49 protein-coding genes and 1 pseudogene (2 of these 50 cut by a window edge) are annotated in these 57671 nt (G+C 40.2%); 5 read left to right on the top strand and 45 right to left on the bottom strand.

Annotation, left to right across the window (positions count from 1 at the left end; all coding sequences use genetic code 11):
* From ACFW0C_RS07390 to ACFW0C_RS07410, 5 genes are all read right to left on the bottom strand, one after another.
* Positions 1–449 carry the 5' portion of an electron transfer flavoprotein subunit alpha/FixB family protein gene (locus ACFW0C_RS07390; protein WP_290491573.1) on the bottom strand. The gene continues 544 nt to the left of window position 1, outside the view, so only the first 449 of its 993 coding nucleotides appear in the window; it begins with the start codon at positions 447–449; the stop codon falls past the left edge of the window.
* A 12-nt stretch (positions 450–461) separates the two neighbouring features.
* Positions 462–1256: an electron transfer flavoprotein subunit beta/FixA family protein gene (locus ACFW0C_RS07395; RefSeq protein ID WP_378106553.1), complete on the bottom strand. Its 795-nt coding sequence runs from the start codon at positions 1254–1256 to the stop codon at positions 462–464.
* Complete coding sequence (locus ACFW0C_RS07400) at positions 1253–2410, bottom strand: acyl-CoA dehydrogenase family protein (protein ID WP_338191380.1); 1158 nt, start codon at positions 2408–2410, stop codon at positions 1253–1255. Before ACFW0C_RS07400 ends, ACFW0C_RS07395 begins: the two co-directional genes overlap by 4 nt.
* Before the next feature lie 227 nt (positions 2411–2637).
* Entirely contained in the window at positions 2638–3369 is a 732-nt protein-coding gene (locus ACFW0C_RS07405; protein ID WP_290491567.1) for a DUF3307 domain-containing protein, read from the bottom strand.
* On the bottom strand, positions 3353–4018 hold the full coding sequence (locus tag ACFW0C_RS07410) for a SatD family protein (RefSeq protein ID WP_290491565.1): 666 nt from the start codon (positions 4016–4018) through the stop codon (positions 3353–3355). The genes ACFW0C_RS07405 and ACFW0C_RS07410 overlap by 17 nt, the downstream gene beginning before the upstream one ends.
* Positions 4019–4367: 349 nt before the next feature.
* Here ACFW0C_RS07410 and ACFW0C_RS07415 point away from each other — a divergent pair, with 349 nt between their 5' ends.
* Both ACFW0C_RS07415 and ACFW0C_RS07420 read left to right on the top strand, forming a co-directional pair.
* Positions 4368–4916 carry a dicarboxylate/amino acid:cation symporter gene (locus ACFW0C_RS07415; RefSeq protein WP_378106634.1) on the top strand — a complete coding sequence of 183 codons (549 nt, stop codon included), beginning with the start codon at positions 4368–4370 and terminating at the stop codon, positions 4914–4916.
* Positions 4913–5845, top strand: a complete 933-nt coding sequence (locus ACFW0C_RS07420; RefSeq protein ID WP_290491564.1) for a RimK family alpha-L-glutamate ligase — start codon at positions 4913–4915, stop codon at positions 5843–5845. Before ACFW0C_RS07415 ends, ACFW0C_RS07420 begins: the two co-directional genes overlap by 4 nt.
* Positions 5846–6029: 184 nt before the next feature.
* Here ACFW0C_RS07420 and ACFW0C_RS07425 read toward each other — a convergent pair whose 3' ends face one another.
* Positions 6030–7100, bottom strand: coding sequence for a tyrosine-type recombinase/integrase (locus ACFW0C_RS07425; protein WP_290491563.1), 1071 nt, complete (start codon positions 7098–7100; stop codon positions 6030–6032).
* Positions 7101–7593: 493 nt separating this feature from the next.
* On the opposite strand from ACFW0C_RS07425, the gene ACFW0C_RS07430 reads away from it, so the two are divergent.
* Positions 7594–8154 carry a GNAT family N-acetyltransferase gene (locus ACFW0C_RS07430; RefSeq protein ID WP_378106556.1) on the top strand — a complete coding sequence of 187 codons (561 nt, stop codon included), beginning with the start codon at positions 7594–7596 and terminating at the stop codon, positions 8152–8154.
* A gap of 68 nt (positions 8155–8222) precedes the next feature.
* Here the strand turns inward: ACFW0C_RS07430 and ACFW0C_RS07435 are convergent, their stop codons facing one another.
* The 10 genes from ACFW0C_RS07435 to parE form a co-directional block, all read right to left on the bottom strand.
* Positions 8223–8927: an MIP/aquaporin family protein gene (locus ACFW0C_RS07435; protein WP_378106557.1), complete on the bottom strand. Its 705-nt coding sequence runs from the start codon at positions 8925–8927 to the stop codon at positions 8223–8225.
* A 74-nt stretch (positions 8928–9001) separates the two neighbouring features.
* Entirely contained in the window at positions 9002–10837 is a 1836-nt protein-coding gene (gene glpO / locus ACFW0C_RS07440; protein WP_378106559.1) for a type 1 glycerol-3-phosphate oxidase, read from the bottom strand.
* Between the two features lie 21 nt (positions 10838–10858).
* Positions 10859–12385, bottom strand: coding sequence for a glycerol kinase GlpK (gene glpK / locus ACFW0C_RS07445; protein ID WP_378106560.1), 1527 nt, complete (start codon positions 12383–12385; stop codon positions 10859–10861).
* A 241-nt stretch (positions 12386–12626) separates the two neighbouring features.
* Positions 12627–14078, bottom strand: a complete 1452-nt coding sequence (locus ACFW0C_RS07450) for a TrkH family potassium uptake protein (RefSeq protein WP_378106562.1) — start codon at positions 14076–14078, stop codon at positions 12627–12629.
* Positions 14075–15454, bottom strand: coding sequence for a Trk system potassium transporter TrkA (gene trkA / locus ACFW0C_RS07455; protein ID WP_378106564.1), 1380 nt, complete (start codon positions 15452–15454; stop codon positions 14075–14077). The genes ACFW0C_RS07450 and trkA overlap by 4 nt, the downstream gene beginning before the upstream one ends.
* A 104-nt stretch (positions 15455–15558) precedes the next feature.
* Complete coding sequence (locus ACFW0C_RS07460) at positions 15559–16488, bottom strand: manganese-dependent inorganic pyrophosphatase (RefSeq protein WP_338191371.1); 930 nt, start codon at positions 16486–16488, stop codon at positions 15559–15561.
* Positions 16489–16620: 132 nt separating this feature from the next.
* Positions 16621–17472 carry an aldo/keto reductase gene (locus ACFW0C_RS07465; RefSeq protein WP_378106566.1) on the bottom strand — a complete coding sequence of 284 codons (852 nt, stop codon included), beginning with the start codon at positions 17470–17472 and terminating at the stop codon, positions 16621–16623.
* 120 nt (positions 17473–17592) lie between these two features.
* Positions 17593–18774 carry an acetyl-CoA C-acetyltransferase gene (locus tag ACFW0C_RS07470; RefSeq protein WP_378106567.1) on the bottom strand — a complete coding sequence of 394 codons (1182 nt, stop codon included), beginning with the start codon at positions 18772–18774 and terminating at the stop codon, positions 17593–17595.
* Positions 18775–18981: 207 nt separating this feature from the next.
* Complete coding sequence (gene parC / locus ACFW0C_RS07475; RefSeq protein ID WP_378106568.1) at positions 18982–21444, bottom strand: DNA topoisomerase IV subunit A; 2463 nt, start codon at positions 21442–21444, stop codon at positions 18982–18984.
* Entirely contained in the window at positions 21444–23567 is a 2124-nt protein-coding gene (parE, locus tag ACFW0C_RS07480; RefSeq protein ID WP_378106570.1) for a DNA topoisomerase IV subunit B, read from the bottom strand. Before parE ends, parC begins: the two co-directional genes overlap by 1 nt.
* 237 nt (positions 23568–23804) lie before the next feature.
* Between parE and plsY the strand changes: the two genes are divergently transcribed.
* Positions 23805–24407 (top strand): glycerol-3-phosphate 1-O-acyltransferase PlsY, encoded by a 603-nt coding sequence (gene plsY, locus ACFW0C_RS07485; RefSeq protein WP_338191365.1) that lies wholly within the window; start codon positions 23805–23807, stop codon positions 24405–24407.
* A gap of 53 nt (positions 24408–24460) precedes the next feature.
* Here plsY and xerC read toward each other — a convergent pair whose 3' ends face one another.
* The 12 genes from xerC to ACFW0C_RS07545 all read right to left on the bottom strand — a co-directional run bounded on the left by xerC (position 24461) and on the right by ACFW0C_RS07545 (position 37230).
* Entirely contained in the window at positions 24461–25396 is a 936-nt protein-coding gene (gene xerC, locus ACFW0C_RS07490; protein WP_378106572.1) for a tyrosine recombinase XerC, read from the bottom strand.
* Positions 25397–25479: 83 nt separating this feature from the next.
* Positions 25480–27558 carry a type I DNA topoisomerase gene (topA, locus tag ACFW0C_RS07495; protein ID WP_378106574.1) on the bottom strand — a complete coding sequence of 693 codons (2079 nt, stop codon included), beginning with the start codon at positions 27556–27558 and terminating at the stop codon, positions 25480–25482.
* A gap of 195 nt (positions 27559–27753) precedes the next feature.
* Positions 27754–28674 carry a DNA-processing protein DprA gene (gene dprA, locus ACFW0C_RS07500; RefSeq protein ID WP_378106575.1) on the bottom strand — a complete coding sequence of 307 codons (921 nt, stop codon included), beginning with the start codon at positions 28672–28674 and terminating at the stop codon, positions 27754–27756.
* A 67-nt stretch (positions 28675–28741) separates the two neighbouring features.
* The gene (locus ACFW0C_RS07505; protein WP_378106576.1) at positions 28742–29551 is read right to left on the bottom strand and encodes a ribonuclease HII; all 810 of its coding nucleotides are present in this window, start codon (positions 29549–29551) and stop codon (positions 28742–28744) included.
* Positions 29552–30427 carry a ribosome biogenesis GTPase YlqF gene (ylqF, locus tag ACFW0C_RS07510; protein ID WP_378106577.1) on the bottom strand — a complete coding sequence of 292 codons (876 nt, stop codon included), beginning with the start codon at positions 30425–30427 and terminating at the stop codon, positions 29552–29554.
* An 86-nt stretch (positions 30428–30513) separates the two neighbouring features.
* Entirely contained in the window at positions 30514–31074 is a 561-nt protein-coding gene (gene lepB / locus ACFW0C_RS07515; protein WP_378106578.1) for a signal peptidase I, read from the bottom strand.
* 94 nt (positions 31075–31168) lie between these two features.
* Positions 31169–32755, bottom strand: coding sequence for a S41 family peptidase (locus ACFW0C_RS07520; RefSeq protein WP_378106579.1), 1587 nt, complete (start codon positions 32753–32755; stop codon positions 31169–31171).
* Positions 32756–32813: 58 nt separating this feature from the next.
* The gene (locus ACFW0C_RS07525) at positions 32814–33047 is read right to left on the bottom strand and encodes a YozE family protein (protein ID WP_378106636.1); all 234 of its coding nucleotides are present in this window, start codon (positions 33045–33047) and stop codon (positions 32814–32816) included.
* A 24-nt stretch (positions 33048–33071) separates the two neighbouring features.
* Complete coding sequence (locus ACFW0C_RS07530) at positions 33072–33725, bottom strand: YpmS family protein (RefSeq protein ID WP_378106580.1); 654 nt, start codon at positions 33723–33725, stop codon at positions 33072–33074.
* A gap of 17 nt (positions 33726–33742) precedes the next feature.
* Positions 33743–34246, bottom strand: a complete 504-nt coding sequence (locus ACFW0C_RS07535; RefSeq protein WP_378106582.1) for a dihydrofolate reductase — start codon at positions 34244–34246, stop codon at positions 33743–33745.
* Positions 34247–34301: 55 nt separating this feature from the next.
* Positions 34302–35255, bottom strand: a complete 954-nt coding sequence (locus ACFW0C_RS07540) for a thymidylate synthase (RefSeq protein ID WP_378106583.1) — start codon at positions 35253–35255, stop codon at positions 34302–34304.
* A 61-nt stretch (positions 35256–35316) separates the two neighbouring features.
* Positions 35317–37230, bottom strand: a complete 1914-nt coding sequence (locus ACFW0C_RS07545; RefSeq protein ID WP_378106584.1) for an ABC-F family ATP-binding cassette domain-containing protein — start codon at positions 37228–37230, stop codon at positions 35317–35319.
* Positions 37231–37402: 172 nt separating this feature from the next.
* Here ACFW0C_RS07545 and ACFW0C_RS07550 point away from each other — a divergent pair, with 172 nt between their 5' ends.
* Positions 37403–37762: a hypothetical protein gene (locus ACFW0C_RS07550; RefSeq protein WP_290491519.1), complete on the top strand. Its 360-nt coding sequence runs from the start codon at positions 37403–37405 to the stop codon at positions 37760–37762.
* Between the two features lie 227 nt (positions 37763–37989).
* Here ACFW0C_RS07550 and ftsH read toward each other — a convergent pair whose 3' ends face one another.
* The 17 genes and pseudogenes from ftsH to ACFW0C_RS07635 all read right to left on the bottom strand — a co-directional run.
* Positions 37990–39876 carry an ATP-dependent zinc metalloprotease FtsH gene (gene ftsH / locus ACFW0C_RS07555; protein WP_378106585.1) on the bottom strand — a complete coding sequence of 629 codons (1887 nt, stop codon included), beginning with the start codon at positions 39874–39876 and terminating at the stop codon, positions 37990–37992.
* A gap of 195 nt (positions 39877–40071) precedes the next feature.
* Positions 40072–40593: a dCTP deaminase gene (gene dcd, locus ACFW0C_RS07560; RefSeq protein ID WP_378106587.1), complete on the bottom strand. Its 522-nt coding sequence runs from the start codon at positions 40591–40593 to the stop codon at positions 40072–40074.
* 338 nt (positions 40594–40931) lie between these two features.
* On the bottom strand, positions 40932–41966 hold the full coding sequence (locus ACFW0C_RS07565) for a zinc-binding dehydrogenase (protein ID WP_378106589.1): 1035 nt from the start codon (positions 41964–41966) through the stop codon (positions 40932–40934).
* Between the two features lie 67 nt (positions 41967–42033).
* Positions 42034–42849, bottom strand: a pseudogene (locus ACFW0C_RS07570) (SDR family oxidoreductase).
* A 270-nt stretch (positions 42850–43119) separates the two neighbouring features.
* Positions 43120–44943 carry a translation elongation factor 4 gene (gene lepA / locus ACFW0C_RS07575; RefSeq protein ID WP_290491512.1) on the bottom strand — a complete coding sequence of 608 codons (1824 nt, stop codon included), beginning with the start codon at positions 44941–44943 and terminating at the stop codon, positions 43120–43122.
* A gap of 372 nt (positions 44944–45315) precedes the next feature.
* Positions 45316–46494: a molecular chaperone DnaJ gene (gene dnaJ, locus ACFW0C_RS07580; RefSeq protein ID WP_378106591.1), complete on the bottom strand. Its 1179-nt coding sequence runs from the start codon at positions 46492–46494 to the stop codon at positions 45316–45318.
* A gap of 90 nt (positions 46495–46584) precedes the next feature.
* Positions 46585–48411 carry a molecular chaperone DnaK gene (dnaK, locus tag ACFW0C_RS07585; protein WP_378106593.1) on the bottom strand — a complete coding sequence of 609 codons (1827 nt, stop codon included), beginning with the start codon at positions 48409–48411 and terminating at the stop codon, positions 46585–46587.
* 78 nt (positions 48412–48489) lie between these two features.
* Entirely contained in the window at positions 48490–49032 is a 543-nt protein-coding gene (gene grpE / locus ACFW0C_RS07590; RefSeq protein ID WP_378106638.1) for a nucleotide exchange factor GrpE, read from the bottom strand.
* Between the two features lie 21 nt (positions 49033–49053).
* Positions 49054–50106 carry a heat-inducible transcriptional repressor HrcA gene (gene hrcA / locus ACFW0C_RS07595; RefSeq protein WP_378106595.1) on the bottom strand — a complete coding sequence of 351 codons (1053 nt, stop codon included), beginning with the start codon at positions 50104–50106 and terminating at the stop codon, positions 49054–49056.
* Positions 50107–50355: 249 nt separating this feature from the next.
* Entirely contained in the window at positions 50356–51543 is a 1188-nt protein-coding gene (locus ACFW0C_RS07600; RefSeq protein ID WP_378106597.1) for a M20 family metallopeptidase, read from the bottom strand.
* Positions 51544–51761: 218 nt separating this feature from the next.
* Positions 51762–52709: a riboflavin biosynthesis protein RibF gene (gene ribF / locus ACFW0C_RS07605; protein ID WP_378106598.1), complete on the bottom strand. Its 948-nt coding sequence runs from the start codon at positions 52707–52709 to the stop codon at positions 51762–51764.
* A 17-nt stretch (positions 52710–52726) separates the two neighbouring features.
* On the bottom strand, positions 52727–53638 hold the full coding sequence (truB, locus tag ACFW0C_RS07610; protein WP_378106600.1) for a tRNA pseudouridine(55) synthase TruB: 912 nt from the start codon (positions 53636–53638) through the stop codon (positions 52727–52729).
* Between the two features lie 259 nt (positions 53639–53897).
* Positions 53898–54089: a DNA-directed RNA polymerase subunit beta gene (locus ACFW0C_RS07615; protein ID WP_378106602.1), complete on the bottom strand. Its 192-nt coding sequence runs from the start codon at positions 54087–54089 to the stop codon at positions 53898–53900.
* A 15-nt stretch (positions 54090–54104) separates the two neighbouring features.
* Positions 54105–55409: a UDP-N-acetylglucosamine 1-carboxyvinyltransferase gene (gene murA / locus ACFW0C_RS07620; protein ID WP_378106604.1), complete on the bottom strand. Its 1305-nt coding sequence runs from the start codon at positions 55407–55409 to the stop codon at positions 54105–54107.
* A 96-nt stretch (positions 55410–55505) separates the two neighbouring features.
* Positions 55506–56141: a uracil phosphoribosyltransferase gene (gene upp, locus ACFW0C_RS07625; RefSeq protein ID WP_378106605.1), complete on the bottom strand. Its 636-nt coding sequence runs from the start codon at positions 56139–56141 to the stop codon at positions 55506–55508.
* 120 nt (positions 56142–56261) lie between these two features.
* Positions 56262–57482: a serine hydroxymethyltransferase gene (gene glyA, locus ACFW0C_RS07630; protein ID WP_111857084.1), complete on the bottom strand. Its 1221-nt coding sequence runs from the start codon at positions 57480–57482 to the stop codon at positions 56262–56264.
* Between the two features lie 71 nt (positions 57483–57553).
* Positions 57554–57671, bottom strand: the 3' end of a protein-coding gene (locus tag ACFW0C_RS07635) for an L-threonylcarbamoyladenylate synthase (protein ID WP_378106608.1). It continues 908 nt past the right edge of the window; only the last 118 of its 1026 coding nucleotides appear in the window; its start codon lies off the right edge, out of view; the stop codon is at positions 57554–57556.

Here is a 57671-nt window from a genome sequence, read left to right on the forward strand (position 1 = left end):
GTACACATCAAGTTGTCCCCGTATGAGGGTTTAATCTGTAGCAACTGCCCCTTATCATTGATAGATAGGTCGAGGCAGTCTGCGGTTAAACCAGTTTGCAGGGCACCTTGTAGTCTTGGCGCTAAAGCTCTCCCTTTAAGAGTGGCTGCGAATAAAATAATATTTGGTTGGTAGTCGTCAGCTAATTGCTTGATAGCTGTTTTTGATAATACAGGGTCAAAGTCAGCGAATAAGTCATTTTTCACAACTAACACCTGGTCAGCGCCGTGGCCAATAAGACTTGCTGCGTGATTAGTTTGACTTGTTTCTAAGAGGATGGCTGTTACACTATCTTGGCTATTTTGACTCATTTCATGGGCTTTACCCAATAATTCTAGCGTTGAAGGGTGGATGGTTTCTTCTGAAATTTCAGCAACCACCCATATACCTGATGATTTTCCTTGATTCATGGACTTACCTCCTTAGATGATATGTTTGTCTGACAAAATGGCTAACAATGCTTCGGCCGCTTCCGTCGGCGACCCTTCAAGCATGGTCATTTGACGGACTGATTCTTCCGGCACAAAGCTTTCAGTCACAATAGTAGGGGACCCTTTGATACCGATTCTATCGAGGTCACAATGTAGGTCACCCTCGTTCCATACCGTAATCTCTTTTTGCATAGATTGTTTAATCAAAAGAGGCGATTGATACCGCGGTTTATTGATTTCATCACCAACACTCATAACTAAGGGGTAAGAAACACGGATGATTTCTTGGTCCACTTCCAAATACCTATTGACATCAATGGTTTGATTAACTGAATCAAGGTCGACTATACCAGATGCGTTGGTGATTTGTGGTAGATCCAACTCTTCAGCAATTAATGGGCCAACTTGTCCCGTATCCGCATCAATTGCCTTTAAACCTGTCAAAATAAGATCCACGTTCCCAATCTTGCGTACAGCTTGAGCTAGGGTATAAGCAGTTGCTAAGGTATCTGACCCAGCAAAGGCACGTGAAGATAGTAGATAAGCCTCGTCACAACCCATGGCTAGGGCTTCATGCAAGCTCAATTTAAAAGAATCAGGGCCCATGCTGACAACAGATACTGTACCACCAAATTTTTCTTTTAACTGAACAGCAGTCTCAATGGCATGTTCATCAAAGGGGTTAATACGGCCGCGAACACCACTCCGAATAAGGTTATTCGTTTCTGGGTCAATTTTAACGTGGTTAGTGATAGGGATTTCTTTTATAAATACGACGATTTTCATAGCGTAAATTCCTCTCTAGATTCAAATAAGACTGAATTTGCGATGTCTAATTGGAGTTTTTCATACGCACCTTCAGCATATTGTAAGGCCTTAGCGTCACGCCATAAGTGCTCAACTGGATATTCTTTGGAGTAACCATAAGCCCCAAAAATCTGCATAGCGTGGTTAGCTGCTTTCAAGGCTTGGTCTGAGCCAAATAATTTAGCGGTTGTTGTCTCCATCTTATGGTCAACTTCTTGATCTCTTAACCAGGCAGCTTGGTAGATGATTAGTTTTGTTGCATGTAAGCCCATGGCAATATCAGAGATTCTAAATTTAATCCCATCAAGGTGAGACATCTTACCACCAAATAGTTCACGCTCTTGAATATAGTTGATAGAAGCTTTCAAGGCGGCATCTTGAATACCAGCCGCTAGTGCACCCATTAAAAACCGGGCTGTATAGTGGGCATTGTGTCCAATTTCCATCCCTTGGTCAATAGGACCTAAGCGGTCAATATCCGGTACAAGGGCATCTGATAAGTAAATATCACCGACTGGACATCCGCGCATCCCCACAAAGTCTTCAACACGACCGTTTTCAAAACCAGGATTTTGATTATCTAAGATAAAGACAGTCCGGCTATGTTCAGTATCTTTTTCAGGACTGGTAATTGCTAAAATAAGGTACATAGAAGCGGCTTTAACTCCGTTGGTTAAGAAAGCCTTATTCCCGTTCAACAACCAACCATCTGGAGTCTGAACAGCTGTTGTTTGTTGGGTAGAAGCATCAGATCCACTAGCTGGCTCAGTTTGTCCAAAGGTAAATAACTCCCGATTAGCCCTAGGTAACCAACGGGCCTTGATCTCTTCACTACCATAAACGACAAGCTGGTCGATTGCTTTCCAGTGGGCTTCAAGGGTAAAGGCAACACCGGGGTTAACTTTTGCTAGTTCAGCAATCACCATAGTCTGCGTTACAAAGTCGTAGCCAGCGCCACCATAAGCCTCAGGGACAGCAATCCCTACAATCCCAACATCCGCCATTTTATCTGTTAGGTCTTGTTGGTAGCCTTCCTTTTCAATCTCTTCGTATCTTGGGGCAATTTCTTTTTCCGCAAACTTTTGAATCATCTTACGGAGTAGTTCTTGTTCATCAGTGAATTTAAAATCCATGTATTTTCACCACTTTCAGTATATTGTGTACTATTTCACCACCCAAGTATACGCTAGTCAGATTGTCGTTTTCCTTGACTAATATCAAACTTTTGACGAAAAAAGATTAAAATTAAAGTGCTTACATAGGTTTGTAGAACCGCAAATATATCTTATAAGTTTAAGTGAAGAGCGTCACAAAAAAAATCTAACTTAACAATCGCCTAAATCGCTAAGTTAGATGTCTCTTAAAATATAAAAAAGTATGATACGACGACAAATAGAATGGAAAATAAGGTACCGATTAAATAGTATTCGGCGAATCCTTGGTTCTCCTCAATCAGTTTGAAGCGGGCAATAGACTTTGCAGTATAGATTAAGCCGATGGAAGATAGGGCATTTAATGACAGGAATATAGCTGATAAAATTCGTTCTAAATTCCCAATCATAGCGCCTGCACCAGGAACAGTGACTATTTCAGTTTGGTCAACTTTATCGTCGGTGTAATTTTGATATTGATTGAAAAGCACTTTAAAGGTAACGTTCGCGGGTTTGGTTATTAATACCGTCAGTAAGGTCCATTTCAAGACCAATGTAGGTAAGGATACGGAGACGTCACGGGATGCCGGAAAAACAACCTGACTTAAGACGACAATCAATGAAATGTGTAGCAATTGATCAACCAGATAAATATAAGGAATCGGTTCTGCCTGGAATATCCACTTCCGCTGTAGGGTCACCTTCAGTAAATCAATTATGATATGTCCTAGCCATACAGCTGAAAATAAGAGAATCATATCCGACTGCCAAGTGAGTATCCATGATATAAACAAAAGTAATCCATGGATAGCTAGGTGTCTAGCAAGAGCGGCGTGACTCTTTCTCTTGGCTTCTGACAGTTTCTCACTTTGAAAATGGTAATCACCTAGAAAGTGAGCAATTAATAATACGAGTGTGATGGCATTATGAATCAGTATCATCGACCTCCTGAATGAAACGTGCCAGCTGTTCTTTTCCAGCTAGATAGATTTTAATATTGGCTGAATTTAGTCGTTTACTTAAAGCTGAGGGAGATAATTCTAATTTTTTAGCAAGTGCTTTTTGATTAAACGATTGCTGGTAAATCCCCGTCTCTAAAAGTCCATTGAAGACATATAGCTGGGTTTTAGTCCAACTTGACCGGATAGTATCCGTCAGTAAGAGCAGGGTATTGATGGTGTCGTCTTTTCTCTCTAGACCAAAAAAGGCTTGACGTAAATTACCGCTGTAATCGTGTTGCTTGACTGATTCAATGGCGCTTCTAGCGTGCCAGTATGCGGGGCCATCTGCGCCTATACTGACTTCAGGATCAATCTCTGTGGCTATTGACCCGTAACCAATCCCAAAGCGAATGGGGTGGGGAATGAGTCGTTGGATGTCATCTATCATTTGAAACACTTGGTAATGAGGTTTAATCAACACTTGAAATTCATCACCTAAGGTTATCGTTAATTTTGACGCGATGATGTCACCGTAGTTTTGGTTAATTGTAGCAAAACTTTCTAATAAGTTTTCTTGTAAGTTTTCTCGGTCAGCTGATTTTTTTGAATCAATTAAGTCACCGATAATCGCTATATAGTTCTTAGACATGAGGCACCTCCTTGATGTCCATTATAACGGAAATTACCTTTAATTGCCACTATAACGGAAATTAAAATGGTTAAAAATATCCCTTATTTAGGAAATTTATAAAAATTGCCCTTATTTCCGGCATACTTCGCAATGTATACACTACATCACGCCTGTTCGAAAATTGATGTGTTTCATTTTTAGACCACTAATGACCGATATTCGATCATTTATCATAAAATCCTGAGTGCTATACTACGAGACAAGCTATTAGAGACCTATTGTTAACAAATGAAAGCAAATCTTGATAAATGATTGGAGGAATATGTATGTTAAAAAAAACTAAGCATACCTAACAGCCGCCTTAGTAATCTATCCCATCATTGCTTACAGTTTTGGCGTATCCTATATTTCATTATTTAAATCCATCTCTGACTTGAGTTTTATCGCATTCATTACAGGCGGTTCAAGTGTTGTATTACCATCACTTAGCGACTGTTTAGAAGAAAATAAAGTACCAAAAGTAATCTCATCAGGCGTAACGTGCCTAGGCTACACACTAAATCTAGGCGGTGCAGCTATCTATGTATCTTTAGCCATTTCCTTTATAATGAACATATATGATGCTTCATTAACGATTTCTGATTTTGTCGTTTTAGTAGTATTTCTTACTTTTATTACCAAAATAAACGCTACAGTACCATCAGGGGCCATTGTCGTGCTTCTTGCTACTGCGAATCAATGGATACCATCTGAAGCAGTTGCCTTACTGGTATCCATTGATTTCTTCGCTAATGCAAGTAGAACAGCCTTAAATGTGGTTGGAAATGCTTTAGCAGCGACTATTATTGCCAAAACAGAAGACGCACAATTGCCAGAATTCACTAAAATTAAAAAGAAAGAAGGCGCAACAATTTGACCGATAAGAAAGTATATATCATCCACGAAAACGATGATTGGACAAAACATTTAACTAAACGACTTGACCAACTGTCTATTCCTTATGACACTTGGTTTCTAGACACAGGGATAGTGGATATTCAAGAAACACCACCAGCAGGCGTTTTCTATAATCGGATTTCTGCTTCGTCACACACAAGAGACCACCGCTATGCACCTGAATTAACTAGTCAAGTTTTACCATGGTTAGAAAGCCATCAGGCCACTGTAGTAAACGGTAGTCGCGCAATTGAACTTGAAGTCAGCAAGATTAAGCAGTATTTAGCCTTACAAAAAGCAGATATCCAAACGCCTAAAACGATTGCTGCAGTTGGTAAAAAAGAAGTTATCCATGCTGCTAAAAAACTCGATACTTTCCCATTTATAATTAAACACAACCGGGCAGGTAAAGGACTTGGGGTAAACCTATTTGAGCGAATTGAAGACCTAGAAGACTATGTTAATAGTGATTTCTTTGAAGATTCAGTTGATGGGATTAGTTTACTTCAAGCCTACGTTAAACCAGTAAACGGTAGGGTGTACCGGTCAGAATTTATTGGTGGTAAATTTCATTATGTTGTCAGCATCGATTCTTCAGACGGTTTTGAATTGTGCCCGGCAGATAACTGCCAGATTCCAATTGAGGGGCAGGTCCAATCTACACCAGATAAATTCCAAATCGTTGACGGGGTATTAAGCAAAGAAGAAATTCATAAGATTGAAAACTTTTTAAAAGCTGAAAATATCCAAGTAGCAGCAGTGGAATTTATTGTAACGGCAGATGGACAGAAGTGGGCCTATGACGTTAACACCAATACAAATTACAATGCAGACGCTGAAGGGGTTGCACAAAAATTTGGCATGTTAGCACTAGCTGAATATCTTGGTGACTTATTAGCGAAAATATAAAAAAGAGATAGCAAATGTATTTACTGTCTATGTCTGCTAATTACCCTTAGCGGACATAGAAGGGAGTTTAAATAGCAAACAAATACCCTAGCTTTATCTGCGAAAGCAAACAGTCATTTATTCAACATTTCTAGTAACCGCCCCCAAATCCATGGTTGAGAGAGGGGGCCTTTGTCATTTATAATCAGGGTATTTGCAAATTATTATCTTTGCTTTTATCTTCTAAATCTTTGATAATTCTTGATTGGTCAATAAGATCTTCAATCAACTGACTAGAAGTATTCAAGTCTTCATTTAAATCTTGGGCGTAGATTTCCGTGGTTCGGACACTAGAATGCCGTAGCATCTTTTGCGTTTCCCTTAAGTTACCGCCGTTAATTAAACTTAAGGTTGCAGCGGTATGTCTCAGTGAATGTGGCGTAATTTTAGATGAATGAATCCCAACAGCTTCATAAGCATTCGCGATCACCCTAGAAATTGACCGAGCTGACATACGACCACTTTTATTACGATTACCGTGCGAAGCGAATAAAGGCGCTAAGTCAGTATTAATCATGATACCTTGGTCCTCACGGAAGCGTGTATAATCTCGCACAACTTCCTTGGTTTTACGGGGAATAATGACGAATTCATCTTTCTCACGGCGACCTTTACCTTGTACATAAATAACTGTGTTCAAACCACGTCGTTGAACGTCTTCAAAATTGGCTCTACTGAGTTCAATGGTCCTTAACCCAGTAGTGACAGCAAGTAATATAAGTGCATAATTACGTTTACCAATTAGCGTATCCGTGGTTGATTTAAGGTAATCTAGCAACTTTTCAACGTCCTCAATATCAAGTGCATCCTTTGCGTGGCCGTGTGGTATCGGGATATTATTATTAGCTCTAGCCACAATATTCTCATATAGATTTTCTCGTTCTAACCATTTAAAGAACTGGTTGAGCATGTTACGGTATGACTTAATGGTCCGGTCTTTGTAGCGAAACTGGTCCAATGCACGACGTTGCTCCTCAGAGACGTCATCATAGTCTATATCGTTGATTAGGATATACGTCTTACTCGGCTGATTGATTAAATCGTCAAAATAGCGTTCAATATCATGATAAGTTGGATGCGTGATCGCTTGTTTCTCCATATAAATAAAAAATGGTTTGATGTTCTTCAAATAGCTTTCCTTAGTGCTAGATTGCTTCTGTGATAGATAGTCGGCATATAGTTCGTAGAAAGATTCCTTATCAAAGTAATTGTCCATATGTAAAACTCCTTCAAATACTAAAATCAATTATACCAAACATACGTTCTTAATGATAGATTGGTATTTGAGAATAAATGAAGAAGCTGACTGGATTTGCTGAAATTTATTATAATAAGTCGATAAATCAATTAGCTGGAGAAACTTAACGATATAAAGTTTAGTCATTGAAGTGAGGAGCACACCAAATAAATATCTTAGTGAGAAAGATTATGGTAAATCTAAAACAGTCTATGACAGTAATCCATATAAATGATACAGAAATGCGTCAAAAACCGTCTGTGTATCCATGAGTATCCCTATATATAGTTGTCTATATCTATTAGTTTACATAACATATATTATTTAAAGCAATAAGTATTTTAAATATTCAATTTCTATGTCCAATCTATGATGTCCTCTACCTATCATTCGTTGATAACATTTTGTATTAGCCTCAATTAATCTCTAATGATATGATGGTATTAAACTAAAAAGTTAGGAAGATTTTTTTATGACAGACCCATTATCTTATACTGAAACGACCATAGATACTATAGAAAATGACCAAGTGATCATCCGTCCTGCTGAACTTGCTGATGCATCGCAGTTAACGGCTATCTATAATTATTACATTCAAAATACGACCATTTCTTTTAGAATCGCCCTAACTGACGTTTCCTTAAAGGAAGAACAAATTACTGAACGTATCGGCATCAACCCCTTTCTAGTGGCTGATTATGACGGCCAAGTCATCGGTTTCGCTTACACCTCTGACGCTGGTGCTTATGAAGGCTATCGACCTTCTAAAGAGATTTCTATCTATCTAGATGCCCACGTTAAGGCTAGAGGCATTGGTAGTCGCTTATATCAAGCGCTAGAACAAGAAATCATCGACAATTACCCTCATATCTATAAACTCGTGTCACAAGTCACTGGAACCAACGAATCATCGTTAAAATTCCACAAGAAACATGGCTTTGAACAATTTGGTGTCTGTGAGAATATGGGTTACAAATTCGACCAGTGGCTAGACGTTGTCTACCTGGAAAAAAACATTCGCCCTCTTGAATAAAATATAAAAATAACCAAACAAAAACCCAGAACAAACGTTCTGGGTTTTGTTTTATGCTTGAAAGTTTATTATAATACCAAGTTATATACTAAGGCTGCAATGATTGCACCAATGATAGGGCCTACAATTGGCACCCAAGCGTAGCCCCAGTTTGAACCACCCTTACCTGAGATTGGTAAGAAGGCATGGGCAATACGAGGACCTAAGTCACGAGCCGGGTTGATAGCGTATCCTGTAGGACCACCTAATGAAAGACCTACCGCCCCTACTATGATACCAACGATCATTGGGTTTAAACCGTCTGAAATTTGGTTTGCACCTAGAGCCATAACCCCAACAACTAATACAGCAGTACCAATAATTTCAGTCATTAAATTCCAAACTGGACTATCAACTTGTGGGCCTGTCGCAAAGGTTCCTAGAATTGAACTTTCCTCTTTAGTTGCTTCAAATTGCTCATGATAAGCTAACCATACAGTGGTAGCACCTAGAATTGCACCAATCATCTGTCCAGCAAGATAAGGAACTACTTCACCCCAAGCAAATGAACCATTGATAGCAAAAGCTATCGTAACCGCAGGGTTTAAGTGGGCAGCTGATAAGAAACCAGAAGCGTACACACCAATAGTAACGGCTAAAGCCCAACCCATCGTGATAACAATCCAGCCGCTATCTTTGGCATTTGACTTACTTAAGTTTACACCAGCGTTAACACCACACCCAAGTACGATTAACAAAAAAGTTCCAATTAATTCACCAATAAATCCATTCATATCAAAACCTCCCATGATTTTATTTATCATCTAATATTGGAAGTACGACGAATGCCGTACCTCCGAACAATGATTTATTTTAAGTATTGTAACTCAGCTTTGGCAATTTCTTCTTCTAATGTTTTGTTCTGTTGATCAGCTGTAGCTTGGTCTAAACCAAAGTGGTCGACGATTGTTTGGCTTACAGCATCTTTCACTTCAAGCATCTTGTCATGTTGGAATAACATTAATGTTGTACGACGTGCGAAGAAGTCTAACGGTGTGTATACGCCTTCTTCTTCTAATGCATAGATTAAGCTAACTGCAATATCCACTGGATAGTCATATTTAGCTGCATATTCCTTAGCTACTGGTAAGTAGGCTACTACACGATTCATGTTTGATCCGTATAATTTAGCCAATTTTAATGATTGACCGTAAGTTAAACCGCGGGCAACACCAACATTAGCAAATTTTTCCATAGCTGTTTCGTAGTTGCTTGGATCAAACTGACCACCAGACACTGGATAAGTCGATGACTGAACTAAATCATAGTTTTTACCACTAAGTTCAGCTACAGCAGGGATTACTTTTTCCATTGCCCCTTTAGCCATCTTACGATAGTCAGTAAGTTTACCACCAGCTAGGGTAAATAATCCTGAGTCAGAAACAGATAAGTCTGAACCGCGTGATACGCTTGATGGGCTTCCATCACCACGTTCAGAAGTATTAGAACCTAAATCTTGTAATTTGTCCTCAACCACGCTACGTTCAACTTTATCTTTGCTGTAGTCATCGAATAAGGTCACTAATTCATCAAATTTACGTTCTGATAAACGACCAGCGTCACCACCATTGTAGTCAGAAGCATTATTTGAATCAATTAAGGGACGTAAACCTGCCCATGAAGCTTCAATATCATTGATCGATAAGTTGGCATTCGGGAAGCGGTGGTTAACAACACGTAATAGGTAATCAACGTCTTCTTGAGTCACTGTTGGGTGCTCAAAGTCACCTGTGTAGTCAGTATCTGTTGTACCAAAGTAGGTTTTGTTTTCACGAGGTAAAACAAAGACCATACGGCCGTCTTGTTCGCCTGTGTCAAAGTAAATTGGTTGTGATACTGTCAATTTAGATTTATCTACGACAAAGTGCACACCTTTTGTTGGACGCATTTGCGCTGGTTTCTCATCAGACCCGTCTAATTGACGGATTGTATCTGACCAAGGACCAGTCGTGTTGATCACAACATGAGATTTCACTGTAAATGTTTCACCAGATAGTAAATCTTCAACTTTAACAGCAACTATTTTGTCATTTTCATATTCAAAACCAACAACTTTAGCGTGGCTTAATAAATCAGCACCATCATCGTTTGCTTGTTTGATATTTTCAATCACTAAACGTGAGTCATTGTTGTTGAAATCTAGGTATTTACCACCACCGATTAAACCCTCAGCCATTAAGTCTGGTTGGCGACTTAAAACTTCATCTTTAGACAACATTTCGTTGGCGTATTGAGAGTCTTTTACACCAGCTAGTGAGTCATAGATATCCATAGCGATTTGTAGGCGTAATGGATTAAACGTCACTTTTGGTTCGTCATATAAAGGCATTAACATTGGGTCTGGTTGAGGGATATGTGGTGCAATGTTATGTACAGTTGCACGCTCAGTTACTGTATCTGAAACCACTTCTAGGTCGAAGTTTTTCAAGTAACGGATACCACCGTGGACTAGTTTAGTTGAACGGCTTGAAGTCCCTTCCGAGAAGTCTTGCATGTCCACTAAGGCCGTTTTTAGGCCTGATGCAGCAGCTTGAATCGCTACACCAGCACCTGTGATACCGCCTCCAATAATGAATAAATCATATTGGTTTTCTTTTAATTGTTCGACTGTTTCTTTTCTATACTTAAATGATAATTTAGGCATTAAAACTATACCTCCTACGTATTAGTCGTTTGCTTCTTCTTTAAAATATTGTGAGTATGCACGTGTAGCACGAACTGCATTTGTCCAACCCGCATATAGATTTTCTTTATGTGAGCCATTCATTTTCGGTTCGAAAGTTTGTCCTGGTTGGGTAAACGATTTCAATTCGTCTATATCTTTCCAGTAACCAACTGCTAACCCTGCTAGATAAGCAGCACCCAAAGCAGTTGTTTCAAGGTTTGCAGCACGAGCAATTTCGATACCAGTAATGTCTGATTGGAATTGCATCAAGTAACCATTCATTGCTGCACCACCATCAACTTTTAGTAATGGAATATCGATACCAGTATCCTTATTCATTGTATCAGTAATGTCACGAACTTGGTATGCAATTGATTGTAAAGTTGCTTTGGCGAAGTCAGCTTTTGTCGTCCCGCGTGTGATACCAAATGCTGCACCACGAGCGTCAGAATCCCAGTATGGCGCACCCAACCCAGTAAAGGCTGGTACTAAGTAGACTTCATCTTCATTTGTTGATTGATTGGCTAAAGCTTCAGTCTCAGCAGCATTATCAATTAACTCTAAACCATCGCGAATCCATTGAATCGCTGAACCAGCAACGAATACAGACCCTTCTAAGGCGTACGTTACCTTGTCGCCAATCACAAAACCAACTGTTGTTAATAGGTTATTTTGCGATAGTTTCAACTCGCTACCCGCATTCATCACGATGAAGGCACCAGTACCGTAAGTTGATTTCACTGTACCTTCTTCAGTTGCTAATTGACCAAATAGTGCCCCTTGTTGGTCCCCAACCATACCAGAAATGGGTACTTCATAGCCATAGAAGTGGAAGCCAACAGTATGACCGTAAACCTCTGAGTTTGAGCGAATTTCTGGCATCATGACTTTTGGAATGTCTAGCATAGCTAACATTTCATCATCCCACTCAAGTTTCTCAATATTCATTAACATGGTACGAGAGGCATTAGAGTAGTCAGTCGCATGGACTTCACCATTGGTTAATTTCCATAATAGCCAAGTATCGATCGTACCAAATAGCAATTCGCCTTTTTCGGCACGCTCTTGGGCACCTTCAACGTGGTCTAAAATCCAACGAATTTTGGTCGCTGAGAAATAAGCATCCACCACTAAACCAGTGTGTTGTTGGATTTTTTCTTTCAATCCTTGTTCAATTAGGTTGTCAGAGATGGGTGCAGATTGACGAGATTGCCATACGATCGCGTTATAGATTGGTTTACCCGTTTCTTTGTCCCAAACAACAGTTGTTTCTCGTTGGTTGGTAATCCCAATACCAGCGATTTGGTCCGGACGTAAGCCCCCATCGATAAAGGCACCTGCGATAACTGCTTGCACTGAATTCCAAATTTCATTGGCATTGTGTTCAACCCAACCAGATTTAGGGAAAATTTGCTCGAATTCTTTTTGACTAGAAGCAATAGGTTCAGCCTTATGGTTGTAAATTACAGCCCGTGATGAAGTTGTCCCTTGGTCGATTGCCATAATGTATTTTTCTTGTTCACTCATTAAAAATCCTCCTATAAATTGAAAATTATCGGTAAATAAGCGCTTTCATTACTTAGAAACTATAACCCATAAAAATGAAAAATGCTAGAAAATTGATTTAAAAAAATACAAATGTGCATTGCAAAATATTGACGTCAAGTCCTAAAAGTGGCGATAAATCTATAAAAAAGGGATGCGCTTACATAGCGCAACCCCCTTTGTTTTAACCAGATTAAAACAAAATTGTATATACAAGTGGTGGTTAGAATTTTCGCCAAGTGGATCTGGATAATAAAATGACCACTGGATAAATTTCTAGACGGCCGATAATCATCCCTACTGACATGACGATTTTTGAAAAATCAGACAAGGACGCATAATCTTGTGACGGCCCTAGTAAATCAAGGGACCCACCGATATTTGAAATAGTGGCAATAGTCGCTGAGAATGCGGATGAAAAGTTCTGTGCATCAAATGACAAAACCACCAGGATTAAAACGAATACGGCTAGATAGGTCATCAGATAGTAAACAATTCCGTAGTGGACATTTTTCTCGATACGTTTGCCGTTATAGGTCATAGGAATCACCCTATTTGGTGCAAGTAAATGCTGGATTTCACGTTTAATAGACCGCAAATAAATGCCTATACGGATAACTTTGAGACCGGACGCTGTAGACCCTGACATGCCACCGACAAACATCAACAATAGAATGGTGGTATGGGCAGCTATCGGCCATTCTAGTATATCTACTGTGGTATAAGCAGTAGTTGACATGATGGACACGATATTAAAGAGCACATCGTGTATCATACGGAAGAAGTTATCGTAATAAGGGATTAAGGCCAAGGAAATAATGGCTAAGGCCCCTAAAATGATATAGATATACCATTTCAACTCTTCGTCTTTAAAGATTTCCTTCCAACGTCTTTCGTAAGCAAGGTAGAAGAAGTTGAAATTTAAACCAAAGGTAAACATGGCGACCAACAAAATCGTTTCAACAACCCTTGAATCGTAATGAGCGATGGAGCTAGGATAGATGTTAAAGCCCCCTGTTCCGGCCGTCCCCATAGACAGTAGCATGGATTCAAACCATGGTACACCGGCCATCCAAAGTAAGACCGCGAATACGACCGTTAGAAGTAAATAAATAAAGTACAAGATATAAATCGATGAGGAGACCCTAGATTCAAGCTTACCTGTCGCTGGTCCCGGTAACTCCGCTCGCATGACGTATACCCCTTTTGCTCCCATATTTGGGACGATATAAAGAAGGAAAATCAACATCCCCATACCCCCTACTAGTAAGGTAAAGGACCGCCAGAACATCAAGGATTCGGGTAATACGTCAAGTGTGTCGACTAGGACACTGGCCCCAGTGGTGGTAAAACCGGATACCGCTTCAAATAAGGCGTCGACAAAGGAATAGACAGCGCCTGACAAATAGAATGGTAAGGCCCCAAACAAGGAAATCAAAAACCAAGATAAGGAGACTAATACGAAACCTTCTCGGGCAAAGAACACGTCTTTCTCTGGTTGTCTAAAGGACATGACTTTACCGACAATAAAGGTAATGATCATGGAGATGACAAAGGATAAGATCACCTTGATACCGTTTTGGTAGATGACAGCTACGAATAATGATGGCAGCATCAATAGCGATAAGACCATGAGTAGCCGGCCAATTAAATATTGAATGTAGGGCCAATTCATTCGCTATCTCTCCTATTCTTGTTTACCACGATGTCATTAAAGTTCCGAATTTGGTCTTCGGTATCGATAACTAGGACATGGTCACCAGGAATAAAGGTATCGTCCCCACTTGGAATAACCATTTCCTTGTTGCGGACGATTAAACCAATCATCAAACCTGGTCTAAAAGTCATATCTTTGATCGGTATGCCAAGGATTTTACAATCTGGGCTCAACACGAATTCTAGGACGGCTGTTTTATTGTCTGATAAACGGGCATAGTGCTCTAACTTATCGGATTGAGTAGAGGCAATTGAGCGAACATGACGGGTTACCGCATCTACAATTGCCTTTCTAGGAGATAAAATCACGTCTAGTTTACTATCATCAATCAACCGGATTAACCCTGGACGGTTGACTTTGGTAATGGTTTTGCGAACGCCGGCATTTTTCCCGTATAACGACACCATCAAGTTCTCTTCGTCTGAGTTGGTTAGGGTCAGCAAGAGGTCAAAATTTTCTACTCGCTGTTCATTTAAGACATACTGGTCAGTTCCATCATCATAGATAACTTCTGTATTAGTAAATTGATTAGCTAATTCAGAAGCCCGGTTCTTATCCAGCTCGATCAAACGGGTATGAATCCCCCTAGCATGGAGTACTGGAATCAGATAGTGGTTAATCCGGCTTCCCCCAACAATTAGGGCGGATCGATATCGTTTGACTTTCTTATGGCCAGCAGCAATGAAAAAGTCCTGTAAAGCTTTACGTTTGGCGAAAATCTCTACAAAGTCCCCTGATAATAAGATTGAATTTCCATCTGGAATAAGGGTTTCCCCGTTACGTTCAACTGCCACCACAATCACTTCTGGAATAAAACGACGAATGTCGCGAATATACTGGTTGACGATTCGTGACTTCTCCATAATCCGCACTTTAATCAGGTGCATACGGTCATGGTAAAAAGGCTCCACAAAGGTTGCTGACGGGTAATCGATGACTTGAATAATATCATTTGCTGCAGCCCTATCCTGGTTAATTAGGTAATCAATGCCAAGATTGGATTGGATAAAACCTTGTTGCGCTGTAAAGGCCTGGTTACGCACGCGGACAATTAAAAAATCTGCTCCCAAAGTTTTGGCAATCATGGCAGAAATAATATTGACCTCATCATGAGGAGAAGCCGCAATAAACACTTGGGCGTTTTGAACATTGGCTTGACGTTGGACTTCAACGTCAACACCGTTACCCACTACCCCCTTGATATCCACCTCATCTATTAAATCATCAATGACCCTCGGATCGTTATCAATTAAGGTCAGGTTGTGACCTTCTTTAATTAACCTATGAAGGATCTCCTCCCCAAGTTTTCCCCCTCCTACAACGACAATATCCATATGTCCTCCTAAAACCTGCGATAAAAGTTATGGTGAGAATGCACAAAATGCCTCCTAAACATATTGTTTGGAAGGCACTTCGCGATTTTACCTAAAGATCTTAATTAAAATGTTGCTTCTAATGGTGGTACAACTTGTTTTTTACGTGATACAACGCCTGGTAAAGCAATTTGGTTGTCATTCACTTGACCGCCAAAGGCTTGTTCAGCATGTTGCATAAAGTCTTCAGAACCTACTAAAAGACCTTCTGAATCACTTGTTAAAATGTTTGTTACCACTAATAAGAATGCAGCATATTCGTTTTCAGATACTAAGTCTTTCATTGCTGAAATCACTTCGTCTTTACGTTTCAAGACATCGTCAACATCGACAACATTGATTTGACCAATACGTACTGGTTTACCGTCCATTTCAAACGATTTGGCATCGCCATCAGCAATTTCACTTGCAGATTTAGCGTCTACGTTTGTACCTGATTTCAATAAAGCTAAACCGTAAGCTTCAACATCGACGCCAGCAATCTCAGCTAAAGCTAAACCAACTTTCTTATCTTTTTCAGTTGTTGTTGGTGATTTGAATAATAAAGTATCAGAGATGATAGCCGATAGCATCAAACCAGCGATTTCTTTAGGGATTTCGATGCCTTTTTCTTGGAACAATTCGAAAATAATTGTTTGAGAACAACCGTACGGTTTTGCAATGAAAGTTAATGGTGCGGCACTTGTGAAATCACCAATTTTGTGGTGGTCAACAACTGAATGTACTTCAACTTCTGCTAAGTCGGCAACTGATTGTTGTGACTCGTTGTGGTCTACTAAAGCAACTGTATCGGTTTGCGTTCCAATAGATTCAATTACACGTGGGGCCTCTTGACCAAATTCATTCAAGGCATAGGCAGTTTCTTCGTTAACTTGTCCTAAAGCAACCGCTTCTGCTTCAAGTCCTTGTTGGTTTAATAAGTAGGCATATGAGATAGCAGATGTAATGGCATCTGTATCTGGATTTTGATGTCCGAAAACTAAAATTTTATTCACGTTTATTGCTCCTTTTTGAATTCAATGATAATCACATTTTAACATAGATTAATTCGAAAAAAGGAACTTTTCGAAAAATCCGAAAAATTCCTTTTAAGTTGATTTTTTGACTTTATTTCAAGTGATAATTGCCTAAAATTCTTGATACACCGCTGGATCTTGGTTGGCTGCACGGCCATCTGGCTTATCTAAACGATCAAATACGGCCAAGTCTTCTTCATCCAGTTTGAAGTCAAAGAAGTCTAAATTTTCAATTTGACGCGCTTTCTTGCTTGATTTAGGAATTGGCATAGCCCCTAGCTGGGTTTGCCAGCGTAAAATAGTTTGACCAGCCGACTTACCGTATTTAGCAGCTACCGCTTTGATGTCTTCATTTTCTAAAACTGACTTATCAATTTTTTCATTTGCCCGAACAAAAGGTGACCAAGATTGAGTAATAATGCCCTTCTCCTCATGGTAAGCGCGTTGCGTTTTTTGTTGGAAGTAAGGGTGCATTTCTACTTGGTTAACAACCGGTAAGACACCAGTTTCACGATCAATGCGGTCAATATGTTCTGGTAAGAAGTTGCTGACACCTAGATTTTTGATGTAGCCACGTCTTTGGGCTTCAATCAGTGCTTGCCAAGCTTCAACATAGTGGTCTTCTTTTGGATTTGGCCAGTGAATCAAGTAAAAGTCATAGTAGTCTAAGTTAGCCCGCATTAATGATTCTTGAATAGTCACTAAGGCATCATCATATTTGTGGTAACGACCTGGTAATTTTGAAGCTACTTGAATCTCGTCTCTTGGAATACCAGATCGGCGAATAGCTTCACCTACTGTTGCTTCATTTTCATAGTTGTAGGCTGAATCTAGGTAACGGTAACCTACTTCTAAGGCTGACTGGATAGCATCTACCCCATCATATCCTTTAAGTTTATAGGTACCAAAGCCAATTTGTGGGACTTGGGTTCCGTCATGCGCTGTATAAGTTGGTATTGTCATCGAAAAACTCCCTTCAAATTCAAAGTTCTACTCTTAGTTTACCACTAACTCATTTAAGACCAAATCATTTGCTTGTGCGGGACTTTAAATATTGAAGCAAGGGCAAGCGCACCCTACTTGTTAAACTACTTGTTTTACAATAACGGATACCCCTTGACCGCCACCTACACATAAGGTCGCTAAACCATAAACTGACTGACGTTTTTGCATTTCATGGATCAAGGTAACCAAAATACGGGCGCCTGAAGCACCAATCGGATGACCAAGGGCAATTGCACCACCATTCACGTTAACCTTGTCAGCTGGCAATTCTAGGCTTGTGGTTACACATAAAGCTTGGGATGCAAAGGCTTCATTGGCCTCAATTAAATCTAGTTCTTCTGCCGTAATATTGGCCTTTTCTAAGGCCTTGATTGTTGTTGGGATTGGGCCTGTCCCCATAATTGAAGGATCTACACCACCCGTTGCGTAAGAAGCAATAGATACCATGGGTTTAAGCCCTAGTTCATCGGCCTTACGCTTAGACATCAAGACAAGCATTGCTGCTCCATCATTGATACTTGATGAATTACCTGCTGTCACTGTTCCCTCCTCTTTAAAGGCGGGGTGCAATTTACCCAAACGTTTTGCTGTAATACCCGAACGTGGCCCCTCATCTTCAGTCACAACTTGAGTGCCATTTTTTTGTTGGATGGTCACTGGGACGATTTCATCGGCAAAACGTTCAGCTTCTTTCGCTGCAACAGCCTTGATTTGGCTAGCGGCTGCAAATTCATCTTGTGCTTCACGGGAAATCCCGTATTGGTTTGCAATATTTTCTGCTGTAATCCCCATCGCTTCGTTTGAAAAGGCATCAGTTAGACCATCGTTTTGCATTGTGTCAATCATTTGACCGTTGCCCATACGCTGACCCCAACGAGCGGAATCAACCACGTAAGGTGCACGAGTCATATTTTCCGTACCACCTGCGACAACAATTTCAGCATCCCCAAGCATGATAGCTTGTGCGCCCATCATGACAGTACGCAATCCTGAACCACAAACTTGGTTAATGGTTACGGCAGTTGATTCGTTAGACAAACCTGATTTTAGGGCGACTTGGCGGGCAACGTTTTGGCCAAGTCCTGCACTTAATACATTCCCCAATATCACTTGCTCAACTTTTGTTGGGTCTAAATCAATTGAAGCGAGTGTTTCTTTTAATACTTCCACCCCTAAATCAACGGCTGAAATGCCTTTAAATTGGCCACCAAATTTTCCAATTGCAGAACGTTTCGCTGCAACAATGACTACTTCTTCCATAAAACTCTCCTTTATCATTTATTCATTTTCTTGAGTTAAATACGTGAATAAATGTTTATCTCTTTCATTATAGCGAAGACTGCTACTAATATCTAGTTATGAATACTAAGTTAAGTAATTATCGTTTTTTCTCTAATCTTAGCCTATAACAAAACGTCTACCAAAACAATAAAATTTTGGCAGACGTTCGGATTCTTAATTGAAAATTTATTTTTCAGGATTAAAAGACGTGAAGTCGATCAACGGCGTTACTAAACTAATTTGACCATGTTCTTTCTCGTCTACAAGCATAGATCCGTTTGAATAACGGTTGGCAATTGCCACGTCACCAGCTCTAAAGGTTTCCCGATGAGATTCGCTTGTAACAACTTCAAACATTTGATTAGTATCAATGACTTCAAAGGCAGCAACAAACCGATGTGGGTTTGATTTCAATTCTTTTAAGGCCACTAAACCACGCTTAGCACGACCAAGAACGTTAATTTCAGACCATTTCAATCGTTTCATATGCCCTCTTTGGGTCACCATCATCAATTGCAAGTTATCCTCTGGAACAGCTGCGTATGCCAATCCAACCACATAATCATCTTGTTTCAGGTTAATGGATTTAACCCCTTTAGCACGCGCACCAACAATTGAAATTTCATCAATACTGTATCTTAAGGTAAAACCAAAATGCGTTACTAAGATAACTTGGGCTTGGCTTTGGTCAGTTGTGCCGTCAATACGGTAGACACCAATTACTTGGTCAGTGTCAGAAGATAAATTCATCGCTAAAGATGATTTGTTTTTATGACCGCGGAATTCTTTGAATTCTGACAAGGCCGTTTGTTTAATCATACCAGCCGCTGATGCGAGCAAGAGGTTATCTTTGCTATTTTCATCGTATTTAAAGACACCGATAATTGATTCGTCACTCGCAAAAGCAATTCTTTGCGAAACATGCTCCCCTAAGTCTTTCCAACGGATGTCTTGTAATTCATAAACTGGTTGGAAGATGTAGTTCCCTTTATTGGTTATGAATACTAATTGATCCAAAGTAGACATTTTTTCAAGGAATTGGACATGATCTCCGTCCCGTAAACCAACTTCTTCAATACCAGAAGCTTTAAACGACCGCAGACTAGATCGTTTGATATAACCACCGCGGGTAACTACAACGACAACGTCTTCTTCAGGAATTAATAATTGTTTCTTCACGATGACTTCTTGGATTTCGTCTTGAATCTCAGTGCGACGTTCAGAAGCATAAGCTTTCTTAATCGCTTTGAGTTCAGACTTCATCCGGCCGTATAGGACTTTGTCGTCAGATAAGATCGCTTGGTAAGCAGCAATATCTTCGTTTAATTGTAGTCGTTCATTCTCCAAGGCAGTAACGTCTGTATTAGTTAAACGGTACAATTGTAGGCTTACGATAGCTTCTGCTTGGGCTTCTGAAAAATCAAAAGCTTCAATCAAGTTGTATTTAGAGTCTGATTTATTCTTAGAATTTCTAATCGTCGCAATCACTTGGTCTAAAATAGACATAGCTTTGACCAACCCGTCTACGATATGTAAACGACGTTGGGCCTTGTTTAAATCAAAGGTTGTCCGACGACGAATAATTTCATACCGGTGGCCGATATAAGCATTTAAAGCTTCTCTAATCCCGACTAATTCAGGACGTTGGTCATTAATGGCCACCATGTTGAAGTTATAGTTAATTTGCAGATCAGAATTTTTGTAGAAGTAGTTTAGGATCGCCTCAGAACTCGCATCCTTTTTCAATTCAATCACGATTTGTAGGCCGTTACGATCTGTTTCATCGCGAACTTCTTGAATCCCGTCAATTGACCGGTTCAACCGTAACTCATCCATCCGGCGCACTAGGTTAGCCTTATTCACTTCATATGGAATTTCCGTGATCACGATTTTCTCTTTACCACCGCGATCTGTTTCAATATCGTGTTTAGACCGAACAACGACTTTCCCGCGTCCAGAAGTATAAGCTTTCTTCAACTCTTCTTTCCCTTGGATAATAGCCCCTGTTGGGAAATCTGGACCAGGAACAAAGTCCATCAACTTGTTGATTGTGGCATTTGGATGGTCGATTAAATAAGTTGTTGCATCAATAATTTCACCTAGATTATGCGGCGGAATTTCAGTGGCGTAACCCGCTGAAATTCCAGTTGCCCCGTTAACCAAAAGGTTTGGGAAACCTGCCGGTAAAACAGTTGGTTCTTCAGCCGTGTCATCAAAGTTTAGGATCATTTCGACCGTGTCTTTATCAAGATCACGCAATAATTCATCGGCAATCTTTGATAAACGGGCTTCTGTATACCGCATGGCAGCTGCAGAGTCACCGTCCATAGACCCGTTATTCCCGTGCATTTCTACTAAAACTTCACGGTTCTTCCAGTCTTGAGACATTCGGACCATGGCTTCATAAACTGATGAATCACCGTGTGGGTGGTAGTTACCAATTACATTACCGACTGTTTTGGCCGATTTACGGAAGTTTGAAGAAGAAGTATTCCCCTCTTGAAACATCGCGAATAAAATCCGGCGTTGTACTGGTTTTAATCCATCCCGAATATCAGGTAGCGCCCGGTCTTGGATGATGTATTTAGAATACCGTCCAAAACGGTCACCCATTACCTCTTCTAATGTTAATTTTTGAATTTCAACCATTAATAATCACCATCTTCATCGAATAAATTAATTTGCCCACCAGCTAAGTCATCCACATCTTCGTTAGCAGTGACACTGGTTTGATTTTGGTTTTCTAAAATCTCGACAACTTCCTCCTTGTCGCCAGCATCATTATCTGAGGCATTTTCAAGTAGGGTATCTTCTTCATCCATGGTGAAGGCCACATTGTCTTCAATCCATTTCCGTCTGGGTTCAACCTTATTCCCCATTAAAACAGATACCCGTTTTTCAGCTAGGGATAAATCGTCAATTGTTACCCGGACTAGGGTACGTGTTTCAGGATCCATAGTCGTTTCCCATAATTGGTCCGCATTCATCTCACCCAAACCTTTGTACCGTTGTAAGATATAGCCTTTGCCGACTTTATCAGTCACAGTTTTTAACTCGTCATCCGTCCAAGCATATTCAGTGATCTCGTTTTTCCCTTTACCCTTAGACACCTTATACAATGGTGGCATAGCAAGATAGACTTTACCCGCCTCTACTAAAGGTTTCATATAGCGGAAGAAGAAGGTTAACAGTAGCACCTGGATATGGGCCCCATCGGTATCGGCATCGGTCATGATGATGACTTTATCGTAGTTGGCATCCTCAACCTCAAATTCAGCCCCAACACCTGCACCAATGGTATAGATAATGGTGTTCAACTCTTCATTTTTTAAAATATCTTGTATGCTGGCTTTTTCAGTGTTTAATACCTTACCACGTAATGGCAAGATCGCCTGGAATTTACGGTCCCGCCCTTGTTTAGCCGAACCGCCGGCAGAATCCCCCTCCACTAGGAAAAGTTCATTCTTCTTGGCGTTACGTCCCTGTGCAGGGGTTAATTTACCAGATAATAGGACTTCCTTACGTTTCCCCTTAGCGCCACGTGACGCTTCACGGGCTTTACGGGCAGCATCTCTTGCTTCACGTGCTTTTAAAGCTTTACGGACCAGCATTTGTGCTGTTTCTCCGTTTTCAATTAGATAAACTGCTAAGTTTTCAGATACGATTTTATCAGAAGCTGAACGCGCTTGTGGTGTTCCTAATTTAGACTTGGTTTGCCCTTCAAACTGCAAGATTTCTTCAGGAACCCGTAGCGATAAGACAGCTGTATACCCTTCTCGTACGTCAGATCCTTCAAGGTTCTTTTCTTTAGTCTTCAACAAGTCCACCTTACGGGCGTATTCATTGAAAGACTTAGTTAAACCTGTTCGCATCCCCGATTCATGGGTCCCGCCATCTGCAGTTCTTACATTATTGACGAAGGATAAGACGGTTTCCGAATAGCCATCGTTATATTGGAAGGCCAATTCGATCTCAATCCCGTTTTCAACCCCTTGGAAAAAGACGACATCATGTAAAACGTCCTTGTCTTCATTTAAGTAATCGACAAACGCCTTGATCCCTTCTGCATAATGGAAGGTTTCCTCAGTTTCGTTGATTTCATCAATAAAGTCGATACGTAAGTCTTTTAATAAAAAGGCTGATTCCCGTAAGTGTTCCCGAATAGTTGAGGGGTCAAATTTAATATTGCCAAAGATTTCAGCATCCGGATAAAATTGAATTTTAGTGCCGGTGTTTTTGCTTTTAAAGACTTTTGTTTTGGGTTTGCTTGGTTTACCACCATTGGTAAATTCTTGGTAGTATTCCTTGCCATCCCGGTGAACTGTGGCAATAAATTTGCTGGACAAGGCATTTACTACAGATGAACCTACACCGTGTAGCCCCCCTGAAGTTTTATAACCTGAACCACCGAATTTACCACCGGCATGAAGGACCGTCAAGATGACCTCAACAGTCGGTTTACCGCTAGTATGTTTACCAATCGGCATCCCACGTCCATTATCAGTAACAATTGCTGAACCATCTTTAGCAAGGGTTACTGTAATATGGTCAGCGTACCCACTCAAGGCCTCGTCAATTGAGTTATCGACAATCTCATACACTAAATGGTGTAAACCACGTGCATCTGTTGACCCGATATACATACCAGGACGTTTTCTAACTGCTTCCAGGCCCTCTAATACCTGTATCGAACTTTCATCATAAGTTGATTTATTATTTTGGTTTGTTGGTTTGGCCAAATCGTTTACCCCACTTTCAATCTTTTTCATCATATATTAAAACCGCTGATTTGCCAAATAGAATCAATATCAATAGGCCCATTTATTTGCGGGCAACTCATCCATTATAGCCTAAAATATTCGAAAGGAAAAAAATTCTTAGAAAAATTTTGATTTTTCATCACTAGCTAATTAGACCTGTAATATTTAAATTTATCTCATATAACTGTATTCTTTCCAATTAATGATATAATAAAAGGAGTCCACAGATTTATTGAAAGGAATTAAATCATGTTAACGATTCTATTACTAGTCGTCGCTTATCTATTGGGGTCTATTCCCTTTGGTTTAGTTGTCGGCAAACTCATCTATAAAAAAGATATTCGCCAATTCGGCTCAGGAAATATTGGTACAACAAATGCCTTCCGAGCTTTTGGCACCACCGGAGGCGTCCTTGTTTTCATCTGTGATATGGTAAAAGGGGCAATCCCCGTCTTACTAGCTATCTGGTTGAATCCTGGCTTACACCCTTTACTATTTGGTGGCATGGCCATCGTTGGTCACTCATTCCCACTATTCCTGAAATTTAATGGTGGTAAAGCAGTAGCAACCTCGTTCGGTGTAGTTTTAGCCTATCAGCCGGTATTTGCCTTGATTTCAATCGCATCATTTTTTGTATCCTTATTCATCACGAGTATGGTAAGCTTCTCTTCAATCTTTGCAGTGATTTTTGCAACGATTTTAAGCTTATTCTACCAAGACTTGGGCTTAACAATTGCGACTGTTTTAGTTTTAATTCTAGTTGTTGTCCGTCATAAAGATAACATTAAACGGATTCGTCAAGGGACAGAGTCAAAAGTACCCTTTGGTTTAAACAAAGGCAAGAAAAAATAAATCAATCAAAATCAATAAAATAAAGAGCGATCCCAGATTTGTACTTCAACAAGCTAATCTTTGGGATGCTCTTTTTTCTTTTTGGCATGGGGATGAAACTGTAGGTAGTTGTCCCGTAATTTTTCTTTTGATAAATGGGTGTAAATTTGTGTAGTGGATAAGGAAGCATGGCCTAGTAGTTCCTGAACAGTTCTTATATCCGCCCCATTGTTGAGTAAATGAGTGGCAAATGAATGTCGCAATTTATGGGGGTGGATGGACAAGGTGGTGGCTGACTTTTTGACCATTTGGTCTAAAATGTAGGCAATTCCCTGGCTAGTCAACTGTTCGCCCTTGTAATTGACGAACAAGAACATGTGTTCGTTATCCTCGTAATGTCCCTTAGCCATGAGCTGGCTTCTGCCATTTTCCAGGTAATCTACTAAGGCGTCGTGGCAAAATGACCCAATTGGTACATATCGGTCTTTGTTGCCTTTCCCACGCAAGAGGACCATATCGGCTGTTAAGTCTACTTGATTGATGGCTAAGTCTCTTACTTCAGAAACCCGGGCTCCTGTCCCATACAAGAATTCTAACAAGGCACGGTTTCTAAGGGCAATTGGATCGTTTCCTTGGACAGAATCAAATAATGACTGAATTTCTGATTCGTAGAAAAAATCAGGCAATTTAAGGCCTGTTTTAGCAGTTTTCACATAATTAAATGGGTTTTCACTGACCAATTCACGATCAAGCAGCAAATTGTAGGCAGAACGCAAACTGGATAGGTGGCGGGAAATAGATTTCCTTGACAGACCACCCCGCTGCAAATTACCTAGGTAGATCCGGATATCCCTGTAAGCCACTTGGTCTAATTGGGCTATACCCGCATCCTTCATAAATGCTTGAAAGTTGTCTAAATCAGCCATGTAAGCCTTAATGGTTTCTGGTGAATATTGTCTTTCATGGGTTAAATAGTCGCTGAATAAACTTTTAATGTCATCTTTTGGCATTAAAAAACACCCTCTCTATTAGTGGCTAAAATATACCACAACAAAAAGGATGTTTTCAAATTTTGACATCATTATTAGAAGGCTTACGCTTCTACTGCTTCACCTTTTTGCACGTCTTCTTCGTAGTCACCGTTTGGACAAACGATTTGTTTACCACCACGGATTTTCTTCTCAACCAAGTAATGGTCACATTTTGGACATGCACGACCGATTGGTTTGTTCCAGTCAGTGAAGTCACAGTCTGGGTATCTAGAGCAACCGTAAAAGATACGATTTTTCTTCGATTTACGTTCAACTACTTGACCTTCATGACATTTCGGACAAGTTACACCTATCTCTTTTACAATAGCTTCGGTGTGGCGACAGTCTGGGAAGTTGGCACAAGCATAGAATTTCCCAAAACGACCCATTTTAATGACCATTTCACCGCCATCAACTGGACATTTAAAGCCAGCTGGTTCATCTTTGATTTCAATTTTTTCCATTTCCACTTCCGCTTTTTCAAGCTCTTTATGGAATGGTTTAAAGAAGGCATCAATGACTTCAACCCATTCTTTTTGGTCTGTTTCAATTTCATCTAATTCTTTTTCAAGATCAGCTGTAAATGATGTATCCACGATTTCTGGGAAGAATTCAGTGATCATCTTATCGACAATTTCACCTAGTTCAGTTGGTTCAAATCGTTTGGCTTCTAATTTTACGTAGTAGCGCTTAATCAGTGTTTCGATGGTTGGTGAGTATGTTGATGGACGACCAACGCCATCTTCTTCTAGTTTCTTGATTAAAGAAGCCTCTGTATAGCGAGCTGGTGGTTGGGTGAAGTGTTGACTTGGTTCTAAGTCTTTAGACTTCACTGTTTCACCGTTAACTAATTCTGGTAAGATATTGTCTTTGTTGTTGGCTTCTGTATAAACTTTTTGGTAACCTTCAAACTTAATTTTAGAACCATTTGCTCTAAAAGTCGCTTGGTTTTGTACCAAATCAGCAGATACAGTGTCATAGATGGCTGGTGCCATTAGACTAGCCATAAAACGAGACCAAATCAATGAGTACAAACGGAATTGATCACGAGACAAGTAATCTTTAATAGCATCCGGTGTCCGGTCAGCTGATGAAGGACGAATCGCTTCATGGGCATCTTGTGACCCTTGGGCTTGCTTACTTGCTGCTTGGTAACCTAAATATTCCTTACCATAAGTATTGGTAATATATGATTTTGCACCGGCTTTGGCTGAATCAGAGATACGAGTTGAATCGGTACGCATATAAGTAATCAAACCTACTGGCGCTCCGCTGCCTAGTTTGATCCCTTCATATAGTTGTTGGGCTACCATCATAGTTTTACGGGTCCGGAAGTTTAATTTTTTTGCCGCTTCTTGCTGCATTGATGAGGTGGTAAAAGGTTTTTGCGGGTTACGCTTACGTTCCTTTTCCGTCACGTTTTCAACTGTGAAGTCTTGCGTTTTAATTTCCGCCATGAACGCTTTAACGTCCGCTTCGTTTTTCAAATCAAGTTTTTTACCCTTGAATTTTGAAGCATTAGCTTTAAAGGTCTTACGGTCTTTAATAAATGACCCTTCAACTGTCCAGTACTCCTCAGGTTTGAAAGCACGGATTTCATTTTCCCGGTTGATAATCATATGTAAAGCAACGGATTGTACCCGACCAGCGGATAATCCTTTCTTTACTTTCTTCCATAACATCGGGGATAAATTATAACCTACTAAACGGTCTAACACACGGCGTGCTTGTTGTGCGTCTACAAGGTCCATATTAATTGGACGTGGGTTTGCGATTGCCTCTTTAACAGCTTCTTTGGTTACCTCATTATAGGTTACACGGATTGGGTCTTCAGGGTTTAAGCCTAAGATGTGGGCTAAATGGAAGGCAATTGCTTCCCCTTCACGGTCCGGGTCACTCGCAAGAAAGACTTTTTCAGCTTTCTTTGCATCTTTACGTAACTCTTTAATTAAAGGCCCTTTACCACGGATGTTAATATAGTCCGGTTCATAGTCATTCTCAATATCAATACCCATACGCGATTTTGGTAAATCACGTAAATGACCTTTGCTGGCTACAACTCTATAATTTCTACCTAAGTACTTATCTATAGTTTTGGCTTTCGTCGGAGATTCTACGATTACTAAATATTTATATGCCAACGACAAGCTCCTTTCTGATATCCATTTCTAAATCGCTTTACATATTATGCTAGAAGAATAGCATTTGTCAAATATGAAAATTAATTGCTACAAATGAATATATAACCTAAAGTTAAAATTAGCAAGCAAAATATGCACAATTTATATAGAAGAAAGTTGTTTGTTGGCAAATTGACAGGCAAAGATTAAGTTTTCCTATACATTGAAAAATAAATCGCGCAAGATTTCTGAACCCTGTAATGCCGGCGTTGCGCCGTAGTAAATTAATTGATTGGTCCCTGCAGATAAAGGGTTCGAAATAGGCCCTGGTACTGCAAAAACCTGTCTATTTTCTTGTAAGGCATAATTAGCTGTAATTAAAGAGCCAGATTTTTCTGCCGCTTCAATAACCATAGTCGCTTGACTAAGTCCGGCTATAGCTAGATTTCGGTAAGGGAAATGCCAGCGTTGAATTTTAGCGTGGTTGGGTAGTGGTGAAACGAGCAAATGATTTTGGGCAATGGCTGCCTGCAACTTTAAGTGGTCACTTGGGTATGTAGTCAACAAGCCTGTGCCAATAACGGCAATAGTATCACCATGTGCCATTGCACGTTTGTGGGTATAGGCGTCCACCCCTTTAGCTAAGCCAGAGACAATGACCACTGCTTCACTTAATTCAGGAATCAATTGGTCAATAGCTGACTTACCGTAAGTAGTCATTTGTCTAGACCCCACAACAGCCATTGCTGGTTTTTGAAAAATCGCTACATCACCCTGACAAAATAAAACTAAATTAGGTTGGTAGGTTTGCAGTAAGGCCTTTGGATATGTTTGCGTATTGAGGATGGTCACCGGTTGAATATGATAACGTTTATACAATTTTCTAAAATAAGCAAGTGAATACTTTTGCTTAAACCGTCCCCAAGCCTTTAATTTCTGTGTATCTTGAAGACCTTGTATATGCCTGTCTAAGTCTTCGACACTAGTCACTTGGGCTTGAATCATATCGGCCAATTCCCGGTAGGTAAATATACCAGATTCAAAGGCATAGACTAACATTGATTCCGTCATAGCTAAGACATCTTCCTCATTTTTAAGCATCATATCAATATATGGATTTTCAATTTCAAATAACAAAAAACCACCCCTTTACATGTATATACGTAGGAGGTAGTTGAATTTGACTAATTAGAATGATTTATTTTTACAAATAATTTTTCACCGGCGCAAAGGTCTTGCGGTGAATGGGACTTGGACCATATTTGTCTAAGCCATCTAAATGTTGTTTAGTTCCGTACCCAGCATTGGCTTCAAAACCGTATCCTGGATATAGGTCTGCATATTCTGCCATCAATTTATCCCGGTATTCTTTGGCATAAATGGACGCTGCTGCAATGGCATAAACCGTCGCATCGCCCTTAATAATAGCTTCTTGAGGCGCCTTCTTGTAGTCATTCAAATGGACCGCGTCGATTAAGACATAATCAGGTGCCGGATGCAATTGGTCTAAAGCAGACATCATGGCTTGCTTTGTGGCAATTAAAATATTTGTTTGGTCAATGTCTTCAGCCGTTTGGATCCCGATCGTTTTTGCGATGGCATATTTTTCAATATCTGCCACCAAGGCTTGGCGTTTTGCGTGGGATAACTGTTTAGAATCATTAAAGTAGACAGGTGGCATGTCACTAGGCAAAATAACAGCACTAGTGACAACCGGACCTGCTAAGGGACCACGTCCAACTTCATCCACCCCAGCAATCAATTGATAGCCTTGCTGACGTAATTCGTTTTCTCGCGTTTTTAGCTGTTCAATCTGGTCTAAGATGGCTTGTTGCTTAAGTAAGGCCTTGTCATAGCGTAATAAGGCATTTTGCACCCCTTTACGGCTATCTTCTCGTAAAGCTTGTACGTAGACTGGATCAACCTCATTTGAGGCCAAGTAGGTTTGAATTTGGCCGATTTTTAAATTGCCTAAGTCAGCTAAGTCAAAAGCTGTCTTTTTCTCGTCAGTCATTTAATCACTTACCTCAATATTTTCTGAAATTTGGTATTCTTCAATCCGGTCTAGGGTCATGCGACCCAATTTACCGTCTCGATAGTCACGGATAATCTTGTCTGAAGCCCGGTCGTAGTCTTCTAACATGCCCATACGCTTGGTTAAGGCCATCAATAGGTCTGGATACGGCGGGTGGACGTCTTCAGCCTCGATTGGGTAGTGGCTGCTGATAGCATCCGGGTAATAATGTAGGAAGAATTCTAGGGCGAATAAAGCGACGTCATCCTTATAGAAATGGGTGTCTTTAATCCCACCAGTTAGGGCCAATTTGTCGGCTACTTCCTGGTCTTCAAATTTCGGCCATAAGATACCTGGTGTGTCCAATAGTTCAAAATCTTTATCGATTTTAATCCATTGTTGGCCTTTTGTAACGCCTGGTTTATTCCCTACTTGGGCTTTCTTTTGCTTGGTAAACTGGTTGATAAAGGTTGATTTACCAACGTTTGGAATCCCAATAACCATTACCCGGATCGATTTGTGTAGAATCCCTTTGTTGCGCCACTTGTCTTGGATATCCTGGGTAAAGTCTTTTAGAGCTTGGCGGAAAATTTTCATATCACCTAGTTTTTTAGAATCTAAAGCGATTGCTAATTTGTTTTCGCCACTAAGGGCTTTGACCCATTCTTTGGTTTGTTGCGGGTCGGCCAAATCTTGTTTATTTAAAACAATCATGTGGCGTTTATTTTTAATGATTTCATCTAACATGGGGTTCATACTGGCTGTTGGAATACGGGCGTCCCTAATTTCAAGGACGATATCCACTGCACTAAGTTGACTTTGAACCTCTTTTTTTGCCTTAGCCATATGGCCAGGATACCATTGAATATGTGCCATGGTTAAGCTCCTTTCATTTAAAAAAGTTGGCGTACTTAGCCAACTTTTTAATGCATATTTGTTACTGTGTTTATACCTATCTATTACTATTGTACACTACCGAAGTCGGAAAATGGCCAATATCTAAAGTGAGTTGTTCCTTCCACGCTGTCAGCATCAATAAAACCGAAGTAACGAGAGTCATGAGATACTTCCCGGTTGTCTCCTAATACGAAGTACATGCCTTCTGGCACAGTTGTTTCGCCGGTAATTTCTTCAAGGGTGAAGTCGTTGGTAAAAGTTGTATCATTTGGGAATCGTTCAAAGTAGTGTTCCTTAATAGAATCTAAATAAGGTTCATCAATCGCTTCGCCGTTGATATATAAAACATCATCTTTGTATTCAATTGTGTCACCTGGTACCCCGATAATTCGCTTCACATACTCGTCGCCAGACCCGTCTGGCGCTGGGAAAACGACAATATCTGATTGGTCAATTTCATCCGTTAAACTTAGGACAAACCGGTCCCCATCTATCATTGTGTTAGCCATCGAATCGCCGTCAACTCTAAATGGATAGAAGAAATATGTTCTTACCACCCAGAAGATAACAAGCGCGACCACAACAGAAATCACAACTGAAAATACTTCATCAAAAAACTTTTTCATAAGGTCAATCCTTTTCATTGGGTTCTATTACCCATTCTTTTAGCATATTCATTTGTACCTATAGCACCCTACTATTTTAGCGCTTCTGTCCTTATTATTCCAGAACTTCTACTGCTTTGTCTAGTTGGGTGTCATTAGAAGCAATTAATGCTTGGATAGCCGAAATCATGGCATTCGCTGTTTCTGTATCAATCACACCTGTTTCTGCAAGTCCTTGGTCCGCTTGGAAAGCTAGAACAGCACTTGTTGTATCCTCTGCAAAAACAGCATCTGCTTCGCTATCTTGGTAGCCTAAGGCCACTAGAATCGCTTCAATATTTGAAATCGCTTCTGAAGCATCGCCCTCTTGATAAGTTTGACTCGTATCGATTAAAGTTAAAGAAGCGTAATCCGGTAAGCTAGCTTCAATATCCGGCGTGACCCCTGCTTCATTGATCCAAGTACCATTTGGTGTTAACCATTTGGCAATAGTAATTTTCAGTTCAGAATCAGATTGAAGGGAGAAGACATTTTGCACAGTCCCCTTACCAAAGGTTTGGCTACCAACAACTGATATGCCTGCAGATTCTTGTAGGGCTGCAGCTAGGATTTCTGAAGCTGAAGCAGACCCTTCGTCTACTAATAAGACCACATCTTCATCAACCTGGAAATCGCCGTAATCAGCGTCTGATGCTTCATATACATAAGGATCCGCATCTTTTTCCTGGACTTGCATAATGGTATCTCCATCATTTAAGAACATATTGGCGATTTGTAAGGCAGATGTTAATAAACCACCTGGGTTGCCGCGAACGTCTAAGATAAATTTCTCCGCTCCTTGTGATCTTAAGTCTTCAATAGCTGTAACCAATTCATCGTATGTTGGAGTCGAAAAACTCGTAATTTGAACATAACCAGTGCTTACTTGCCCTTCTAACATTTCGTAATAAACGGTTTGAATTGGCACAGTATCTCTTGTGACAGTCACGTCAAAAGTATCTTCACCACGTTGAATCGTTAAAACAACATCACTGCCTGCTTCACCGCGGATTAAAGCGACTGCTTCGGTTGCGGTATAGCCTTGAATAGACTCTCCGTCAACGGCTGTGATGATATCATTGGCCATTAAGCCGGCTTCTTCAGCAGGGGACCCTTTAATTGGGCTGACAATTTGAATGTAGTCGTCTTTTTCCATAATCTCAGCCCCGATACCTTCAAATGACCCTTCGATGGTCTCATCTAATTGTTGGGCTGATTGATCGGTTAAATACTGAGAATATGGGTCTTCTAGGACTTCTGTCATCCCAGATATAGCCCCGTCAACCACCGCATCTCGGTCCACATCTTCCACGTAGTCTCCCACAATGGTAGAGAAGGCAGCTTGAATTTTCTGGATTTCACTGGTGGTTAGCGCCGTACTTGAAGACCCTGTAATAACACTTTGACCAGGCAAACGACCAGTTAAGACGTAAGATGTCCCAACAAAAGTTCCCCCACCAACGATAAGGATGGTCAGGATATAAACTAGCCAAGAAATACCGCGTTTTTTAGGTTTTTGGTCATTATCAGGCTCATGTCCTTCTAGACCACTTGCATCTGTGTGGCTTTGACCACTTGAATAAACTTCTTGCTCAGTAACTGCTTTTTTATCTAATTGTTCATTGTTATTTACTTTGTTTTTTAAATCTTCATTTTCTGACATATGATTCACTACTTTCTGATAGACATGTTGGTCTCAAATATTTACCCAATATTTCCTCCTACACCAGATATTTATCGGCGTAGGATTGCCAAACTTCATCAAATGTCGATACGTAATTAGAATAGCGTTGGTTTAATTCAATATAATTGCTAATTGTTTCAAAATCGCTAGCTGATTTCGGAAAATCGCCATCTAAAAAGACCAGCTCAGCAAACTGCGCCTGCTGGTCACTCTCTAGTAAATCGGCATTTCTAAATATTTGTACATAATGATAAAAGGACTGCGTAATCATCACTCTTTCTAATAGTTGACTATATTACTGGTTACCTTCCGCCTCTGTCGCGATTTGTTCCTCGATATAGGTCAATGGCACATCCAGTAAGATGTTGATTTCATCGTTAGCCAAGTCAATATCACTGGCCCGAATCGCAAAATCCATGTCTTCAGACACTTGGTCCAATCGGATAATAATCTGCTCTTCACCGGATAAAACTTGTAGTGGTAAATCTGTAGGTAGGGTCAATTGAAAAATAGCCAGTACTGTTGAAGTTGGCAATTGTAAGCCCGCCAATTCAATATTAGTCACGTCAATGGCAATATTCCCATCTTCCATGACTGACGGCTGCCCTTGCATGGTATAAGCCACTTGAGTCCCCAATGCGTCTATTAGACCAGCAAATGATACCTGGTCATCCACCGTTAACTGATAAGGTACATCCTCCCCACCGATTACTGCTGATACCAGTCGGTTAAAGGAAATAGTCGACAGGCTGGCTTCAGCTGTAATCGTTTCGTCACTTGCTTCTTCTATCGTTACTGGCTCACTCAAGCTGGCAGTTTCCTGACTCGCTGTTTGGATAAAAAGATAAAAGCCAATGACAGGCACTAAAATAGCCAAAAGTAATAGCCAAAAGGCCCACTTCCAAGGATTGAATGGTTTTTTAGTATTCGTATTCGTTTGCTTAGCCAATTAACTTACTCCTTCTTCTAATCCTCATCCACTTTTCGGTAGAATACGAATTTGTGTGGGTAGGCATTTTTCTCATCTACCATCCCTTCAATCACCTCGTAAGCTTCAAAGTCATCTAGGTTTGGGTCAAAATGGACATCCCCATCAAATTCATGGTTAATTGTTGTCACGCGTAATTCAGAAATATAAGGCCAAAATAGACGGTAAATAGAGTGTCCTCCCATAATAATCACATCTTCTTTTTCAGATAGCGCCAAAATGTTATCGATAGAATCGGTTAATTCAACATCCGTTTGGTCATAGTCTGATTCAAAAGGGGATTTCTGGCGGGTAATGATAATATTGTGACGGTTTGGTAATGGCTTATAATCCAAACCTGCGAATGTCTTACGGCCCATCACAACAGTCTTACCAACTGTTTGGTCTTTAAAAAACTTCAAGTCATTGGGTAAGTACCAAGGTAGTTTGCCACCTTTTCCGATCAAATGGTTGATATCTTGTGCCCAGATTGCAATTAACATAGTAATTCCTCCTTATCAGCTTGTGACAGAAATAGGTCTTGATTGTTATCTATTATTATACCGCTACTGGTGCCTTAATTGCATTATGAGCTTTATAACCTTTAACTTTAATATCATCTTTTTCTAGATCAAAGATAGATTTGCCTTCGCCACCAATTTCTAAAGTCGGTAGGTCAAGTGGTTGACGGCTTAATTGCTCATATACTTGGTCAAAATGGTTGTTGTATATATGCGCATCTCCAAAGGTATGAACATAGTCACCAACCTCTAAACCTGCCTCACGGGCCAATAAATGCGTCAATAAAGCATAAGAGGCGATATTAAATGGTACACCTAAAAAGGCATCGCCAGAACGTTGGTAGAGTTGGCAAGATAACTTACCATCTTGAACGTAGAATTGACTCATTGTATGACAAGGTGGTAAAGCCATATCTGGCACGTCTTCTGGGTTCCAAGCTGAAAGCATTATCCGCCGTGAATCTGGGTTATGTTTCAATTGGTCGATAATATTAGCGATTTGATCAATGGAGTCACCCTCACGTGTCTCCCAATGACGCCATTGTTTACCATAAACATTCCCTAATTCACCAAACTCTTTAGCGAAATCATCATCTTCTAAGATGCGTTGGCAAAATGCTTGTTTCACTTCTTGGTAGACCTTTTTAAATTCTGGGTCAGCGTCAGCTCGTAAACCAAAGTCCGTCATATCTGGTCCTTGATAAGCATCTGATTCAACCCAGCGTTTAAAGGCCCATTCATCCCAGATGTGGTTGTTATTTTCTAATAAATAGCGGATATTGGTATCACCTTTTAAAAACCATAACAGTTCACTCTTGATTAAACCAAAAGGGACTTTTTTAGTCGTTAATAAGGGAAATCCTTCGCTTAAATCAAAACGCATTTGGTAACCAAAAACTGATCTGGTACCTACACCCGTACGGTCGCTTTTATCTTGTCCGTTATCTAAAATGTGTTGTAAAAAATCTAAGTATTGCTTTGCCAAAATCATTGCCCCCTAATTTAATTTGCATCGACTTCTTGCTTTTTATGGCATCATAAAATTTCCAGAACTAATTCTCTAATGTAGACAGGTATTCCCAGTAAGTCATTTTTTCAAGCAAATCATTTTCTTTGCTATCCTTCTCTAATTGCAATTCAGATAGTTTGCCGTAATCATTTCCGTTTTCGTTCATCGCTTGGTCAATGGCTTTAATATCCATTTCCAATTGCTCAATTTCACTCTCAATAACGGTCCAATCCTTCTTTTCTTGCCAAGACATCCGCTTCGCTTTTGGCGTTTCTTCTGTCACTGGCTCAGCAGCTTGTTTGTTTTGCTCACTTTGACTGGCCACTTTCTGCGATTGACTGGCTTGAGTTTTTGCTTCTTTCATTGCGTCTCTATAGTCATGGTAGTTACCATAGAATAATTGTACTGTATTGTCCAAACTATCCACAATAATAAGCTTTTCAACCACCTTGTCTAGGAAATACCGATCATGGGAAACGGTAATTACAGTCCCCTGGAAGGTCTCTAGGTAGTCTTCTAAGACAGATAGAGTATCAATATCTAAATCATTTGTCGGCTCGTCTAAAAGTAAGACATTGGGTCTAGTCATCAATATCTTCAATAGGTATAGTCGTTTTCTTTCCCCTCCTGATAGCGTGCCAATTAACATGCCATGCGATTCACGGGGAAACAAGAATTGCTCTAGCATTTGTGCTGCAGATGCTTGTGTTCCATCATCATAAACGTACTCAGAAGCGATTTCCTGCACGTAGTTGATCACTCGTTTGTCTTCTGGTAGATCGGTAGGGATTTGTTGGAAGTAGGCGATACGGACCGTTTCACCCGTTTTTACTTCACCTGAAAGTGGCGCTTGAATGCCAGCAATGGTATTTAGGAAGGTTGTTTTACCAGCCCCATTATCTCCAATTATCCCAATACGCTCTTTATTCTGTAATAATAGATTGATATTGGTAATTAAAGGCTTATTTGGGTAACCTACCGTTAAGTTATCGAATTCAAGGACCTTATTCCCCAAACGTTGAGTATCTAAATCCACTGTTAATTCGCTATCGTCTGTTGTTTGACTAACTTTTTCTTTCAAATTTTCAAAGCGGTGAATACGGGCTTGTTGTTTCGTGGTTCTAGCTTTTGCCCCTTTACGCATCCAAGCCAATTCACTCTTATACAATTTCTTCTGTTTCGCCATGGTTGCTGCTTCAATCTCATGCTCAGACTGCAATTTTTCCAAATAAATTTGGTAATTACCTTCATATTGCTTCAAGTCGCCCCGGTCCAAGGCAAAGATATGGGTTGTGATTTGATCTAAGAAGTACCGATCATGGGTTACCACTAAGACTGATTTCTTGTAGTTAGCAATGTAGTTTTCTAACCATTCTACCATTTCAAAATCCAAGTGGTTAGTAGGCTCGTCCATCAGTAACAAATCAGGTTCTTCAATCAAAACTTTAGCTAAACCGACACGTTTCCGTTGGCCCCCAGACAAGACTTTAACTTCTTGGGTTAGGTCATGAATACCTAATTTAGATAAGATCGTTTGGATTGTCGTATCCAAAGTCCAAGCGTTTTGCGCATTCATTTCTTGCTCAATTTGCTGAAATTTCTTTTGTAATTGGCTATTTTCTGGATCTAATTGCAAGTCCAAAGTAATTTCTTCATACCGACCAACTAATTGGACGATGGGACTTTCAGAGTGATAAACGGCCTCAAAAATCGTTTGGCTTTCATCTAGCTCTGGATCTTGAGTGACAATGCCCACTGTAAAATCTTTTGGATGTTCGATTTGCCCTTGATCGAGGCTAGATTTCCCCGCAATAATATTTAATAAGGTGGTCTTACCTGAACCATTGGCCCCAACCAACCCAACGTGCTGCCCTTCTCTAATTAAAAAGGAAACATCATTCAATAGTTGTTTCATACCATATGTTTTCGACCAATTTAACGCTTTATAATCTTTCATATATAACCTAGTCCTCTCCGTTCATTCTCTTTTATTTTACCATAGAACAGGGTCTATTCAGAACGCTTTAGCAATTCTTATCTTTAACCCTGACAAACAGTGACTTTCATTTTCTAAAATTGCAATAATTCGGTATAATAAACTAACAAGTTCCCATTGGAGGTAACCATTCATGAATAACAAACGTCGTGTCTATGTATACAACGGATCGTCAGGTTTAGGCTGTCTCAGTCTGATTATGGTCTTAGCCCTAGTCATTTTCCTATTCATATTCTTCACAAAATTGTTTATCCAAATATTCCCGGCCTTATTATTGATCTTGTCAATCATCTTATTAGTCCGCAGTATTTATAACTTATGGCAATGGTGGAAAAAGGACAAGCACGCCCAAGCTGGCGGCTTTATCGAAGTTGATGGCGTCATCGAACCGATTGAAGCGCCAGACAATCAAGCAAAAGACTACCATACACAAAGAATTTTCACATCAATTGTCGGCATTATTCTGGCCTTATTACTGATGAAATACCTATAGTATGAAGGCATTAGAATGCATCACAAAGCTATAACCACTGACACTGAAGAAAATTAGTTCCAAATACAAGCGGTCAATTTTTAGAAACCATCCGAAAGATTACTGATGTGTTCATTGCCCTTCTAGCCTTTGTTTTATTCGCTGGCTACCGGCTATGCTGATTTGAGTATGCAGAACCACATAAAAAACGTTCGTGAGAATTTCACGAACGTTTTTTATATTACTTGTTATTTATTTAAAATTTGCATGAATTGTTGACCGGTAATGGTTTCTTCCTGAATTAGGTATTCAGACAGCTCATCCAATTTTTCGCGGTTATTCATCAAGATTTCGCCGGCTTCTTGGTGGGCACGTTTAATCAATTCAATGACTTCTTGATCTGCTTTTTCAGCGGTACCACCAGATATCTGACTCTGTGTATTGTCAGACAGGTATCGATTAGTACGACTTTCCAATTGCATCATGCCGAAAGTATCCGACATTCCGTATTGTGTGACCATAGAACGGGCAATTTTCGTCATTTTTTCAATATCATTTGAAGCTCCGGTAGTGATTTCACCAAAGACCACTTCTTCAGCGGCGCGTCCACCAGCAAGGGTCATCAATTGATTGTACAACTCTTGTTTGGTGTAAAGTGATTTCTCACCAGTTTCAACCTGCATAGTATACCCAAGGGCACCTGACGTACGCGGTATAATCGTAATTTTCTCAACTGGCGCTGAACCAGATTGCTGGGCCGCAACAAGGGCGTGACCAATTTCGTGGTAAGAAACGACGCGACGTTCTTCTGGCGATAAGATATCGTTCTTCTTGATTTGACCAGCTAAGACAACATCTACTGATTCATCCAAGTCAATTTGGCTAATTTCCTTGTGCTTGTTACGAACGGCACGTAGCCCAGCTTCGTTAATGATGTTGGCAAGATCAGCACCGGATGCCCCAGCCGTTGCACGGGCAATGTAACGGTAGTCGATATTTTGACCCATCTTATATTCTTTAGCGTGGACACGAAGAATTTCTTCACGTCCTTTTAAATCAGGTAATTCCATAGACACTTGACGGTCAAAACGGCCAGGACGTAACAAGGCTTTATCTAAAGATTCTGGACGGTTAGTTGCAGCTAGAATGATTACACCCTTGTCGCCTTCAAACCCATCCATTTCAGTAAGCAATTGGTTTAAAGTTTGCTCACGTTCGTCATTGGTCGAATAGGAATTGTCACGAGATTTACCAATCGTATCAATCTCATCAATGAAGACGATACATGGTGCTTTATCGTTGGCTTGTTTAAAGAGGTCACGCACTTTAGCAGCCCCTCGGCCAACAAACATCTCAACGAATTCAGAACCTGCGATAGAGAAGAATGGAACACCAGCTTCACCAGCAACGGCTTTGGCCATCAAAGTTTTACCTGTCCCTGGAGGACCTACTAGTAAGACACCACGCGGGGCTTGGGCACCAATTTCTTGGTATTTCTTTGGTTCCTTCAAGTAATCTACCACTTCAACTAAAGACTCTTTGGCTTCATCTTGACCAGCCACATCTTTAAAGTTTCGTGAATTATCTGATTTTACATACATTTTGGCATCTGATTTACCAAAGTTCATACCACCAAATCCGCCACCAGAAAGGTCGATTTTAGAATCGGAACCACCTGTCATCTTCTGCATTAATTTACGCATTAACCAGTAGATCACGGCAAATGGTAAAATAAAGGTCAGTAAGAATGAGATAATCGGTGAAGTTGGTTGATGGATTTCCGTTTGGTAAGTTACATTATTCGATTCCAAACGGTTGACTAAATCAGGATCATCCACCTTACCAGTGGTATAAACTTGCGTTTCGCCATCTTTTTCAGCGGTCCAAGTTAAATCATATTGATTGATTTCAACACTTTCCACCTGGCCAGCATCTACTTGGCTAACAAATGAAGAATACGGAACTTTTTCTACCTGCATCCCAGTAATGGCTGGGAATAGTAAATTCAACCCAAGAATCACCAATATAATCCACCAGAATGCATTCATAAAGTTAAAATAACCACCACCGTTAGGAGAGTTACCAAATTTAAACCCTTTCTTCCGGTTTTTCTTCTGTTTTTTATTTTTGCTCATATATTCACTCCTGCTCATTTTGTCAAAAATATATAAGTTATTTAGACCTGACATCCTTGTCATAGTCTACACTTCTTAACTACAAATATATTATAACGCATACAAAGTCAGATTTGGTCAAAGCACACATGCTTTCACAAAAAAAGCCATATTCATGGCTTTTCTTCACAAAATATTCATAATTGGACTGGCACTTTATTTGATAAAGTCTTGGTATAAACGGGATTCTTGAATCCCTTGGTTGTTGGCATATTTTCCAGAAGAATATAAATCATATTCACCGTTAATTGTATGATAATAGATCTGACAAATTTCAACATTTGGATAGATGCGGATTGGCTGTAAACAGTGCATTTCTAAGGTCCAGTAACCTGAGAAACCAACATCCCCGAAACCAGCCGTTACATGGATATATAAACCTAAACGACCGATTGAAGAACGTCCTTCTAACATAGGGACATATTTATCCGTTTCAGTATATTCCACTGTCCGGCCTAAATACAATTTGCCTGGTTCTAATAAATAACCTTCTTCAGGAATCTGAATCGATTTCAAGGTTGGTTTTTTCTTCATATCCAACACATCATCTTCGTAATAAGCCAATTCATCTGAAAGTCTCAAGTTATAAGAATTAGGATTAACCTGACTTTCATTAAATGGCGTTATTTTAATGCCAGTTCCTTGCTCTTCAGCAATTTTCTTACCTGATAAAATCATACACTCACCCTTTGTTCGCTATTTTATTTCATTATACCTTTAATTTGGCAAAAAGAAAGATGGTTTCTAGTTGGTCATTTCTGGAATTAAGACCATGTAAGCAAAAACCGGAAGCTATTCACTTCCGGCTAATAACATTTATTATGTTAAATAGGCTTTAATCACGTTTTTGACCAAATCAATTTTACTTGAGTAATCTTCAGCAGATACATACTCGTTTTATTAATGTGGTAATTTTTCTTCACCTGGCCCAAATATAACAAGATCAAAGCCTTTTCCATACTTGCGAAAGCTTCCGCATCTGTTACTGGTGAATCATTGGGGGAATGGTCATTTAGTTAGTCAGAAATAACTAGTAATGATTTAATGGCACGGCGTTCGTCCATTGCTGTATAAGCTTCTTGCACATCATCCAAGTCAAAGGACATGTTGAAGACCTTACCTGGATTGATGCGCCCATCTAGAACGGCATCTAGTAAGACGGCACGGTCATGGGTTGTCACAGCTGCAAGGCCGCCACGAAGGCCGATGTTTTTCCAGAATAATTTGTTGGTATCCAATTCATCGATATGGGGCACACCAACCCGGCCAACGACGGCACCTGGACGCGCCAATTGGACAGCAGTTTCAACGGCTAATTGTGAACCGACACACTCTAAAACGGCGTCAGCACCTTCGCCAGTCAATTCCATGATACGGTTGATCCCTTCGTCTCCACGCTCAGCAACAATGTCAGTTGCCCCAAATTCAAGGGCTAAATCTTGGCGGTCTTTGTGACGACTCATGATAATAATGCGTTCAGCGCCTAATAGTTTAGCCCCGATAACACCACATAAACCAACTGCCCCGTCGCCCACAACCACTACTGTATCGCCAGCTTTCACTTCAGCACTGACTGCGGCATGGTAACCGGTAGCCATAACGTCTGCCAAGGTGGTAAATGACTTCAACATATCTGCAGAATAGTCACTAGGTTGGCCAGGAATTTTCACAAGACCCCAATCTCCTGATACATAACGTAAGTACTCAGCTTGGAAACCCAATACGCCACCTGTGAAAGTCGTGCAATCCCCGTCAAAACCTGCCTTACATGCAGCACAGTGGCCACAACCATGGGTAAATGGCACGATGACAAAGTCACCTACTTGTACATTTTTAACTGCTGACCCAACTTCTTCGACAATGCCAATCGCTTCATGACCTGCTTGCGAGCCTGAAGCCTTATCATTAATACCGCGGAACCACCATAAGTCAGACCCACAAACACATGCACGAACAACGCGGATAATGGCATCGTGTGGTGCTTGAATTTGCGGACGGTCCAAGTTAGTGAGGGTCATATTTCCTGGTTCCTTAAAAATTGCTGCTTTCATATTATTACGCCCTTTCTGATTTTAAAATGTTCTTTATCAAAATGATTTGGTTTGATAATTCGCTATATCAATCGCCATAATAAAAAGTTGCTGTTGCCCCGCCGTCAATCAAGTAATCTGATCCGGTAATAAAGGCGCCTTCACTGCTCATTAATATTGACGCTAGGTTAGCTACTTAATCCGCCGTTCCTGGACGACCCGCTGGACTCTTCGCGAACATATCCTTGTAGAAATCGCCACGTGAGCCGTTAAATTCGTCTAGTGCTAAGGGTGTGACAATAATACCAGGTGAAATTGCATTGATACGGGCACCCTTTTTGCCCCATTTAACTGCTTCAGCCATGACCCGTTTCCCATTTCCTCGTTTAGCCAATTGGTAGTCGTGGAGCGAGTCTTTGACATTGTCAGTTTGTAGAAAGTCTAAAGCCAACAATTGGTCTAATGGTGTTGTCGCTAGTAACCGGTCCTCTTCGGCGGTTAAGGCTGGCATCCTGTAGCCTGACTGACTAGAAATAGTGACGCCACTACCACCTGTTTTGATGACTTTACCTACTTCTTCTAACAACACGGCCGTCCCATACAAATCTACCTTGAGGATAGTTTCAATGGATGCTTGACTCGGGGACACCCCTGCTGCATTAATCAACAGGTCAATCTCACCGTAGGATTGCCCTTTTTCAATAAAAGTGGCGATTGAATTCTTATCAGCAATATCAATTTCAGTGGCTACAGTATCAAATCCGGCCCCCTCCAAATTATCCGCAATCACGATGGCATTGTCAAAGTTTTTGTCACCAATTAGAATCTTATGGTTAACACCGATACGACGGGCAATGGCCATCCCTATCTGACCAGCACCTACTAACAATAGTACATCTTTCATTTTAACCCCCCTAGCAAAACCGTGATCATTACAACACGAGATGAGGAACTTTGATGCTTTCCTCATGTCTAGGACAACTATACACCTTAGAGTGCACTCTAAGGCAAGAGGTTATTAAAGTGATTTGAAAATAAAAAAGCATGCTAGCTAACCAACACCCCTTCAACAAATTATACTTTAAAAATCAAAAATGATAAAAAAAGAGACTATTGACATTTATAGTCATTAGTCCCAAAGTAATTGGTATCGATAAATATACAGTTTTAAATTTTACTCTTCACCCATATCTAAGATGGCTAAGAAGGCTTCTTGCGGTACTTCGACTGAACCAATAGCCTTCATACGTTTCTTACCTTCTTTTTGTTTCTTCAATAGTTTTTGACGACGGGTAACGTCACCACCGTACAACTTAGCCGTAACGTCTTTACGTAAGGCTTTAATATTAGTACGGGCGATAATTTTATGGCCAATTGCTGCTTGAATTGGTACCTCAAATTGTTGTCTTGGGATAACGTCTTTCAACTTGCTAACTAAAGTACGCCCGCGGCTTTCAGCGAAGTCTCTATGTACAATAATTGACAAGGCATCGACAACGTCACCGTTTAATAAGACATCTAATTTAACTAAGTTAGATTTTTGGTAGCCACCCAATTCATAATCTAAGGAAGCGTAACCTTTAGTATTTGATTTCAATTGGTCAAAGAAGTCAAATACAATCTCAGATAATGGCAATTCGTATTTAACATCAACACGAATGTCATCTAAGTAGTCCATAGTGATAAAGTTTCCACGTTTACGTTGAGCTAATTCCATTACGGCACCAACATATTCTTGCGGAACCATGATATTAGCTTTTACAATAGGTTCTTCAATAGATTCAACATAAGTTGGATCTGGCATTTCAGATGGGTTAGCCACCTCAACCATTGTACCGTCTGTTTTATACACATGGTAAATTACCGATGGTGTTGTCGCAATCAAGTCAATATTGAATTCACGTTCAATACGCTCTTGGATAACATCCATATGTAACATACCTAAGAAACCACAGCGGTAACCAAACCCTAAAGCTTGAGAAGATTCTGCTTCGAATTCTAAAGAAGCATCGTTTAATTGTAATTTTTCCAATGCTTCACGCAAGTCAACATAGTCTGAAGAATCCACTGGATATAAACCACAATAGACCATTGGGTTCATTTGTTTGTATTCAGCTAGTGGTTGGGTTGCAGGATTTGTCGCTAAAGTGACCGTATCCCCAACTCGTGTATCTTGGATAGTCTTAATAGAGGCAGTAATATAACCAACGTCCCCGGCCATCAAGTAGTCACGCGGAATTGGTTTTGGTGACATAATCCCCACTTCGGTGACATCAAACGTTTTCCCATTTGACATGATTTGAATTCGGTCACCATTACGGATAACACCATTTTCCACACGGACACTTAAAACAACCCCACGGTATGCATCGTATACAGAGTCAAAAATCAAAGCTTGTACAGGTGCTTCAATTTCACCAGTTGGTGCAGGTACTTTCTCAACAATTTGTTCCAGTAACTCATCAATACCGATATTAGCTTTAGCTGAAGCTAATACTGCATCAGAAGCGTCTAAACCAATCACGTCTTCGATTTCTTGTTTCACTTTTTCTGGATCAGCTGCTGGTAAGTCAATCTTATTGATTACTGGTACAATTTCTAAGTCATTTTCAACAGCTAGGTATACGTTAGCAAGTGTTTGGGCTTCAATCCCTTGTGCTGCATCCACAACTAATACGGCCCCTTCACAGGCTGCCAAAGAACGTGAAACTTCGTATGAAAAGTCTACGTGTCCTGGAGTATCAATTAAATGGAAAATATAAGTTTCCCCATCGTTCGCTTTATATTCTAACTCGATGGCATTCAACTTAATCGTGATACCACGTTCTTGTTCAAGATCCATAGAATCTAACATTTGGTCATGCATCTCGCGATCAGAAACCGTCCCTGTATTTTGTAGGATGCGGTCCGCTAAAGTAGATTTACCATGATCAATGTGCGCGATGATGGAAAAATTTCTGATTTTTTCTTGTCTGTCTTTCATTTCTTGGATATTCATTTTCCATCCCCCTCTTATTTTCAGCAATTATCATTATAGCAAAATTACCCCACTACCACAACATTTTGCCCGCTTTAAGATCAACAAGTCCATCTGTAGTAATAAGTAAATGCTAGATTGAATTTTTCAGCTCTTTCTTACTATAAAACAGCCCTGAAACATTTTTATACCCTATTAAATGATATTGATGAATTTCCGATGATCAATTGAAAGTAGCCATGAAATCCCTTACTATTGGTGGCGATAGTTTCTATGCACCAGGCAATGGGGGCCTCTTTCAGATTTTAAGCCCCAAAATTAAGACCTCCTAAACGAATAACGCAAAAAAAAGTAGCACCAGTCAGATCGCCTAGTGCTACTTTTTTTCATTTATTAAGAAAATGCGTCTTTCAATTTATCAAAGAAGCCTCTGTCTTCTTCACTTACTTCGTCATTTGAAGCTTTAGCGAAGGCTCTCAATGAAGCTTTTTGTTCTTCATTCAGATTCGTAGGTGTAACCACTTTAACAGTTACTGTTTGATCACCGTTTGAATTACCATTCAATTTAGGTGCACCCTTACCGCGTAGACGGAATTTCGTACCTGTTTGGGTACCAGCTGGCACTTTCATCGATACTTTACCGTGAACAGTTGGGACTTCAATTTCATCACCTAAAGCCGCTTGGGCGAAGTTAATTGGTAATACATAGCGGATTTCTGCCCCTTCACGCTCAAAGGTTTCAGAACGTTTCACACGGAAAACGACATACAAGCTTCCTGCTGGTCCATTGTTTTTACCAGCATTCCCTTGGCCGTTAAGACGCATGCTTTGGCCATCTTCAACACCGGCTGGTACGTTTACTTTCACTTTATGTGTTACAGTTTCACGTCCAGCACCGTGGCAGTGGTGGCAAGCTTGGTCGAATACTTTCCCTTTACCTGAACATTCATGACATACAGATTGAGATACCACACGACCTAATGGTGTTTGTTGGTAAACTTTTTCAACACCAGAACCAGAACATGTTGGACAGGTATGAACTGCTGTACCTGGTTCAGCACCAGATCCTTCACATACTGTACAGTCTACTTCACGACGGTAAGAAATCGTTTCTTCCGTCCCGAAAATAGCTTCTTCAAATTCTAGGTCCATATTGTATTGTAAGTCATCACCTTGTTGCGGTGCATTTGGGTTAGCCGTACGGCCGCCTCCACCGAAGCCACCACCAAAACCGCTGAAGCCGCCGCCTCCGCCACCAAAGAATTGCTCAAAGATGTCTTCAAAGCCAGAGCCACCATAAGATTGGTAACTACCGCCACCAAATCCGCCGCCTCCACCGAAGCCGCCGTCAGTAGCTGCGTGTCCGTATTGGTCATAGGCTGCACGTTTCTGCTCATCACTTAAGACTTCGTATGCGTCAGAAATTTCTTTAAATTTGTCTTCTGCATCCGCTTCTTTATTGATATCTGGATGATATTTTTTTGATAATTTTCGATAGGCTTTCTTTATTTCATCCTTACTTGCGGTCTTTGACACGCCAAGGACTTCATAGTAGTCTCTTTTTTCAGCCACGCTGTACTCCCCCTTGAATCATGCGTTATGCAGTCCATCATAACATAAGAAACCCCGCCCTCATAGAAGACAGGGTTTGAAACTTATGGATTATTTATCGTCGTTAACTTCCTCGAAGTCAGCGTCTACATCGCCATCATTGTCTGAAGAGTCGGCTGCACCTTCTTGACCTTCAGCTTCTTGCGCTGCTTGTTCATACAATTTAACAGTTAAAGCTTGAATTTTTTCGTTTAATTCATCTTTTTTAGCTGTCATTGCTTCAACATCGTCAGCTTCTTGCGCAGCTTTCAATTCATCTTTAAGCGCGTTAGCTTCGTCAAGTTCAGCTTGATCAACTTTACCTTCTAATTCACCAGTTGTTTTTTCAACTTGGAAGATTAATTGGTCAACTTCGTTTTTAAGATCTGCTGCTTCTTTACGTTTTTTATCTTCTTCAGCATTCGCTTCAGCATCTTTCATCATACGATCGATTTCGTCGTCTGATAAACCTGAGTTAGATTGGATGGTAATTTGTTGCTCTTTACCAGTACCTTTGTCAGTCGCTTTAACATTTACGATACCATTTTTATCAATATCAAATGTTACTTCGATTTGAGGCACACCACGAGGTGCTGCAGGAATATCTGTTAATTGGAAACGACCTAATGTCTTGTTGTCTGCAGCCATTGGACGTTCACCTTGTAGTACGTGTACATCTACAGCAGGTTGGTTATCAGCAGCTGTTGAGAATACTTGAGATTTAGATGTTGGGATCGTTGTGTTACGGTCGATTAATTTAGTGAACACGCCACCCATTGTTTCGATACCTAATGATAATGGTGTTACATCAAGTAAAACGACATCTTTAACGTCACCTGAGATAACCCCACCTTGAATTGCAGCACCCATAGCTACTACTTCGTCAGGGTTTACTGAACGGTTAGGATCTTTACCAGTTTCAGCTTTAACCATGTCGATAACAGCTGGGATACGAGTAGAACCACCAACTAAGATAACTTGATCAATATCTGATTTAGATAAACCAGCATCAGATAAGGCATTTTTAACTGGTTGTTTTGTACGTTGTACTAAGTCGTAAGTTAATTCGTCAAATTTCGCACGAGATAAAGTAACTTCCAAGTGAAGTGGACCTTCAGCACCAGCCGTAATGAATGGTAATGAAATTTGTGTTGAGGTTACACCAGATAAGTCTTTTTTCGCTTTTTCAGCAGCATCTTTTAGACGTTGCATAGCCATTTTGTCAGAAGAAAGGTCAATACCGTTTTCTGATTTAAATTCGGCGATTAAGTAGTTCACGATAGCGTTATCAAAGTCGTCCCCACCTAAGTTGTTGTCACCAGAAGTAGATAATACTTCAAAGACACCGTCACCTAATTCAAGGATAGAAACGTCGAAAGTACCACCACCAAGGTCAAATACTAGAACTTTTTCGTCTGCGTCAACTTTGTCTAAACCGTAAGCTAATGCGGCTGCTGTTGGTTCGTTAACGATACGGTCAACTTCTAAACCAGCGATTTTACCAGCATCTTTAGTTGCTTGACGTTGTGCATCGTTGAAGTAAGCTGGAACAGTAATAACTGCGTTTGTTACTTTTTCTCCTAAGTAGTCTTCAGCGTAACCTTTTAAGTATTGTAAGATCATTGCTGAAACTTCTTGTGGTGTATATTTTTTACCTTCAACTTCTACAGTGTAGTTGTCTTCACCAATGTGACGTTTGATTGAAGCAATCGCGTTAGGGTTTGTTACCATTGAACGTTTTGCTACTTCACCAACTTGGCGCTCACCATTTTTGAATGAAACAACTGAAGGTGTTGTACGGTTACCTTCTGGGTTAGCGATAATTTTAGGTTCGCCACCTTCTAATACAGCGACTGCAGAGTTAGTAGTACCTAAGTCAATTCCGATAATTTTTGCCATAATAAAACACGTCTCCTTTTTTAATTAATCTATCAATTTAAATGAATTTATCTGTGGTTAAAATCTATGTTAAATGAATTATTGTGCAATAGAAACCATCGCAGGTCGTAGGACACGATCTTTTAATACATAACCTTTTTGGAAAACAGCCACTACTTCTTCAGCTTGCTGTCCTTCTTCAGCCGGTACCGCACTTACAGATTGATGGAAGTTTGGATCGAAGAGTTCACCTTTAGGGTCAACGACTTCAACACCTTCCTCTGATAAAGCTTGCAATAAGCTTGCGTGTACCATTTCGATACCCTTCACTAATTGCTGAGATGACTCATCATCCTTAGCTAGTTCTAAAGCGCGTTCCAAGTTATCGATAGCTGGTAAGATACCTTTAGCTAGATTCTGTGACCGATACTTTGAAGCAGATTCACGTTCAGTTTGGTTACGACGGTGCATATTTTGAATTTCAGCAGATAGACGCATAATTTGGTCATCTTTAGCTGCTAATTCAGCTTGAAGAGAAGCTAATTCGCTATCTTCTTCAGCTACTGTTTCAACTTGCTCGTCTTGAACGTCAGTTTCATTGATTTCTTCATCAACATTTAAATCTTGTTGATTATCGTCCATTTTTGTCAATTGATAGACCTCCTAAGATTTATAATAATTGTCCAGGTATCTAACCATTTCTTTTGAAATACTTTGGAAAAGCTGCGCCATACGAATGTAGGACATACTTTCCGGCCCAAGTACCGCAAAAGTAATTAACTTACCTGATTTTACAGTACCCATGCTAGTAGACATTAAACTCATATTCTCCAATGTCGGATCTTTAAGTTCCTTACCCACCCTCACTTGGATACCTTGGTCTGTGGTATTAATCAGTGAAGTGATCACTGATCGATCTTCTAGTAATTGACTTAATTGTGCAATACTAGTCGCATTAGCTGAATCAGCTAATGAAGAAAATAAATAATTTTGACCATTTACCATCATGCCATCACTATTGAACTGATTCATAAACCGGTGAATCAAAAGATTACTGTCTTCATCAGACCGGTTCATTTGCTCAATATCTTTTAAATAGTATGTTTGCAGCCTTTCAATCACTGTTGCTAGCTCGAGGCCCACAAGTTCTTGATTCATAATCTCTGCAATACCCTCAATCAATTGCGGTGTAACCACCTCGTTGAATGACACAATTTGATTGCGAATGACACCTTTATCTGTCACCAATATGACTATTGCTTGGTCAGCGGTTAAAGACAATACTTGAAAATTGGCCAATCGTTGCTTTGCAATATCTGGCCCCATCGAAATAACGACGCTTTCTGAAAGCGAGGCTAAAGTCGCAGCCGTTTTTCGAATCACTTGACTCAAATCGTTATAAGGATCGTGGAATATCTCTCTAAGTAAAGCATCTTCCTCTTCCTCAAGCTCTAAATCAATCAATCCGCCATAATATGGCATGATGTGATTAATATAGTAACGATAACCCGCTTCAGCTGGCACTCGTCCAGATGATGAATGGGTTTTGGAAATCAATGATAAATCTTCAAGTCTGGCTAATTCATTACGTATTGTAGCAGAACTTGCGTTTATTTCTTGATGTTGAGATAAAGTTTTCGAACCGACTGGTAATTGATGTTTCGAATAATGATCAATTACCGCCTGTAATATTAAACTTTGTCGTTTTGTTAACATCTTATCACCTCATTAGCACTTAACAACTCTGACTGCTAACATGTCTATAATATATCACCTATCATTTCTTTTGTCAATAATAGTCAAACTTTTTTTTGACTTTTTTTGACTTTTGAATTTCCTTTTAATAATTCAAGCTTTTGGATCAAGTAAGACTGGCTATGGTATCCATTAATTCTATAGAAAAAGGACACCAAACTATTTGTAATAGTCAAGTGTCCTTTCGTCTTTCATATTTTTTCGATACGCCTATTTGTTGTCACGTAACCAGTTAGTTGCTGCTGTTGCTAAGGTAGCAGATCCAACAATTAATGCTTCTTCGTTGAATTGTACCAATGGGTGGTGAACAGGGTATACTTCGCCGTTGGCATCTGGTAATGGACAACCAATGAAGAAGTATGTTGATTCTGGCAATCTGCTAGCAATGTGTGCGTAGTCTTCTGAAGCTAAGTATGGTGGTACGTTCAACACGTCATAATGACCAGCCAAAGCTTCATTAGCATAAGCCATCACTTGTTCAGCCATTTTTTCAGAGTTGATTAATGACGGACAGTCTGCCATAACTTCATATTCAGTTTCAGCACGGAATGCTTTACCAATATGTTCAACGATTTCTGGCAAACGTTTTGAAACGTGTTCTGCTGATTCTGGGAACAATGAACGAGAAGTACCTTCTAAGACAACTGTGTCTGGGATTACGTTGATGGCACCACCTGGCGCATTGATGTAACCCATAGATAATGACGCACCCTTGTTAGACGGTAATTCGCGAGCTAAGATGCCGTTTGCACCATTAATGATTTGGCTAGCCACAAAGACTGGGTCGATACCGTTGTTTGGCATTGCACCGTGGGCACCCACACCTTTAATAGTGATACGGAAGTTTAAAGCAGATGCTAAAGCTTCTTTTTGGTGGATCTCAACATCCACTTTGTCCCCATTTGGCCACATATGTAATGCCATACCGGCGTCTGGTGTTGGATTTTCTAAAATACCTTCTTCAACCATTACACGTCCACCGTTTAAAGTTTCTTCTGCTGGTTGGAATAAGAATTTGATTTGACCTTCTAATTGGTCTTCGTTTTCTTTCAACATTTTTAGGACCATTAATAAAATAGTGGTGTGCATGTCATGGCCACATAAGTGTCCATTTTCATTTTTAGATGTACATGACGATTGAGCTTTTTCAGTAATGGCTAATGCATCCATGTCTGCACGTAACAATAAAGTTTTACCCTTGGCAGAATCACCCAATGTCCCTGTAATGCCGTATGAATTTCCTACGTTTTCGTATGGAATTCCAAACTCATCAAGTTTTGATTTCACAAGTTTAGTTGTTTCTGGTAATTCAAAACCAACTTCAGGGTTTTCGTGTAATTGGCGACGAACTTTTACTGCATCATCAAAAAATTCTTTAGCACGATCTAAATATGCCATTGTGATATTCCTCCAATATTTTTTATTTTCCAATTTCATTCTACTATTAATTTAGCATTATTCTAATCATATCTATAAAAAATATGACTAAAAAGGCTTTAATATCAACATTTACATTTTCATTGATTATATTTGCTTACTTCTTGAAAAAAAAAACGCCGAAAATCTTTCTTCAGCGTTCATATCAAAGCGTATATTTGACCTTTTTTACATTAAATCTATTTTCGTAAACTTTCCAAATATGCTTCAGCATCAATGGCATCTTGGTCCATTTGTTTGATCAAGGCTTCAATGCCATCGAATTTAAGTTCAGGTCTCAAGTATTTATGCCAATAAACCGTTACGTATTCACCGTAAATTTCCTCTTTAAAATCTAAAAGATGAATTTCTACTGTTCGCTTACGGTTTTCTCCGAAGGTAATATTAGTCCCGATTGATGCCACACCAGGATATACTTGGCCATTCAACAACATTTCAACCACATAGACCCCTTCCACTGGGATCAGCGATTCACTAGGCACCATCAAATTAGCTGTTGGATAGCCAAGCTCACGTCCGCGTTTCTCTCCGTGAACAACGATACCATCAATTGAATAGATATAGCCCAATTGTCGGTTAGCTTTGTCAATTTGACCGGTATTCAAGTCATGTCGAATTTCAGTTGACCCCACCTTGCTGGTATCTTCCGATAACTTATTCACTTCAATAATGTTAAAACGACCAGCCGCATGGGACGCTAAGGTCTGCATGTTGGCGATATCCTTTTTGCCGTAGGTATAGTCAAAACCCGCTACCACCGATTTGGCATGCAAACCAACCATATATTGATCGACAAACTCTTGCGGTTTCAAGGCTGCGAATGATGACGTTAATTGCGCGACATAAAGGTAATCCACCCCAAGTTGTGTCATTAATCGTTCTTTCTCGGCTAAAGTTGTTAAATAAGTCACCCCTTCAGGACGGATTTGTTGGTACATGATCCTTGGGGCCATATTGAAAGTCATTACAGCCAGTGGTAATTGCAAACGGTCAGCCTCATCACGGGCTGCTTGAATAACCGCCTGGTGACCCCTGTGGACCCCATCAAAAAATCCCAAAGCCAAGACAACATCGCCCGCATAGACCGTTGACTGTTCAAAAGGATGGTGTAAATTTATCGTTTTCATTCAGTATCGTCCAATCTTTAAAACATTTTACTAGGTTTTATTTTACCATCTTTACTTGGATGGACATCATAAAGCGCCTTTAATTTGCTGTCGATATAAGCCGTCACCGGTAATTGGTTTCTTAAATCAGCTGGTAACGTCGCTAATTCTAGGACTGACCCATTTTCCACCAATTTCACTAAGTGCCTATCCTCAGTTGGAACCTGCCACACGGGATAGGCAGATAAGGCCGATTCAATTGGTACCAACCAAGTATAATCATTTGCTTCAACCGCCTCTGCTAATTGTGATAGTGTCAGACAATCTGCCCTTGAAAAAGGGGTTGACCCGTCCCGAGTGAGGCTAGTCATCGTCGCTGGCACCCCTAGTTTTCGCCCTAAGTCGCTGGCTAAAGTGCGGACATAGGTCCCCTTGCCACAAACCACTTCAAAAGCAAAAACTTGCTTGCCGTCCTCAAACCGGGACGAACCCACTAACTTGAAGTCGTGGACAAATACAGGATGTTCAGGTCGTTCAACCTCAAGGCCTTCACGGGCATACTCATACAGGCGTTTCCCTTTGACTTTTATTGCCGAATACATGGGCGGAATTTGGATGATATGACCTGTTAATTCATCCATCAATGCTTGAATCTGATCGTCTTCGAAAGGATTGGCTAAAGATTCCTCAGCAATCACTTCACCCTCTGAGTCTTCAGTTGTCGTTGCAAAGCCTAAAGTAATTTCGCCAGTATAGACTTTGGTTTTGTCCATCAACAATTCGACCAGTTTAGTCCCCTTACCCAAACAGATAGGTAAAACTCCGTCAACATTAGGGTCTAAGGTCCCTGTGTGACCAACTTTTTTCATTTTTAAAATCTTTCTTACTTTAAATACACAGTCGTGACTCGTCATGCCACGTTCTTTCCACAAAGGCAAAATGCCATCCATAAACTCACCTCATATCTAGCTTATTGTAACATATGAACCATTAAAAAACTGATTCGAATTGAGGTTAATCATTATTTGAACCGGAAAAATCCTTGTCCAAAAATATGACAATCTTGAAAACAAACCTCGACAATCATCATTTGGCTACGAAACTAATGGCATGTTGCTGGTCAGCTTGACCATCCACTTTTCCATCTTATATCAAAAAAACCAAGAACTAAAATGGTCTAGTCCTTGGCCCTAATTGGTCATATTGAATTTAACGAATAAATGAGAGGACATGGTTCCAGCTAGCTGGGTTTAAGAAATTGAAGGCTGATTGGTCAGACGACATGCTGTATCCAATCAAGCCACCGATAGTGAATAGTAGGAAGCCCACAATCAATAGCAGTAATCCCCAAAATACAATTTTCTTCCATGGTTGGTTGATATATTGATGATAATATTTCATAGGGTCACGACCAATCTAATCTAGTAAACTAGCAAGTTCTGCGTCTGATTTCCCATCCACATCCACGCGAAGCACGTTTGCGCCTAAGGCTTGTAATTTCTTTTCGAATGAATGGTAACCACGGTCTAAATATTTTAGTTCAGATACTTTGGTCATCCCTTCAGCCTTCAAACCAGCTAGAATTAAGGCTGCTGCTGAACGTAAATCTGAAGCGGCTACTGCTGCTCCTTGTAACCTAGCAGGACCGTTCATAACAGCTGTATTGCCGTTAATATTAAAGTTAGCGTTCATTCTACGCAATTCTTCTAAGTGCATAAACCGATTTTCAAAAACGGTTTCTTCCATTTCTGAAGTACCCTCTGCTAAAACTTGGGCAACTGTAAATGGTGATTGAATATCAGTTGGGAACCCTGGATATGGTAAGGTTCTAGCTTTTGTTTGATGCAAAACAGTTGAACCTTGCACACGGACACCGGACACGTCTTCAGTAATTGTCGCCCCTAATTCTTTTAACTTAGAAATCAACGGTTGGTTGTGTTCTGAAATCGCATCTTCAATGTAGACGTCACCTTCAGTAATGGCTGCAGCTACCATAAATGTTCCTGCTTCAATACGGTCAGGGATGACAGAATGTTCAGTTCCTTCTAGGCTTTCAACCCCGCGGATTTTAATGGTATCTGTACCGGCACCTTGAACGCGACCACCCATTTTATTGATAAAGTTGGCTAAGTCGACGATCTCAGGTTCACGGGCAACGTTCTCAATGATTGTTGTCCCTTCAGCTAATGCAGCAGCCATCATAATATTTTGTGTTGCCCCAACACTTGGGAAGTCTAAATAAATGTTAGCACCCACTAATTTATCAGCGCTTGCTTCAACATAACCTGCTGTAGTCGTTACTTTGGCACCTAAAGCTTCAAATCCTTTAACATGTAAGTCAATTGGACGCGAACCAATAGCGCAACCACCTGGCATAGCAAATTTAGCGTGACCATAACGAGACAATAATGGCCCCATTACAACAATCGAAGCACGCATCTTGCTAACAAGTTCAAATGGTGCTTCAGTGGTTAAATCACCAGAAGCGTCCACGATAATTTCGTTGTTTTCTTCATCGAAATCAACTTGTGCATTTAAGTTACGCAATACATCGTTCATTACATATACATCTGATAGTAATGATGCGTTGGTAATGCGACTCTTCCCTTGGTCTGCTAATAAAGTGGCTGCTAATAAAGGTAAGACAGCGTTTTTTGCCCCGTCAACCCTTACATGCCCTTTTAATTTACGGCCACCCTTAACAATCATGTTTTCCGTCATTTTTATTATCACCTATCTAATATTAATTTATTTGTTTTAAATGTTTATGCTTCGTTTTGTATATCAAGAGTAGCATATACATGTAATTGATGACAATTATAAGGTACCAAACAGACGGTCACCAGCGTCACCAAGACCTGGTAAGATGTAGCCATCTTCATTTAACTTCTCATCTAATGCACCCGCAAAAATATCAACTTCTGGGTAAGCATCTTGTAAAGCTTTCACACCTTCTGGCGCTGCAACTAAACATACAAATTTGATGCTTTCTGGTTTAACATTACGTTTCACTAGTGAATCAATGGCCATGATGGCAGATCCACCAGTCGCTAACATTGGATCTACTACGATTACTTCACGTTCTTCAATGTCTTGAGGCATTTTGAAGAAGTACTCTTGTGGTTGTAAAGTTTCTTCGTCACGGAACATACCAATGTGACCTACTTTTGCTGCCGGCATCAATAACAGCATCCCATCAACCATTCCTAATCCAGCACGTAAAATTGGTGCAATCGCTAATTTTTTACCAGCAATAACATTTTGAGTTGTTTTAACTAAAGGTGTTTCAATTTCAATTTCTTCCATTGGTAAATCACGCGTTACCTCGTAACCAAGAAACATCGTAATTTCATTTACCAATTCACGGAAATCTTTAGTCCCTAAATCTTTATCACGTAACATAGCCATCTTGTGTTGCACTAGGGGGTGATCAATTACAACTAATTTACTCATGAATATTTACCTCACTTTTAAATTTTATGCAGCCAATTAATTTTGCTCAAACTCTAGATATTATATAGGACTTGAAAGTCTAGCGCAAGTTAGCTAGGCCTTCAAGTCCTTTAAATGAGATTATTTTAATGGAATTGCTTCAGTTAAGGCTTTAACAGATGCACGAACATCAGCTCGAACAGCCTCATCTTGAGGATTTTTGATGATTTTAGCAATCAATCGAGCTACTTGTTCAGACTCCGCTTCTTTAAAGCCACGAGTGGTAATAGCAGGCGTCCCAATACGGATACCGCTTGTCTTAAACGGGCTTAAAGTCTCGTTTGGAATTGTATTTTTATTTACAGTAATCCCAACTTCATCTAAGATAGTTTCAATTTCAGCACCTGTCACGTCAAAACCGATGACTTTTAGTAATAACAAGTGGTTGTCCGTTCCACCAGATACCATTGGAATACCTTCTTCATTGAAGACTTTTTCAAAGGCTTTGGCATTTTTGATGATTTGTGCTTGGTAGTCTTTAAAGTCGTCTTGTAAGGCTTCACCGAAGGCAACAGCTTTGGCAGCAATCACGTGCTCTAAAGGTCCACCTTGAATGCCTGGGAAAATAGCAGAGTTTAATTTCTTACCATAATCTGCGTTAGCAGTTAAAATCAAACCACCGCGAGGGCCACGTAAAGTTTTATGCGTTGTAGACGTAACAACGTCTGCATAAGGAATTGGATTTGGGTGTAGACCCGCTGCAACTAAACCAGCAATGTGAGCCATATCAACCATAAAGTATGCACCAACTGCTTTAGCAGTTTCAGCTATTTTTTCAAAATCAATCGTGCGCGCATAAGCTGAAGCACCGGCAACGATTAATTTAGGTTGGTGCGCTTTGGCTAAGCGGTCGATTTCAGCATAATCAATATATTCTTCATCATTTGTGACATTGTAAGCAATAAAATTGTATTTCTTACCAGAGAAATTTACATTTGACCCATGAGTCAAATGACCACCATCAGTTAAGTTCATCCCTAAAACTAAATCGCCTGGCTCTAAGAAAGCGTCATATACGGCCATATTGGCTTGTGAACCTGAATGTGGTTGAACATTTGCGTATGCTGCACCAAATAATTCTTTAGCGCGGTCAATCGCCAATGTTTCAATCTTATCCACGACTTCACAGCCACCGTAGTAGCGTTTACCCGGATACCCTTCTGCGTATTTGTTGGTTGCAATTGATCCCTGCGCACGTCTTACATCCTCCGATACCCAGTTCTCGCTTGCGATTAACTCAATTCCATGTTGTTGGCGGTCCATTTCCTCATCTAATAAATCAAAAATAATGTCGTTACTCATGCATCTGCCTCCAGTTTTATTTTTTGATAATATTCCTTGGGGTCTACCTTATCCAATTTTTTTATCTAGGTCTATTCTACCACGGTTGAACTCGCTTTGATCAATCGATTTCGATATGCCTCATTTTTTTCTGTTTCAGGGAACAATTCTACGATAATTTGTTGAATATTTTCCTGATCATCAAAAGTT

The organism is Aerococcus sp. NPDC058936, from assembly GCF_042741995.1.
Lineage (GTDB): Bacteria > Bacillota > Bacilli > Lactobacillales > Aerococcaceae > Aerococcus.

Bases quoted from the DNA above. Each gene is read 5' to 3' on its own strand.
- ACFW0C_RS07395 (WP_378106553.1), bottom strand. From the start codon at position 1,256: ATGAAAATCGTCGTATTTATAAAAGAAATCCCTATCACTAACCACGTT.
- ACFW0C_RS07400 (WP_338191380.1), bottom strand. From the start codon at position 2,410: ATGGATTTTAAATTCACTGATGAACAAGAACTACTCCGTAAGATGATT.
- ACFW0C_RS07405 (WP_290491567.1), bottom strand. From the start codon at position 3,369: ATGATACTGATTCATAATGCCATCACACTCGTATTATTAATTGCTCAC.
- ACFW0C_RS07410 (WP_290491565.1), bottom strand. From the start codon at position 4,018: ATGTCTAAGAACTATATAGCGATTATCGGTGACTTAATTGATTCAAAA.
- ACFW0C_RS07425 (WP_290491563.1), bottom strand. From the start codon at position 7,100: ATGGACAATTACTTTGATAAGGAATCTTTCTACGAACTATATGCCGAC.
- ACFW0C_RS07430 (WP_378106556.1), top strand. From the start codon at position 7,594: ATGACAGACCCATTATCTTATACTGAAACGACCATAGATACTATAGAA.
- ACFW0C_RS07435 (WP_378106557.1), bottom strand. From the start codon at position 8,927: ATGAATGGATTTATTGGTGAATTAATTGGAACTTTTTTGTTAATCGTA.
- glpO (WP_378106559.1), bottom strand. From the start codon at position 10,837: ATGCCTAAATTATCATTTAAGTATAGAAAAGAAACAGTCGAACAATTA.
- glpK (WP_378106560.1), bottom strand. From the start codon at position 12,385: ATGAGTGAACAAGAAAAATACATTATGGCAATCGACCAAGGGACAACT.
- ACFW0C_RS07450 (WP_378106562.1), bottom strand. From the start codon at position 14,078: ATGAATTGGCCCTACATTCAATATTTAATTGGCCGGCTACTCATGGTC.
- trkA (WP_378106564.1), bottom strand. From the start codon at position 15,454: ATGGATATTGTCGTTGTAGGAGGGGGAAAACTTGGGGAGGAGATCCTT.
- ACFW0C_RS07465 (WP_378106566.1), bottom strand. From the start codon at position 17,472: ATGACAATACCAACTTATACAGCGCATGACGGAACCCAAGTCCCACAA.
- ACFW0C_RS07470 (WP_378106567.1), bottom strand. From the start codon at position 18,774: ATGGAAGAAGTAGTCATTGTTGCAGCGAAACGTTCTGCAATTGGAAAA.
- parC (WP_378106568.1), bottom strand. From the start codon at position 21,444: ATGGTTGAAATTCAAAAATTAACATTAGAAGAGGTAATGGGTGACCGT.
- parE (WP_378106570.1), bottom strand. From the start codon at position 23,567: ATGATGAAAAAGATTGAAAGTGGGGTAAACGATTTGGCCAAACCAACA.
- plsY (WP_338191365.1), top strand. From the start codon at position 23,805: ATGTTAACGATTCTATTACTAGTCGTCGCTTATCTATTGGGGTCTATT.
- xerC (WP_378106572.1), bottom strand. From the start codon at position 25,396: ATGCCAAAAGATGACATTAAAAGTTTATTCAGCGACTATTTAACCCAT.
- ACFW0C_RS07505 (WP_378106576.1), bottom strand. From the start codon at position 29,551: ATGACTGACGAGAAAAAGACAGCTTTTGACTTAGCTGACTTAGGCAAT.
- ylqF (WP_378106577.1), bottom strand. From the start codon at position 30,427: ATGGCACATATTCAATGGTATCCTGGCCATATGGCTAAGGCAAAAAAA.
- lepB (WP_378106578.1), bottom strand. From the start codon at position 31,074: ATGAAAAAGTTTTTTGATGAAGTATTTTCAGTTGTGATTTCTGTTGTG.
- ACFW0C_RS07520 (WP_378106579.1), bottom strand. From the start codon at position 32,755: ATGTCAGAAAATGAAGATTTAAAAAACAAAGTAAATAACAATGAACAA.
- ACFW0C_RS07525 (WP_378106636.1), bottom strand. From the start codon at position 33,047: ATGATTACGCAGTCCTTTTATCATTATGTACAAATATTTAGAAATGCC.
- ACFW0C_RS07535 (WP_378106582.1), bottom strand. From the start codon at position 34,246: ATGTTAATTGCAATCTGGGCACAAGATATCAACCATTTGATCGGAAAA.
- ACFW0C_RS07540 (WP_378106583.1), bottom strand. From the start codon at position 35,255: ATGATTTTGGCAAAGCAATACTTAGATTTTTTACAACACATTTTAGAT.
- ACFW0C_RS07545 (WP_378106584.1), bottom strand. From the start codon at position 37,230: ATGAAAGATTATAAAGCGTTAAATTGGTCGAAAACATATGGTATGAAA.
- ACFW0C_RS07550 (WP_290491519.1), top strand. From the start codon at position 37,403: ATGAATAACAAACGTCGTGTCTATGTATACAACGGATCGTCAGGTTTA.
- ftsH (WP_378106585.1), bottom strand. From the start codon at position 39,876: ATGAGCAAAAATAAAAAACAGAAGAAAAACCGGAAGAAAGGGTTTAAA.
- dcd (WP_378106587.1), bottom strand. From the start codon at position 40,593: ATGATTTTATCAGGTAAGAAAATTGCTGAAGAGCAAGGAACTGGCATT.
- ACFW0C_RS07565 (WP_378106589.1), bottom strand. From the start codon at position 41,966: ATGAAAGCAGCAATTTTTAAGGAACCAGGAAATATGACCCTCACTAAC.
- lepA (WP_290491512.1), bottom strand. From the start codon at position 44,943: ATGAATATCCAAGAAATGAAAGACAGACAAGAAAAAATCAGAAATTTT.
- dnaK (WP_378106593.1), bottom strand. From the start codon at position 48,411: ATGGCAAAAATTATCGGAATTGACTTAGGTACTACTAACTCTGCAGTC.
- grpE (WP_378106638.1), bottom strand. From the start codon at position 49,032: ATGGACGATAATCAACAAGATTTAAATGTTGATGAAGAAATCAATGAA.
- hrcA (WP_378106595.1), bottom strand. From the start codon at position 50,106: ATGTTAACAAAACGACAAAGTTTAATATTACAGGCGGTAATTGATCAT.
- ACFW0C_RS07600 (WP_378106597.1), bottom strand. From the start codon at position 51,543: ATGGCATATTTAGATCGTGCTAAAGAATTTTTTGATGATGCAGTAAAA.
- ribF (WP_378106598.1), bottom strand. From the start codon at position 52,709: ATGAAAACGATAAATTTACACCATCCTTTTGAACAGTCAACGGTCTAT.
- truB (WP_378106600.1), bottom strand. From the start codon at position 53,638: ATGGATGGCATTTTGCCTTTGTGGAAAGAACGTGGCATGACGAGTCAC.
- ACFW0C_RS07615 (WP_378106602.1), bottom strand. From the start codon at position 54,089: ATGAAATATTATCATCAATATATCAACCAACCATGGAAGAAAATTGTA.
- murA (WP_378106604.1), bottom strand. From the start codon at position 55,409: ATGACGGAAAACATGATTGTTAAGGGTGGCCGTAAATTAAAAGGGCAT.
- upp (WP_378106605.1), bottom strand. From the start codon at position 56,141: ATGAGTAAATTAGTTGTAATTGATCACCCCCTAGTGCAACACAAGATG.
- glyA (WP_111857084.1), bottom strand. From the start codon at position 57,482: ATGAGTAACGACATTATTTTTGATTTATTAGATGAGGAAATGGACCGC.